This is a genomic window from Neisseria sp., from assembly GCF_030530745.1.
Taxonomy (GTDB): domain Bacteria; phylum Pseudomonadota; class Gammaproteobacteria; order Burkholderiales; family Neisseriaceae; genus Neisseria.
This window is the reverse complement of the sequence record NZ_JAUMUI010000002.1, coordinates 3,729-61,399: the sequence shown is the minus strand read 5'-3', so window position 1 is coordinate 61,399 and position 57,671 is coordinate 3,729. Positions and strand designations below refer to the sequence as shown.

49 protein-coding genes, 1 tRNA gene and 1 pseudogene (1 of these 51 only partly in view) are annotated in these 57,671 nt (G+C 55.1%); 29 read left to right on the top strand and 22 right to left on the bottom strand.

Features of this window, described 5'->3' with window-relative positions:
* Positions 1-288, top strand: partial view of a GTPase ObgE gene (obgE, locus tag Q3970_RS01335; protein WP_303098819.1) — the 3' end only. The gene continues 852 nt to the left of window position 1, outside the view; 288 of the gene's 1,140 nt are visible here — the last part of the coding sequence; its start codon lies beyond the left edge, outside the window; the stop codon is at positions 286-288.
* A gap of 37 nt (positions 289-325) precedes the next feature.
* Positions 326-1,735: a cysteine--tRNA ligase gene (gene cysS, locus Q3970_RS01330; RefSeq protein WP_303098818.1), complete on the top strand. Its 1,410-nt coding sequence runs from the start codon at positions 326-328 to the stop codon at positions 1,733-1,735.
* 117 nt (positions 1,736-1,852) lie between these two features.
* On the opposite strand, the gene Q3970_RS01325 is transcribed toward cysS, so the two are convergent.
* Entirely contained in the window at positions 1,853-5,026 is a 3,174-nt protein-coding gene (locus tag Q3970_RS01325) for a right-handed parallel beta-helix repeat-containing protein (protein ID WP_303098817.1), read from the bottom strand.
* Between the two features lie 716 nt (positions 5,027-5,742).
* Between Q3970_RS01325 and pheS the strand changes: the two genes are divergently transcribed.
* The 14 genes and pseudogenes from pheS (at position 5,743) to Q3970_RS01255 (ending at position 16,658) form a co-directional block, all read left to right on the top strand.
* The gene (pheS, locus tag Q3970_RS01320) at positions 5,743-6,732 is read left to right on the top strand and encodes a phenylalanine--tRNA ligase subunit alpha (protein ID WP_303098816.1); all 990 of its coding nucleotides are present in this window, start codon (positions 5,743-5,745) and stop codon (positions 6,730-6,732) included.
* 32 nt (positions 6,733-6,764) lie between these two features.
* Positions 6,765-7,304 (top strand): methylated-DNA--[protein]-cysteine S-methyltransferase, encoded by a 540-nt coding sequence (locus tag Q3970_RS01315; RefSeq protein ID WP_303098815.1) that lies wholly within the window; start codon positions 6,765-6,767, stop codon positions 7,302-7,304.
* Positions 7,305-7,419: 115 nt separating this feature from the next.
* Positions 7,420-7,593 (top strand): hypothetical protein, encoded by a 174-nt coding sequence (locus Q3970_RS01310; RefSeq protein ID WP_303098814.1) that lies wholly within the window; start codon positions 7,420-7,422, stop codon positions 7,591-7,593.
* 128 nt (positions 7,594-7,721) lie between these two features.
* Positions 7,722-8,132, top strand: coding sequence for a nucleotidyltransferase substrate binding protein (locus Q3970_RS01305; protein WP_303098813.1), 411 nt, complete (start codon positions 7,722-7,724; stop codon positions 8,130-8,132).
* The gene (locus Q3970_RS01300) at positions 8,133-8,486 is read left to right on the top strand and encodes a nucleotidyltransferase family protein (protein ID WP_303098812.1); all 354 of its coding nucleotides are present in this window, start codon (positions 8,133-8,135) and stop codon (positions 8,484-8,486) included.
* Positions 8,465-9,067, top strand: a pseudogene (locus tag Q3970_RS01295) (DNA adenine methylase); the annotation flags it as partial. The gene Q3970_RS01300 and the pseudogene Q3970_RS01295, both read left to right, overlap by 22 nt.
* A 5-nt stretch (positions 9,068-9,072) precedes the next feature.
* Positions 9,073-9,846 (top strand): DpnI domain-containing protein, encoded by a 774-nt coding sequence (locus Q3970_RS01290; RefSeq protein ID WP_303098811.1) that lies wholly within the window; start codon positions 9,073-9,075, stop codon positions 9,844-9,846.
* 17 nt (positions 9,847-9,863) lie between these two features.
* The gene (locus tag Q3970_RS01285) at positions 9,864-10,199 is read left to right on the top strand and encodes a DpnD/PcfM family protein (protein WP_303098810.1); all 336 of its coding nucleotides are present in this window, start codon (positions 9,864-9,866) and stop codon (positions 10,197-10,199) included.
* An 84-nt stretch (positions 10,200-10,283) separates the two neighbouring features.
* Entirely contained in the window at positions 10,284-12,650 is a 2,367-nt protein-coding gene (pheT, locus tag Q3970_RS01280) for a phenylalanine--tRNA ligase subunit beta (protein WP_303098809.1), read from the top strand.
* Positions 12,651-12,727: 77 nt separating this feature from the next.
* The gene (locus Q3970_RS01275) at positions 12,728-13,030 is read left to right on the top strand and encodes an integration host factor subunit alpha (protein WP_303098808.1); all 303 of its coding nucleotides are present in this window, start codon (positions 12,728-12,730) and stop codon (positions 13,028-13,030) included.
* The gene (locus Q3970_RS01270) at positions 13,014-13,346 is read left to right on the top strand and encodes a hypothetical protein (RefSeq protein ID WP_303098807.1); all 333 of its coding nucleotides are present in this window, start codon (positions 13,014-13,016) and stop codon (positions 13,344-13,346) included. The genes Q3970_RS01275 and Q3970_RS01270 overlap by 17 nt, the downstream gene beginning before the upstream one ends.
* A gap of 26 nt (positions 13,347-13,372) precedes the next feature.
* Positions 13,373-13,449 (top strand) — tRNA-Pro (locus tag Q3970_RS01265).
* A 103-nt stretch (positions 13,450-13,552) separates the two neighbouring features.
* Positions 13,553-14,629: a peptide chain release factor 1 gene (gene prfA / locus Q3970_RS01260; RefSeq protein WP_303098806.1), complete on the top strand. Its 1,077-nt coding sequence runs from the start codon at positions 13,553-13,555 to the stop codon at positions 14,627-14,629.
* A 502-nt stretch (positions 14,630-15,131) separates the two neighbouring features.
* On the top strand, positions 15,132-16,658 hold the full coding sequence (locus tag Q3970_RS01255; protein ID WP_303098805.1) for a helicase HerA-like domain-containing protein: 1,527 nt from the start codon (positions 15,132-15,134) through the stop codon (positions 16,656-16,658).
* Positions 16,659-16,738: 80 nt separating this feature from the next.
* On the opposite strand, the gene Q3970_RS01250 is transcribed toward Q3970_RS01255, so the two are convergent.
* Complete coding sequence (locus tag Q3970_RS01250) at positions 16,739-18,001, bottom strand: NRAMP family divalent metal transporter (RefSeq protein WP_303098804.1); 1,263 nt, start codon at positions 17,999-18,001, stop codon at positions 16,739-16,741.
* Positions 18,002-18,283: 282 nt separating this feature from the next.
* Between Q3970_RS01250 and Q3970_RS01245 the strand changes: the two genes are divergently transcribed.
* Together Q3970_RS01245 and guaA are read left to right on the top strand one after the other, a co-directional pair.
* A complete protein-coding gene (locus Q3970_RS01245) occupies positions 18,284-18,811 on the top strand; it encodes a cytochrome c (protein ID WP_303098803.1) in 528 nt (175 codons plus the stop codon).
* Between the two features lie 192 nt (positions 18,812-19,003).
* The gene (gene guaA, locus Q3970_RS01240) at positions 19,004-20,569 is read left to right on the top strand and encodes a glutamine-hydrolyzing GMP synthase (RefSeq protein ID WP_303098802.1); all 1,566 of its coding nucleotides are present in this window, start codon (positions 19,004-19,006) and stop codon (positions 20,567-20,569) included.
* A 72-nt stretch (positions 20,570-20,641) separates the two neighbouring features.
* Here the strand turns inward: guaA and kdsA are convergent, their stop codons facing one another.
* From kdsA to Q3970_RS01220, 4 genes are all read right to left on the bottom strand, one after another.
* The gene (gene kdsA / locus Q3970_RS01235) at positions 20,642-21,484 is read right to left on the bottom strand and encodes a 3-deoxy-8-phosphooctulonate synthase (protein ID WP_303098801.1); all 843 of its coding nucleotides are present in this window, start codon (positions 21,482-21,484) and stop codon (positions 20,642-20,644) included.
* Between the two features lie 63 nt (positions 21,485-21,547).
* Complete coding sequence (gene panD / locus Q3970_RS01230; protein ID WP_303098800.1) at positions 21,548-21,931, bottom strand: aspartate 1-decarboxylase; 384 nt, start codon at positions 21,929-21,931, stop codon at positions 21,548-21,550.
* A 122-nt stretch (positions 21,932-22,053) separates the two neighbouring features.
* On the bottom strand, positions 22,054-23,178 hold the full coding sequence (locus Q3970_RS01225; protein WP_303098799.1) for an aminotransferase class V-fold PLP-dependent enzyme: 1,125 nt from the start codon (positions 23,176-23,178) through the stop codon (positions 22,054-22,056).
* Positions 23,179-23,316: 138 nt separating this feature from the next.
* Positions 23,317-23,739, bottom strand: coding sequence for a DciA family protein (locus Q3970_RS01220; protein ID WP_303098798.1), 423 nt, complete (start codon positions 23,737-23,739; stop codon positions 23,317-23,319).
* A gap of 343 nt (positions 23,740-24,082) precedes the next feature.
* Here Q3970_RS01220 and secA point away from each other — a divergent pair, with 343 nt between their 5' ends.
* A complete protein-coding gene (secA, locus tag Q3970_RS01215) occupies positions 24,083-26,839 on the top strand; it encodes a preprotein translocase subunit SecA (RefSeq protein ID WP_303098797.1) in 2,757 nt (918 codons plus the stop codon).
* 297 nt (positions 26,840-27,136) lie between these two features.
* Here secA and Q3970_RS01210 read toward each other — a convergent pair whose 3' ends face one another.
* From Q3970_RS01210 to rpmH, 6 genes are all read right to left on the bottom strand, one after another.
* Complete coding sequence (locus tag Q3970_RS01210) at positions 27,137-27,874, bottom strand: class I SAM-dependent methyltransferase (protein ID WP_303098796.1); 738 nt, start codon at positions 27,872-27,874, stop codon at positions 27,137-27,139.
* A gap of 288 nt (positions 27,875-28,162) precedes the next feature.
* Positions 28,163-30,553, bottom strand: a complete 2,391-nt coding sequence (gene gyrB / locus Q3970_RS01205; protein WP_303098795.1) for a DNA topoisomerase (ATP-hydrolyzing) subunit B — start codon at positions 30,551-30,553, stop codon at positions 28,163-28,165.
* Positions 30,554-30,754: 201 nt separating this feature from the next.
* Positions 30,755-32,404 (bottom strand): membrane protein insertase YidC, encoded by a 1,650-nt coding sequence (gene yidC, locus Q3970_RS01200; protein ID WP_303098794.1) that lies wholly within the window; start codon positions 32,402-32,404, stop codon positions 30,755-30,757.
* Between the two features lie 373 nt (positions 32,405-32,777).
* Positions 32,778-32,990: a membrane protein insertion efficiency factor YidD gene (gene yidD / locus Q3970_RS01195; protein WP_303098793.1), complete on the bottom strand. Its 213-nt coding sequence runs from the start codon at positions 32,988-32,990 to the stop codon at positions 32,778-32,780.
* Positions 32,990-33,331 carry a ribonuclease P protein component gene (rnpA, locus tag Q3970_RS01190; RefSeq protein WP_303098792.1) on the bottom strand — a complete coding sequence of 114 codons (342 nt, stop codon included), beginning with the start codon at positions 33,329-33,331 and terminating at the stop codon, positions 32,990-32,992. Before rnpA ends, yidD begins: the two co-directional genes overlap by 1 nt.
* Position 33,332: 1 nt before the next feature.
* A complete protein-coding gene (gene rpmH, locus Q3970_RS01185) occupies positions 33,333-33,467 on the bottom strand; it encodes a 50S ribosomal protein L34 (protein WP_002214728.1) in 135 nt (44 codons plus the stop codon).
* 403 nt (positions 33,468-33,870) lie between these two features.
* Here rpmH and dnaA point away from each other — a divergent pair, with 403 nt between their 5' ends.
* Both dnaA and dnaN read left to right on the top strand, forming a co-directional pair.
* Positions 33,871-35,391 (top strand): chromosomal replication initiator protein DnaA, encoded by a 1,521-nt coding sequence (dnaA, locus tag Q3970_RS01180; RefSeq protein WP_303098791.1) that lies wholly within the window; start codon positions 33,871-33,873, stop codon positions 35,389-35,391.
* A gap of 19 nt (positions 35,392-35,410) precedes the next feature.
* Positions 35,411-36,514 carry a DNA polymerase III subunit beta gene (gene dnaN / locus Q3970_RS01175; protein ID WP_303098790.1) on the top strand — a complete coding sequence of 368 codons (1,104 nt, stop codon included), beginning with the start codon at positions 35,411-35,413 and terminating at the stop codon, positions 36,512-36,514.
* Positions 36,515-36,744: 230 nt separating this feature from the next.
* Here dnaN and Q3970_RS01170 read toward each other — a convergent pair whose 3' ends face one another.
* The 6 genes from Q3970_RS01170 to Q3970_RS01145 form a co-directional block, all read right to left on the bottom strand.
* A complete protein-coding gene (locus tag Q3970_RS01170; RefSeq protein ID WP_303098789.1) occupies positions 36,745-38,451 on the bottom strand; it encodes a fructose-specific PTS transporter subunit EIIC in 1,707 nt (568 codons plus the stop codon).
* Positions 38,448-39,389, bottom strand: a complete 942-nt coding sequence (gene pfkB / locus Q3970_RS01165; protein ID WP_303098788.1) for a 1-phosphofructokinase — start codon at positions 39,387-39,389, stop codon at positions 38,448-38,450. Before pfkB ends, Q3970_RS01170 begins: the two co-directional genes overlap by 4 nt.
* Before the next feature lie 4 nt (positions 39,390-39,393).
* Positions 39,394-42,243, bottom strand: a complete 2,850-nt coding sequence (ptsP, locus tag Q3970_RS01160; protein ID WP_303098787.1) for a phosphoenolpyruvate--protein phosphotransferase — start codon at positions 42,241-42,243, stop codon at positions 39,394-39,396.
* 284 nt (positions 42,244-42,527) lie between these two features.
* Positions 42,528-43,445 (bottom strand): MetQ/NlpA family ABC transporter substrate-binding protein, encoded by a 918-nt coding sequence (locus Q3970_RS01155; RefSeq protein WP_303098786.1) that lies wholly within the window; start codon positions 43,443-43,445, stop codon positions 42,528-42,530.
* 318 nt (positions 43,446-43,763) lie between these two features.
* A complete protein-coding gene (locus tag Q3970_RS01150; protein WP_303098785.1) occupies positions 43,764-44,450 on the bottom strand; it encodes a methionine ABC transporter permease in 687 nt (228 codons plus the stop codon).
* Between the two features lies 1 nt (position 44,451).
* Positions 44,452-45,189, bottom strand: coding sequence for a methionine ABC transporter ATP-binding protein (locus tag Q3970_RS01145; RefSeq protein ID WP_303098784.1), 738 nt, complete (start codon positions 45,187-45,189; stop codon positions 44,452-44,454).
* A gap of 395 nt (positions 45,190-45,584) precedes the next feature.
* On the opposite strand from Q3970_RS01145, the gene Q3970_RS01140 reads away from it, so the two are divergent.
* Positions 45,585-46,109, top strand: a complete 525-nt coding sequence (locus Q3970_RS01140) for a co-chaperone YbbN (protein WP_303098783.1) — start codon at positions 45,585-45,587, stop codon at positions 46,107-46,109.
* A 95-nt stretch (positions 46,110-46,204) separates the two neighbouring features.
* Here Q3970_RS01140 and Q3970_RS01135 read toward each other — a convergent pair whose 3' ends face one another.
* Positions 46,205-46,480 carry a hypothetical protein gene (locus tag Q3970_RS01135; RefSeq protein WP_303098782.1) on the bottom strand — a complete coding sequence of 92 codons (276 nt, stop codon included), beginning with the start codon at positions 46,478-46,480 and terminating at the stop codon, positions 46,205-46,207.
* Positions 46,481-46,784: 304 nt separating this feature from the next.
* Here Q3970_RS01135 and Q3970_RS01130 point away from each other — a divergent pair, with 304 nt between their 5' ends.
* The 4 genes from Q3970_RS01130 (at position 46,785) to ileS (ending at position 52,503) form a co-directional block, all read left to right on the top strand.
* Entirely contained in the window at positions 46,785-47,474 is a 690-nt protein-coding gene (locus Q3970_RS01130) for a helix-turn-helix transcriptional regulator (protein ID WP_303098781.1), read from the top strand.
* 350 nt (positions 47,475-47,824) lie between these two features.
* Positions 47,825-48,085, top strand: coding sequence for a GNAT family N-acetyltransferase (locus tag Q3970_RS01125; RefSeq protein WP_303098780.1), 261 nt, complete (start codon positions 47,825-47,827; stop codon positions 48,083-48,085).
* Positions 48,086-48,252: 167 nt separating this feature from the next.
* Positions 48,253-49,158, top strand: coding sequence for a ribokinase (gene rbsK / locus Q3970_RS01120; RefSeq protein ID WP_303098779.1), 906 nt, complete (start codon positions 48,253-48,255; stop codon positions 49,156-49,158).
* 558 nt (positions 49,159-49,716) lie between these two features.
* Positions 49,717-52,503, top strand: coding sequence for an isoleucine--tRNA ligase (ileS, locus tag Q3970_RS01115; RefSeq protein WP_303098778.1), 2,787 nt, complete (start codon positions 49,717-49,719; stop codon positions 52,501-52,503).
* A 114-nt stretch (positions 52,504-52,617) separates the two neighbouring features.
* On the opposite strand, the gene trkA is transcribed toward ileS, so the two are convergent.
* Positions 52,618-54,012 (bottom strand): Trk system potassium transporter TrkA, encoded by a 1,395-nt coding sequence (gene trkA, locus Q3970_RS01110; protein ID WP_303098777.1) that lies wholly within the window; start codon positions 54,010-54,012, stop codon positions 52,618-52,620.
* 226 nt (positions 54,013-54,238) lie between these two features.
* Between trkA and Q3970_RS01105 the strand changes: the two genes are divergently transcribed.
* Both Q3970_RS01105 and Q3970_RS01100 read left to right on the top strand, forming a co-directional pair.
* On the top strand, positions 54,239-55,624 hold the full coding sequence (locus Q3970_RS01105; RefSeq protein ID WP_303098776.1) for a GntP family permease: 1,386 nt from the start codon (positions 54,239-54,241) through the stop codon (positions 55,622-55,624).
* 16 nt (positions 55,625-55,640) lie between these two features.
* The gene (locus Q3970_RS01100; RefSeq protein WP_303098775.1) at positions 55,641-56,165 is read left to right on the top strand and encodes a gluconokinase, GntK/IdnK-type; all 525 of its coding nucleotides are present in this window, start codon (positions 55,641-55,643) and stop codon (positions 56,163-56,165) included.
* A 144-nt stretch (positions 56,166-56,309) separates the two neighbouring features.
* On the opposite strand, the gene Q3970_RS01095 is transcribed toward Q3970_RS01100, so the two are convergent.
* Complete coding sequence (locus Q3970_RS01095) at positions 56,310-56,468, bottom strand: hypothetical protein (RefSeq protein WP_303098774.1); 159 nt, start codon at positions 56,466-56,468, stop codon at positions 56,310-56,312.
* Positions 56,469-56,574: 106 nt separating this feature from the next.
* Positions 56,575-56,745, bottom strand: coding sequence for a hypothetical protein (locus Q3970_RS01090; protein WP_303098773.1), 171 nt, complete (start codon positions 56,743-56,745; stop codon positions 56,575-56,577).
* 212 nt (positions 56,746-56,957) lie between these two features.
* Between Q3970_RS01090 and Q3970_RS01085 the strand changes: the two genes are divergently transcribed.
* Positions 56,958-57,581, top strand: a complete 624-nt coding sequence (locus tag Q3970_RS01085; RefSeq protein WP_303098772.1) for a phosphoribosylanthranilate isomerase — start codon at positions 56,958-56,960, stop codon at positions 57,579-57,581.
* Positions 57,582-57,671 lie beyond the last annotated feature (90 nt).

The following is a 57,671-nucleotide window of genomic DNA, read 5'->3' as shown; positions in this document are numbered from 1 at the left end:
AAACTCGACATGCTCCCTCCCGAAGAAGCCGAAGCGCGCGTTGCGAGGTTTCTGGCGCAAATCGGCTGGAACCATCCGCAGCCCGACGACAGCTTCGGCTTCGACATGCAAACCCCGCGCCTGTTTAAAATCAGCGCGCTCACCCGTGAAGGTACGCAGGATTTGGTGTATCAGATCAGTACCTACCTCACCGAGAAAAAACGCTTGGCAGCCGAAGCGGAGGAGGCCGTGCAGGAACTGCCCGGACAGCCTTTCCAAACCGACATTTCGGTGCTCAAAGCGGAATAAGGCCGTCTGAAACCCATTTTAATCTTTACAACCGATCATGCTGACCATCTACAACACCCTTACCCGCCAAAAAGAAACCTTTACTTCGATCAACCCCGAAAACGTGCGTATGTACGTTTGCGGCATGACTGTTTACGATTACTGCCACCTCGGCCATGCGCGTGTGATGGTGGTGTTCGACATGATTGCGCGCTGGCTGCGCGAGTGCGGCTATCCGCTCACTTACGTGCGCAACATCACCGACATCGACGACAAAATCATTGCCCGCGCCGCCGAAAACGGCGAAACCATCGGCGAGCTGACCGCACGCTTTATTCAGGCCATGAACGAAGACGCCGACGCGCTGGGCGTGTTGCGTCCCGATGCCGAGCCTAAGGCCACTGAAAACATTCCGCAAATGCTGGCGATGATTGAGCGCCTGATTGCCAACGGCAAAGCCTATGCCGCAGCCAACGGCGATGTGTATTACGCCGTGCGCGAGTTTCCCGAATACGGCCAGCTTTCGGGCAAATCGCTCGACGATTTGCGCGCGGGCGAGCGCGTGGAAGTTGACGGCTTCAAGCGCGATCCGCTGGATTTTGTGCTGTGGAAAGCCGCCAAAGCGGGCGAGCCTGCGTGGGAAAGCCCGTGGGGGCAAGGCCGCCCGGGCTGGCACATCGAATGCTCGGCCATGAGCGAAAACCTGTTCGGCGACACCTTCGACATTCACGGAGGCGGCGCCGATTTGCAGTTTCCGCACCACGAAAACGAAATCGCCCAAAGCGTGGGTGCGCACGGTACCTGCCTGCACCACGAGGCGCACGGCAAAACCATAGCCAGCCATGTGAAATACTGGCTGCACAACGGCTTTATCCGCGTGGACGGCGAAAAAATGTCGAAATCGCTGGGCAATTTTTTCACCATCCGCGACGTGCTCAAGCAATACGATCCCGAAGTGGTGCGCTTTTTTATTCTGCGCGCCCACTACCGCAGCCCGCTGAATTATTCCGATGCGCATCTCGATGATGCCAAAGGTGCGCTCACCCGCCTCTATACCGCCCTGAAGAACACCCCGCCCGCCGAAGTGGCCGTGCGTGAAGACAGCAACGACTACACCCGCCGTTTTTATGCCGCCATGAACGATGATTTCGGCACGGTGGAAGCGATGGCGGTGTTGTTCGAGCTGGCAGGCGAAGTCAACAAAACCAACAGCGCCGAATTGGCCGGTTGTTTGAAAGCGCTCGCCGGTATCATCGGCCTGCTGCAGCGCGACCCGCAGGCGTTTTTGCAAGGTGGCGGCGTTTCAGACGGCCTTTCCAATGCAGACATTGACGCCTTAATCGAACAGCGCAAACAGGCGCGTGAGGCAAAAAACTGGGCCGAATCAGACCGCATCCGCGACCTGCTCAACGCCGAAAACATTATTCTGGAAGATGGTGCCGGCGGCACCACTTGGCGGCGCGGATAGTTTCTCCGGCCTGATGTTGTTTGATGCCGGGGTAAATTCCACTCACTATAAAGCCGCAGGCCGTCTGAAAACTTGATTTTCAGACGGCCTGCGGCTTACGGGCTTGAAACCTTCTTGTTACACAATATGGGCGGAAACTTCACTTTGCCACTGTTCTTCACTGATGTTCAGAGATTGTGCGTATTTTGTGTCTGCAGTGCCGACGGCTAATCCCGCTCCACTCTCTTTGCCTAAAAGGGAGGATAAATCCAACTCGGTAGCGGCAAGCAAATCGTTCAGGGCCGACAGGCTGCCTGAAGCCGGGCCGGAAAGTTCTGCTGCATTTTCCGAGGCTGTTGCCGTTTGTTTGGATGCCGTTTGGTAGGAGTCGGTACCCGATATGGTGTTGCTGCCGATGCCCAAATCTAAAACGTGGGCGGTTTCGGCGGTTTCAACCGTTTCGGCAGTTTCGGGTGCATAGCCTGCAGCAGGAGTAGAAACGATATGTTTCACTTCTGCCAGCTCTTTACCGTTGTGGGTATTGTTGTCGGCATAAACATCGACAACAGCATTGCGTTCGATCCAGCTGCGGTAGAGGTTGCCGGTCAAGTCTGTAGTGATGTCGTTGCCGCTGACAATCAGTTCGGGAATCTCTCCGCCTGCGCGGCCGAGCAAGCTGACAACGGGTTTGTCCATGGTGCCGTGGATTTCAAAGGTGTTGTCGGTAACGCGGTAGGTTTCGGCATTGCCCACCATTTGAACGCCTTCAATGGTGCCGTCGGATGCTTCGCGAATGGTCAGACTGTTGCCCGATACGGTAACTTCGCCGCGCAGTTGGCCGCTGTTGCTCTCTTCGATAATAAAGATGGGCATGGCGCCTTTGAGGATGCTGCCGATGTCGATGTTGTTGTTCAGAATGTTGATGGTGCCCGATCCTTCGCCGTTTGTGCCTAAGGTATTGTTTTTTGTGTTGTTGATAATAGCAATGGCATATTTCGAGGATTCGCCTTCGATAGTGTTGCCGGTAATGTCGAGCGTGTAGTGCATGTGCGGTTCATGGTTGCGGAACTCGATGCCGTATGTCTGTATGGCATTTTGGTAAACATCCAGATTTGAAACAGTGTTGTTGCTGATTTCAAAATGGCCGGTATCGCTGCTGCGCAAATCGCGGTTCATGGTGTTGGTTTGGATTTGAATGCCCGCATAACCGTGGTAGCGGCTTCCCAAATCGTCGTCTTGTTCCAAGCGGAAGTTCGGATCGGCAATGATGGTGTTATTGCTGATTTTCACCGTATCCATCGTGAATTGGCGGTTATACACGGCAATGCCGTTGAGGCGGTCGCCGTTTGAGGTGTTGTTTTCAATCACGATGTTGTCGCCGTCGTGCACATCCAAACCTTTGCGGTAGTTGTGATCGGTTTTGTTGTTGGTAAAGGTGATGCCGAAGTTGTAGCTGCCTGCCATGCTGGCGATGCCGTAACCGGTGCCGCCGTCGGCTTCGTGGCCGTTCCACGACATGGTGTTGTTGTCGGCCACAAAGTTTTTCTGGTAAGAAACCAATACACCGGCCACACGGTTGTGGTGCAGATTGCTGTCGACGATGCGGTTGTTTTCACCCAAGGGCAGGCTTTCGTAGGTTTCATCTACTTCGCCGCGGATCAGGCGGGCTTTATAGGTACGGCCTTGGGGGCTTTCGGGATCGGATGTCAGGGTTTTGGTAGAGGTGAAATACACACCGGCACGGTTGGCTCCGGATACTTCTACTTTGCTGATGAGGGTATTGTCGGCATCGTTTACCAGAATACCGCTAACCTTGCCGAAATAGCTCAGACCCTTACGGTAAAAATCGGGATTGGTATATTTCACCGACAGCTCGGCAATGGTTTTGTTGCTTTGGCCGTCGATAAGGATGCCGGCGAAAGCACGGATGTCGTCTTCGTTGCTGTTGGGGTTGAACACGCCGGTTTGCTCTTTGTCGAACGAAATAGTGGTTTTACCCATGCCGTCGCCAAACAGGCCGGTTACGCCGGAATTGGTTTCGTTCAATATAATTTGATCTGAAATATACAGGCTGCCGCTCAAATATACGGCGGCGTTTTCCAGATGGGCCGCAGCCAAAGCGGCGTTGATAGCGGCAAGGCTGTCGGTTTGGCCGCTCGGATCGGTGCCGAATTCGGTGGCATCGATATATTTTCCGTATTGCGGGTGTTCATATACACGGTAGCCGTTTTGCGTTGCGGTTGGGCCGTCTGAAACTGTGGCGGCAGAGTTTGTTGAAACAGCCCCGGTCGGGGAGGTTGCTGCTGTTGAATCATTTGCCGGATTATTGTTGTTTGCAACGGTATCTGCCGTTACGGCAGTGTTGCCGGATGAGGTTGCCGTATCAGCCGTTTTTTGTCCGCTTTCTTTGCCGGAAGCGGAAACGGTTTCAGACGGCATGCCTGCGGGTTCGGGCACAGTTGTGCTGCCGGGTGCGGTGCTTTGCGCATCGGATACGGTAGTGCCGCCGGATGAGATTGCAGTTGCAGTATCAGCCGTTTTTTGTCCGCTGTCTTTGGCGGCAGCGGAAACGGTTTCAGACGGCGTGCCTGCGGATTCGGGATCAGTTGTGCTGACGGGTGCGGCATCTGCTGTTTCCTCGGCTTCTTCTGCAATAGAAACGGAAGCAGTTTCTGTTGCAGTATTTGTTTGTACGGCAGAGTTTGAAGATGCGGTTTGAGCGGCTGTTGCCGTGGTTTTGGGAGTGGTGGCTGTATTGGCAGACGAAGCGGCAGTTTGTGCGGCTGTCGAAGATGCATTGCTTTGGGTTGCCACAGCGGTCGGAGACGGGTTGGTGCTGCTTCCGCCCCCGCCTCCGCCGCCTGCCAATGCGCCGAGCAGGCCCACTCCCGCCAAGCCGCCCAAAGTTACGGCCAGTTTGTTTACGCCGTTGCCGGCGCCGCTTTGGTGTACGGTTACTTGTTCGGCTGCCAAGGGCTTGGCAGGGATTTTTCCGTCATAGGCGGCCGACGATCCGTCTGCCTGCAAACCTTTGATATTGCCGTTATGGGCATAGTAGTTTTCGATTACGATATCGGGACGGCCGGAAGCAGAAGCTTTGCTGCGGATATGCAGATTGTCGCCCATACGGGTAAATTCCAGATTTTCAGGGGCAAGGCCGGTGGCGGCGTCGGCAAGCTGGTAATCAGAGAGTGCGGCTGCCTGTATGTGCAAGGCTTGGCCGGAACCGGCATTTACATTGAAACGGGCGGTCCGTCCGGCAGTTGATGCACCTTTCGTCGGGATAACGGTGAGGATGATTTGGTTTGACATTTTTAAGCTCCGTAATGTTGTTAAATTTGTTTTAAAACAATTAGTTGAAATTTCCTGTTAAAAAATGGCAGGTTATTCCCGAATTGTTTTGTTTTGTTAAAAAGTGCAAATTTATTTAGAATTTTATTGATTTTAAATAATTAAAAAATCAATTTTATTTTTATGATATTTTCAGATAGTTATTTATCTATCTGATAAACAAATATAAAAAAATGAAAATAGATTTATCTAAAATGACATTTGGTTTGATAAATCCAAATTCCATAATTTACAAATGTAAACGCAATTTATCACACCTGATAAAGTAATCAAAGTAATTATTTGCTATTTGCAATAAATTTGGTGGATTATGCAACAGTGATGATGACGGCAGACTGGTTTGGGCAGCTGTTGTATGCCTGATTGGAGGTGGCTTGAAAACTGTCTGAAAAAAAATGTTTTCAGGCAGTGCGGATGGAGAGGGTTGGATGGGAAATATTAAAGTGCCTGATTTAGCCTGCTGTTTTTTCGGCGCAATTTGCGTTAAAATAATCAAATTTTAGGATGGGGCAGTAAACCGGGCAGGGGGGGGGCTGGAACCGTCTTGCGGAGGCGGCAGCAATTCTGCTTGCTGAAGCGTTGCTGCCTTGTTAAAAATCAATTGAGTCTGCCGTATTTGCCGCCTTCTGCAGCATCGTGCGGGATGAACTGCAAAATTCAAACGAATCGATATTATTATGGAAAATGTAAACCGTATCGCCGCGGAAGGTGTTGCCGCAGTGGAGGCTGCTGCTGATTTTCAAACTTTAGAGCTGGTTAAAGCCCGCTATATGGGCAAAACCGGAGAGTTGAACGCCCTGCTGAAACAGCTCGGCAGCCTGCCGCCCGAAGATCGCAAAACCGTCGGTGCCCACATCAACGAATGCAAAAAACGCTTTCAGGCTGCCTATGAAGCCAAGCGTGATGCGCTCAACGAAGCCAAACTGCAGGCGCAGCTGGCCGCCGAAGCGCTCGACGTTACCCTGCCCGGGCGCGGGCAGGGAAGCGGCGGCCTGCATCCCGTTACCCTGACCCTGCAACGCGTGGTCGAACTCTTTCACGGCATGGGCTTCGAGGTGGCCGACGGCCCCGAAATCGAAGACGATTTCCACAACTTCCAAGCGCTCAATATCCCGCAAAACCACCCCGCCCGTGCCATGCAGGACACTTTTTACGTGGAAAACGGCGACGTGCTGCGCACCCACACCTCGCCGATTCAGATCCGCTACATGCTGGATAAAAAGAACCCGCCCATCCGCATTATCGCCCCCGGCCGCGTCTACCGCGTCGATTCCGACGCCACCCACTCGCCGATGTTCCACCAAGCCGAAGGCCTGTGGGTGGAAGAGGGAGTAACGATGGCCGACTTGAAAGCAGTGTTCACCGATTTTATCCGCCGCTTTTTCGAGCGCGACGACTTGCAGGTGCGTTTCCGCCCCTCGTTCTTCCCGTTCACCGAACCTTCCGCCGAAATCGACATCATGGGCGACAACGGGCGGTGGCTGGAAGTGGGCGGCTGCGGCATGGTGCACCCCAATGTGCTGAACAATGTGAATATCGACCCCGAACGCTACACAGGCTTTGCCTTCGGCATCGGCCTCGACCGCTTTGCCATGCTGCGCTACGGCGTGAATGACCTGCGGCTGTTTTTCGATAACGATTTGAATTTTCTGAAGCAGTTTAAATAAGTTTGCAGACGGCCTTCGGACGTCCCGCCAAAATGATTTACACCCACTGTTTTCACAGCCCTTTGGGCGGTATGGTTGCCTGTGCCACCGAGCAGGGCTTGTGTCTGCTGGAATTTGTCGGCAGCAGGCGGGTTGAGCGGGAACAGCGGGATTTGCAGCGTTTGCTCAAGCGGCGGTTGGCTGCCGGAACAAACCGGCATCTGGAACAGGCAGAAGCCGAGCTGCGCGAATATTTTGCCGGAATACGGCGGCAGTTTGAGGTGGCGCTGCATACGCCGTCCACGCCGTTTCAGGCAGCCGTTTGGGCGGCACTGCAACAGATTCCGTACGGCACAACCGTCAGCTATCAAGAGCAGGCCGAACGGATCGGCAAACCTTCCGCCGTGCGGGCGGTCGCCAATGCCAACGGGCAGAACCGCGTATCGGTCATTATCCCGTGCCACCGCGTAATCGGTGCGGACGGCAGCCTCATGGGTTACGGCGGCGGTTTGCAGCGCAAACAATGGCTGCTGGAACATGAGCGCGGCATGAATCCGCACTCCGGCGGCCTGTTTGGTGAAGCAGGCTGCTGACGGCTGAAAATGGAACCGCATCAATATTTTTGACGGCTGTTTTAATCATGATGCGGGTTTTGAAGCAATATGAATCAGTTTTCAGACGGCCTGAACGGTGAACAGAACACATTTCATGCTGATCGGTTACGGTACCGCCTTAGCCTGCCTGATATTGCAGGCTTGTTTTGAAACCCGTGCCGCGCAGTATTTTGATTTTAAATCGGGCAATGGCGGATACTTGGTTTTGGCAGAAAGATGGCTGGAGCGCGCGCAATACGCTTTTTGGGCGGGTTGGCCTGCACGGTAACCGGCAGCGGCTGCGCGCCATTCCGCAACAAATGGGAAAATGTTGTTTTGCTAGTCTGCACGCTGTGTGCTTATGGTTTGATTTCAATCTTCTTTTAATGTTCAGGCTGCCTGAAAACCGGAATTCCCATGCAGACATTATCCATCCAGCCCCTGACCAATGCCGTTGCCCGTTTGCAGGAGGGTTGGGAACGCTACCTGAAAGACGTTTCCGACACCCAAATCCGCGACGGCCTGATTCAGCGTTTTGAATTTACCTACGAAATCGCCCATAAAATATTGAAGCGGTATTTGGAACACGCTTCCGCCAATCCTGCCGAGATTGATGCGATGACCTTCCAAGACCTGATCCGCACTGCCAACGAGCAGGGCTTGCTGCGCGGCGACTGGTCGGATTGGCGGCAGTATTGCGATATGCGCAGCCGCACCAGCCATACTTATGACGAAAAAACCGTTCTGGCCGTGGTGGGCGGCATTGAACAATTTCTCGCCGAAGCCGTGTTTTTACGGGATATGCTTAACCGCAGACTGGGAAACTGAATGGATATTGCAGCCGGACATTTGCAGACCGTCAAACAGATTCTGCGCCGACACATCCCCGATTACACCGTATGGGCATTCGGCTCGCGGGTAACGGGCACGGCCAAACCCTATTCCGATTTGGATCTGGCCGTTATCGCACCGCAAGCCCTGACCCTGGCCGAACACGCCGCTTTGACGGAAGCCTTTTCCGAATCCGACCTGCCTTGGAAAGTGGATATTGCCGACTGGCAGTTGATCAGTGAAGAGTTTAGGAAAATCATCCAACAACAGCATTACGTGATACAGACGGCCAGAAACCTTTCAGGCTGCCTGAAAATAAAGTACCCACCATGTCAAATAAACCTTTTCTGAAATGGGCAGGCGGCAAAGCCAAACTGGCGCCGTTTATTGCCGCCCATATGCCCCAAAATCCCTGCAAGCGCTTGATTGAGCCGTTTGCGGGATCAGCTGCCTTATCGCTGGCTTTGGACTTTGATGCCTATCTGTTAAACGACACCAATCCTGATTTGATTGGCCTTTTCCGGACATTAAAACAGGAAAAGCAATCGTTCATAGAATATGCCCGTTCGTTTTTTATTTCTGAAAATAATCAGGAAGCCCGCTTTTACGAGCTGCGCGAACAATTCAACCACAGCCGCAATATTGCCGAGCGTTCTGCCTTGTTTGTTTATTTGAACCGACATGCCTTTAACGGCTTGTGCCGCTACAACAGCAAAGGCATGTTTAACGTTCCCTTTGGCCGTTACAGCGCCCCTTATTTTCCCGCAACGGAAATGCAAGCCTTTGCTGACAAGTCCGAGCGCATCGAATTGATGTGCGGTGATTTTCAGGCAGCCTTAAATCAGGCAGGTGATGACGATGTGGTCTATTGCGATCCGCCTTATGTGCCGCTGAGCGAAACCGCATCGTTTACGTCGTATGCGAAAGGTTTCGTGCAGTGAACTTGTATTTCGATACATGCTTGGCAGAGGGTTATAAAAATGCTGCTCAAATTGTCCGTGTTTTGACTGAAAACTGGATGGGGGCAAATGTGTATTGTCCGAATTGCGGCTGCAAACCGATAAGTAAAGCACCGAACAACCGCCCCGTACAAGATTTTCTGTGTTCCCACTGCAACGAACAATTCGAACTGAAAAGCAAACAGGGGAAATCAACAGGGAAAACCGTTAATGATGGCGCATACCAAACCATGATGGAGCGGATTCAGGCCGACGACAACCCCAATTTCTTTTTCCTGTCGTACAGCAAAGCCGATTATTCCGTGCAGCAGCTCATGCTGGTACCCAAGCATTTTATGACCGCCGATATGATTGCCCGCCGCAAACCTTTGCCTGAAACCGCAAAACGGGCAGGCTGGGTTGGTTGCACGATAAACATCGGCACACTGCCTGAAAGCGGTAAAATCTTATTGGTTGAGCAAGCCCGGATGATTGAACCCGAACGGGTACACGAACAATGGAAAACGAGCCTGTTTTTAAGAAAGCAAAAAGCAGCCAATAAAGGATGGCTGCTAGCCATTATGAAATGCATCGAAAGGCTACCTGAGCAATTTAATTTGCAACAGGTATATGGATTTGAAAAACAATTGTCGATTCAATTTCCTGAAAATAATCATGTTAAGGATAAAATCCGCCAGCAGTTGCAGATTTTGCGTGATCAAAATGTAATCGAGTTTTCCGCCCGTGGGCAGTATCGGAAACTGGCCATTTGATAAAAGAGAAAGTGAAAATGGAATTGTTTGAAGTTGAAGTTAAAGAGATCCTGAGTCGTAACATAATCATCGAAGCGGAAACTGTATCTAGTGCAATTGATAAAGCAAAAGAAATGTGTAAGCATGGGGAAATAGTGCTTGACTCCGATGATTTGATTTTCCAAGGTTTCTTTCCTTACAATGGTTTAATGTCCAAGATTTCATTACCTGATGAATATGTAGAACATTTAAAATTAGTTATAGATTATCTTGAAAAAGATGAATTAAAGGATTACGAAAGTAATAGCTTTCCGAGAAACCATATTTTCCATTCCATTATGGCGTTGAAAAATATATTAAAAATATATAAATAGACTGCCATTATCCTCTTAACTCAAATTTCCTAGAAACTGGTTGATTACCTGTGAATAACCTTTAATTTTGATAGATCAATAACCATGCAATTCCCCTATTCCTGGCTGAACACCCAAGCCCATCCCAATCTTTCCGCCGACGAACTGGCGCACCTGTTAACCATGGCCGGTTTGGAGGTGGAAGAAACCGAACCCGCCGCGCCTGCTTTCTCTAATGTAGTGGTGGCGGAAGTGAAATCGGTGGAAAAACACCCCGATGCAGACCGCCTGAACGTTACCCAAGTCGATGCCGGCACCGGCGGGCTGATTCAAATCGTTTGCGGTGCACCGAATGTGCGTGCCGGCATCAAAGTGCCGTGTGCCTTGCCGGGTGCGGTGTTGCCGGGCGGTTTCAAAATCAAGCCCACCAAAATGCGCGGCGTGGAATCGGGCGGTATGCTGTGTTCCACCGACGAGTTGGGCCTGCCCGACGACGGCGTGGACGGCCTGCACATCCTGAGCGCCGATGCGCCCGTGGGGCAAAACCTGCGCGACTATCTGGATTTGGACGACACCGTTTTTACCCTGAAAATCACGCCCAACCGTGCCGACTGTTTGAGCATCAAGGGTTTGGCGCGCGAAGTAGCGGCACTCACGGGCTGCGCGTTCAGGCAGCCTGACATTCAGACGGCCTCGGTGGGCAGCGCGAAAATACAGCCCGTACGCATTGACGCGCCTGCCGACTGCGGCCGCTTTATCAGCCGCGTGATTGAAAACGTGGACGCGCAGGCGGCCACGCCCGCGTGGATGAAGCAGCGGCTGGAACGCAGCGGCGTGCGCAGCATTTCCGCGCTGGTGGACATCGGCAATTATGTGATGCTGGAACTCGGCCAGCCGATGCACGTTTTTGATGCCGACAAACTTTCAGGCAGCCTGATTGTGCGCCGCGCCGAAAACGGCGAAACGCTGGAATGCCTGAACGAAAAAACCGTTACCCTGGCCGACAACACCTTGGTGGTGGCCGACGAACAAGGCACATTGAGCATGGCCGGGCTGATGGGCGGCGCGGCCAGCGCGGTTTCAGACGGCACCAAAAACATCGTGCTGGAAGCGGCTTGGTTCGCGCCGGAAATCATCGCCGGCAAATCGCGCCAATACGGCTTCGGTTCGGACTCTTCCTTCCGCTTCGAGCGCGGCGTGGACTTTGAATTGCAGCGCGACGCCGTCGAGCGCGCCAGCGAACTGGTATTGCAGATTTGCGGCGGCGCGGCAGGCGAAATCGTTGAAGCGGCAGGCAGGCTGCCCGAACGCAAAACCGTAGCCGTGCGCACGGCGCGGGTGGAAAAGCTGCTGGGCGTGAAAATTGATGAAGAACGGATAAAAACTATTCTGGCCGCCTTGGGTCTGCAACCGAAAAAAGTTTCAGACGGCCTGCAAACCACGTCGCCGAGCTTCCGTTACGACATCGAAATCGAAGCCGATTTAATCGAAGAAATCGCCCGCGTCTACGGCTATGACAACATTCCCGATGACCACACCTCAGGCCGTCTGAAAATGTTGGCGCTGCCCGAAACCCGCCGCAGCCGCTTCGCTGTTTACAATCAAATGGCGGCGCGCGGCTATCAGGAGGTGGTGAGCTATGCCTTCGTTGACGAGCAATGGGAGCGCGATTTCGCCGCCAACGAAGACCCCGTCCGCCTGAAAAACCCGCTGGCGGCGCAATACAGTGTGATGCGTTCCACCCTGATCGGCGGTTTGGTGGAAATCCTGCAAAACAACCTCAACCGCAAACAAAACCGCGTGCGCGTGTTTGAAATCGCCCGCGTGTTCAACAAAGGTTCGGACGGCCGTTTCGTGCAAAACGAACACATCGGCGGCCTGGTTTACGGCTCCGCCGATCCCGAGCAATGGGGCGGGAAAATCCGTGCGGCCGATTTTTACGATGTGAAAGGCGATGTCGAAGCCCTGCTGGGCGGTAAAAACGTGTCGTTCGTAAAGGCCGAACATCCCGCGCTGCACCCCGGCCGTACCGCCGAAATCGTGATGGACGGCCATGCCGTCGGCTTTATCGGCGAGCTGCACCCGCAATGGCTGCAAAAATACGGCCTGCCGCAAGCCGCGCTGGTGTTTGAAATCGACATGGCCGCCGTGCTGGGCAGGAAAAAAACCGTTTACCGCCCCGTATCCAAATTCCAGCCCGTACGCCGCGATCTGGCGTTTGTGCTGCCCGAAGAGGTAACGCATGATACGCTGCTGGCCGCTTTGTGGGGGATGAAGAGCAAATTGGTTCAAGAAATCAGCGTGTTCGACGTTTACCGCGGGGCAGGGCTGCCGGAAGGGACGAAAAGCATGGCGGTGAAGGTGGTGCTGCAAGATCATGAGGCCACGCTGACCGATGATGCGGTGGAGCCTTTAATCGAAAAACTGGTGGAATACGCCGCTGAAAGTGCAGGTGCGCAACTGAGGCGTTAAAATTTTCGATATTCTCTTGAATTCTAAAAAAAAATTAGTGATAATCCGCATCTGTATGAAAAAACGAAGGTAATAAAATGACACTAACTAAAGCCGATTTGGCCGATATTTTGGTAGAAAAGGTGAGCAGCGTAACCAAAAACGATGCCAAAGAAATTGTCGAACTCTTTTTTGAAGAAATCCGTTCTACTTTGGAGCGCGGCGAAGAAATTAAAATTTCCGGTTTCGGCAACTTCCAATTGCGCGACAAGCCCCAGCGCCCCGGCCGCAATCCGAAAACCGGCGAAGAAGTGCCGATTTCCGCCCGCCGCGTGGTAACCTTCCACGCCAGCCAAAAACTCAAAGGTATGGTGGAGCATTATTATGACAAGCAGCGCTAACCTTCCCGGCATCCCCGCCAAACGTTATTTCAGCCTCAACGAAATGTGCGAACTGGCGCAGATCAGCACCGCCCAATTTGCCCAATGGCAGCACGAAAACGGTGTGGTGGTCGGCTACGGCGGCAATAACTATACCCGTGCGGATGTGCTTAAGGTTTTGAAATTGAAAGATACGTTTGCACCGTTTATTGATACGTTCAACCACAATGCTTTAGATGCTTCGGGCAATCCGGCGATTCAGGCCGAAGAAATGCGCGAAGAGCTGAAAAAAATGTTGGGCGAAGTTGAGAAAACGCTTGCCAGCCAAGCTGCATGATTCTATAATCCCGTTCTCTTCAGAGTCGGAGTGTGGCGCAGTCTGGTAGCGCACTTGCATGGGGTGCAAGGGGTCGAAGGTTCGAATCCTTTCACTCCGACCAAAAAAACAATTGAAAAGTCAGCTACGCATTAGCTGGCTTTTTTCTTTGCTGTTTGACTTGAGGCCGTCTGAAATGTTTCAGACGGCCTTAACGGAAAAAAATCATGAAACCGTCTATTCTAGAAAAACTGCAACAATTGGCCGAACGTTTGGAAGAGGTAACCCACCTGCTGGGCCAGCCCGAAGCCGCCGACGATATGGATAATTACCGCAAGCTCACGCGCGAACACGCGGAGATTACGCCGGTGGTGGAAGTGTTCCGGCAATACCGCTTGGCGCAAAGCGATCTGGCCGATGCGCAGGAAATGCTGGCCGACCCCGAAATGAAAGCCTTTGCCGCCGAAGAAATCGAAACGGCCAAAGCGCAAATCGAAACGCTGGAAAACGAGCTGCAAAAACTGCTGCTGCCCAAAGACGCCGACGACGATAAAAATATTTTTATCGAAGTGCGCGCCGGCACCGGCGGCGACGAAGCGGCGCTGTTCGCCGGCGACTTGCTGCGTATGTACAGCCGTTACGCCGAGCGCAACCGCTGGCAGGTGGAAATCGTATCGGCTAACGAGAGCGACTTGGGCGGTTATAAAGAAGTAATCGCCCGCATCGTCGGTTTGGGCGCATATAGTAAGTTGAAATTCGAGTCGGGCGGCCACCGCGTGCAGCGTGTGCCCGCTACCGAAAGCCAGGGGCGTATTCACACCTCGGCCTGCACCGTGGCTGTGATGCCCGAGGCCGACGAGTTGGAAGAAATCCAACTCAACCCCGCCGATTTGCGCATCGACACCTTCCGCGCATCCGGCGCGGGCGGCCAGCATATCAATAAAACAGATTCCGCCGTGCGCATCACCCACCTGCCCACCGGCATGGTGGTCGAATGCCAAGACGGCCGCTCGCAACACAGCAACAAAGCGCAGGCGATGAAAGTTTTGGCGGCACGGCTGAACGACGCACAAAAGCGCGAAGCGCAGGCTAAAGAAGCGGAGGAGCGCAAAAGCCTGATCGGCAGCGGCGACCGTAGTGAGCGCATCCGCACCTACAATTACCCGCAAGGCCGCGTTACCGACCACCGCATCAACTTGACCCTGCACAAGCTGGATTTTATTATGGATGGCGATTTGGAAGAATTAACGGCTGCGCTGACAGCCGAACATCAGGCTGAGCTGTTGGCTGAAATGGGAGGGTGATATGACATCGGTAAATAAAAATTTACACAAACTTGCAAACAGGGAAATTATTTTCATATTGTTTTTAACAAGTTAATTCTTTTTTGTAAAAAACACTTGCGCAATATACGCAAATATTGTTAATATTCGTTATGTAAACAAGGCAACAGTTTCAGCTGGTTTACATTCCTTTTCATCGATTTTATTTTTTTAAGGCCGTCTGAACCCTTTTCAGACGGCCTCCTTTCTATTTCCCGCCTCTTCCGAAACAGCGGTAGTTTCGTCGGTTAAATGTCGACAGACCCTACGGTTTTTTTCATATTTGCGTGCGGCCGTGTTTCATCAAGTTTCCTTTTCGGTTGAGACCCCGCCGTTTATGGCGGTAGAATTTGGGTTTATCGGGTAGGGGTGTAACCCCTTCCCAATCAGGGCAACACGTAGGGCGGCGCTTTATGTGTCGTCCTGTGTGTTGAAACATAAGAAAATACGGCGTATCCGTCACATTATTCAGTAAGGAAATTTTATGACTGCTTTCCCCATCGCCCGTGCGGGCGGCAAAATGCTTGAAATTCCAGGAAAAATGGCCAACCGCCACGGTTTGGTTGCCGGCGCCACGGGCACGGGTAAAACCGTTACCTTGCGGCGTATGGCCGAGGCTTTCAGCAGTGCGGGCATTCCCGTATTTCTGTCTGATGTGAAAGGCGATTTGTCGGGCATTGCCCAAGCCGGTGCCGACAGCGGCAAAGTAGGCGAACGCATTGCCGAATTCGGTTTGGGTGAGGGCTGGCTGCAAAGTTTTCCGGTGCGTTTTTGGGATGTTTACGGCGAAACCGGTATCCCTGTGCGCGTTACTATTTCCGAAATGGGGCCGATGCTGCTGGCACGCCTGATGAATCTGAACGACACGCAGGAAGGACTGCTTAATCTGGTATTCAAGGTGGCCGACGATAACGGCTGGCACTTAATCGACCTGAAAGATCTGCGCGGCATGCTCAAACACGTTGCCGACAATGCTGCCGAATACCGCGCCAAATACGGCAATATATCGCCTGCCAGTGTGGGTGCGGTGCAGCGGCAGCTGCTCACACTCGAAAACGAAGGTGCCGAAAACCTGTTCGGAGAACCTGATCTTAATCTTGAAGACTGGATGCAGGCCGAAGGCGGCAAAGGTGTGGTCAATATCCTCAATTCGGAAAAACTGATGCGTTCGCCGCGGATGTACAGTGCATTTCTGTTGTGGATGCTGGCCAAGCTGTTTGAAACCCTGCCTGAGGTGGGGGATTTGGAGCAGCCCAAATTCGTGATGTTTTTCGATGAGGCGCATCTGTTGTTCGACAATGCCCCCGCCGCGCTGGTAGCACAAATTGAGCAGGTGGTGCGGCTTATCCGCTCCAAAGGTGTGGGCGTGTATTTCGTTACCCAGAATCCGCTCGATCTGCCCGACACAATTCTCGGCCAGTTGGGCAACCGTGTTCAGCACGCACTGCGTGCATTTACGCCCCGCGACCAAAAGGCCGTGAAGGCCGCTGCCGAAACCTTCCGCACCAATCCCGGTATCAACGTGGTGGAGGCTATTGCCGAATTGGGTGTGGGTGAAGCATTGGTATCGTTTCTCGACGAAAAAGGTATGCCTGCACCGGTGGAACGCGCCATTGTGCTGCCGCCGCAATCCGGCCTCACCCCGCTGACCGGAGCAGAACGTAATGCCAAATACCAAAGCGATATTTTGTACCGCCACTATAAAGATATGGTAGACAATTATTCTGCCTATGAGGCGCTGGCCGAATTGGAGGCACAACAATCCGAAGCCAAAGCAGCGGAAGCCGCTGCCAAAGAACAGGCCAAGGCAGGAAAGGCCACAGCGGCGGCACAACCGCAGAAAGACGGTGTGGTCGGCGGATTTTTAGGCGGCCTGTTCGGCGGCCGCAAAAAAGCCAATCAAGGCATTGCTTATGATTTGGCCGATTCGGTGGGCAGTCAGATTAACCGTCAGGTAACCCGCGCAATTTCCCGCAGTGTGATGGGTGTGATTAAGAATATGCTGAAATAGCCTGTGCCCGATATGGTGAAGGCCGTCTGAAACCATTGTTTCAGACGGCCTGATGTTTTACCCTTTATGTCATCCCCCGATCAGGCGATAACTCCCGTTTGGTTGAGCAAAAACAGAACCGCAAACCCGCTCAGGTAAAGCAGCCCCGCCCAAGCCAGCCACATCAGCCACGGCTGCAGCTTGTGCCCGCCCCGACGGACCAGTGCCAGGTTCAGATAGGCGAAAACTGGTGTGCCCACAAACGAGGCAATCATGGCAAATTTCAGCATCGGCATCACCGCACCTTTGAAAAATACGATTACGCACAGGCCTGCAACCGCAGCCAAGGTAATCCATACTGCCAATATGCGGTTGCTCCTCTCGCTTTCTGGGCGGCGCAGAATCAGGCGGAACGACTCCATATTGGTGCGCGAATAGCCGTCGATTACCGTGATGGTCGTGCCGTACATACAGGCAAAAGCAATAAACGTTACCAGCCAGCGCGACCACTCGCCGATGGTTTTGGCATACATATCGATAAGCTGGCCGATATAGGCGCCGCCCGTCATCTGCACTTCGGCGCCCGAACCGTACTGCACCAGCGCACCCAGCGCCAAAAACACAACCGCCAAAGCCGCTGTGCCGATGTAGCCGACATTAAAGTCGAACAGGCCGTCTTCATAGCTCACTTTTTCAAGTTTGCGCTTAGCCGCCACCCACAGTGAATTGATAACCGAAATCTCGATTGGTGCCGGCATCCAGCCCATCAGCGCCACAATAAATGCCAATGCACCAAGATTCCACGGACTGGGTTCGATAAAGTCCGGCTGCATTTGGGCACCTTTGACGGCTGCCGCAGCCACCGCCGCCACCGTGGTAACGGTAAGGCTGGCCATGATGATTTTCGACATACCGTCCACCGTGCGGTAAGGGCCGATTAACAGCATCAGCACGGCAGAAGCCAATACTGCAGCCGAAAGCATATTAACCGGCAAGTCTCCCGGCAGGGCAAAGCCCAGAATCGCCGCGCACAGCATACTCACCGCTGCAGTGTTAATCACCGTTGCAAACAGGTTGAGCACAAAAAAAACCCACAAATACACGCGGCTTTTTTCAGCATAGCCCTCCAGCAGGCTTTTGCCTGTTTCCAGCGTATATTGCGGGCCGAAACGGAAAAACGGGTATTTGAACAGATTGGCCAGCACGATGATCAGCGCCAGCTGCCAACCATATAAAGCCCCCGCCTGGGTGGAGGCGATAATGTGCGAACCGCCCACCGCCGCCGAGGCCATCATAATACCCGGGCCCAACGCCCGCAGCCGCTCGCGCCGGCGCGAGCGGCCGTTTACCGTTTGCTCGTTCATAATCAAACCTTTCATTTCGTTGTTTTGATGTAAATATCTGTAAGCAGGCGCGATTATACGCAATTGAATGCTCTTTTGTGGGCAATATCGCGTTAAGATAGCAACTTAACAGGCCGTCTGAATCAATCCGGCAAAACTTTCAGACGGCCTGTTTGCCATATAGCAAACAGGCTTGTTCCGGCCCGGGTGTCAAACCGGCAGGAAACAGACCGCCCCGCTATAAATAAAAACAACGGCCGGAGCCGGCCGTTATACAACCATAAACCATTTGAGGACACAACCATGAAAAAAACCATACTCAGCCTGGGCGCCTTAGCCGCCCTCACCCTGCTGGCCGCCTGCGGCGGACAAAGCAACGGCACCGCCCCCGCCGCTTCGGAACCCGCACCGGCTTCTGCCTCTGCTCCTGCCGCTTCCCCAACTTCGGCATTAAGCCCGAAAGAAGCCGTGAAAGAACGTGAAAAACTGATGAAATCGTTTAAAGAAGACTTCGGCATCATGGGCAAAATGGTGAAAGGCGAAACCCCGTATGATGCAGCAGCCTTCCAAGCCGCTGCCGACAATCTCGCCGCCGACGCCGACAAACCGTGGGTACACTACACGCCCGAAAGCGCCAACGAAGAATCGGATGCCAAGCCCGAAGTGTGGAGCAAACCCGACGAATTCAAAAAAGAAATCGAAAAATTCACCGCCGCCACTGCAGCGCTGAAAACCGCCGCCGCCTCCGGCAAGCCCGACGATGTGAAAAAGCCGTTCGGCGGGGTGGGGCAAAGCTGCAAATCCTGCCACGACACCTTCCGGGCAGACTAAACCGTCCGTTAACATGAAAAACCTGTTTGGGTGCATTCAAACAGGTTTTTTTGTTTTCAGGCGGCCCCGTGCCGCCTGTAGTGAAATCAGAGTCCGCCTGATAATCAGGCCGGATTCCTCTCTACCAAAAAATGATACAATAACACTTTCTTCAAACGGCCTGCCGTTTCACATTCTCCACCAAAAACCATCATGACCCAAGACAAAATCCTCATTCTCGATTTCGGCTCGCAAGTAACCCAGCTCATCGCCCGCCGCGTGCGCGAAGCCCATGTTTACTGCGAACTGCATTCTTTCGATATGCCTTTGGCCGACATCAAAGCCTTCAACCCCAAAGCGATTATCCTTTCCGGCGGCCCCAACTCGGTTTACAACTCCGATTATCAGGCCGACACCGGCATCTTCGATTTAGGCGTGCCCGTGCTCGGCATCTGCTACGGCATGCAGTTTATGGCGCACCATCTGGGCGGCGAAGTGTCGCCAGGCGACCAGCGAGAATTCGGCTATGCGCAAGTGAAAACCATTGATTGCGAATTAACGCGCGGCATTTCAGACGGCCAGGCCAACACGCTCGATGTGTGGATGAGCCACGGCGACAAAGTGTCGAAACTGCCCGAAGGTTTCGTGGTCATCGGCGACACGCCGAGCTGCCCTATTGCGATGATGGAACACGCCGAAAAACAATTCTACGGCATCCAGTTCCACCCCGAAGTTACCCACACCAAACAAGGCCGTGCCCTGCTTAACCGCTTCGTTTTGGACATCGCCGGCGCCAAACCGGGCTGGACCATGCCCAACTACATCGACGAAGCCGTCGCCAAAATCCGCGAACAAGTGGGCGGCGACGAAGTAATTTTGGGCTTGTCGGGCGGCGTCGATTCCAGCGTGGCTGCCGCGCTGATTCACCGTGCCATCGGCGACCAGCTCACCTGCGTGTTCGTCGATCACGGCCTGTTGCGCCTCAACGAAGGCAAAATGGTAATGGATATGTTTGCGCGCAATCTGGGCGTAAACGTGATTCATGTGGACGCCACCGAACAGTTTATGGGCAAACTCGCCGGCGTTACCGACCCCGAGCAAAAGCGCAAAATCATCGGCGGCGAGTTTGTGGAAGTGTTTGATGCCGAAGCCAAAAAACGCGTCAACGCCAAATGGCTGGCACAGGGCACGATTTACCCCGACGTTATTGAGAGCGCGGGCGCAAAAACCAAAAAAGCGCACGCCATCAAAAGCCACCACAACGTCGGCGGCCTGCCTGAAAACATGAATCTGAAACTGCTCGAGCCTTTGCGCGACCTGTTTAAAGACGAAGTGCGCGAACTGGGTGTGGCGCTCGGCCTGCCGCGCGAAATGGTGTACCGCCACCCCTTCCCCGGCCCGGGCCTGGGTGTGCGCATTTTGGGCGAAGTGAAGAAAAATTACGCCGACCTCTTGCGCCGGGCCGACGATATTTTCATTCAAGAGCTGCGCAACACCTTCGATGAAAACGGTACTTCGTGGTACGACCTCACCAGCCAGGCTTTTGCCGTGTTCCTGCCCGTGAAATCCGTGGGCGTGATGGGCGACGGCCGCACTTACGAATACGTAGTCGCCCTGCGCGCCGTAATTACCAGCGACTTTATGACCGCGCATTGGGCGGAGCTGCCCTATTCGCTGCTGGGCAAAGTGTCCAACCGCATCATCAACGAAGTGCGCGGCATCAATCGCGTGGTGTACGATGTGAGCGGCAAACCGCCTTCTACGATCGAGTGGGAATAACCTTTTGGTTTAAAATAGAAAACAGGCCGTCTGAAAAATTTTCAGACGGCCTGCTGCCATGCTGTTAACTGTTTAATCAATCGCCAGCGCGGGAAATGATTTCACCGTTTCGTCCACCGCTTTCACGCGCAGCAGGAAATCTTCGAGCTTGGCCAGCGGCAGCGCGCTGGGGCCGTCGCACTTGGCCTCATCGGGGGTGGCGTGCGACTCAAGAAACAGGCCGGCCAGGCGGGTGGCCATGCCGGCCAGCGCCAAATCCAGCACCTGGCTGCGGCGTCCGCCCGATGCGGCGGCACCGGCTTCGCGCTGTTGCAGCGAGTGGGTAACGTCGAAAATCACCGGCGGGTTGCCGCAGGTTTTCTTCATCACGCCGAAGCCGAGCATGTCGACCACCAGATTGTCGTAGCCGAACTGCGCGCCGCGTTCGCACAAAATCACTTGCCCGTTGCCTGCTTCGGCGAATTTTTCAACGATGTTTTTCATTTGCGAAGGGCTTAAAAACTGCGGCTTTTTCACATTGATAACATTGCCCGTTTTCGCCATCGCCACCACCAAATCGGTTTGGCGCGCGAGAAAGGCGGGCAGTTGGATAACGTCGCACACTTCGGCTACGGGCGCGCATTGGTAAGGCTCGTGCACGTCGGTAATCACGGGCACGCCGAATTCTTTTTTCACGGCGGCGAAGATTTTCAGCCCCTCTTCCAACCCCACGCCGCGAAACGAACGGACAGACGAGCGGTTGGCTTTGTCGAACGAGGCTTTGAACACATAAGGAATGCCGAGTTTTCCGGTTACTTTCACATAATGTTCGCAGGCTTTGAGGGTGGAATCGAGGTCTTCCAGCACATTGATGCCGCCGAACAGGGTAAACGGGGCGTCGTTGGCTACGGTGATGTGGTTGATTTTAACGTTCATGACTGATTTTCCGGTGTGGGTTGAAGGCCGTCTGAAAAACTGTTTCAGACGGCCTTTGGCGATTTATAAAACGGTGTGCGGCGGTTCGTAACGGATAACGTCGCAGATTTTGTTTTGCCCGTCCACCAGCACCACTTTCGGCTCGTGGGCGGCAATTTCCGGCTCGGAGAGCATCACGTAAGACATAATAATCACGATGTCGCCTTTCTGCACCAGCCTCGCGGCGGCGCCGTTGAGGCACACCACGCCGCTGCCGCGTTCGCCGGGAATGGTGTAGGTTTCAAAGCGCTCGCCGTTGTTGTTGTTGACGATTTGCACTTTTTCGTTAACGCAGATACCCGCCGCGTCGAGCAGGTCTTGGTCGATGGTGATGCTGCCGACGTAGTTCAAGTCGGCTTCGGTAACGGTGGCACGGTGGATTTTGCCGCCGAGCATGGTGCGGAACATTAAGGCCTCCAATTCCGGTTAAGCGTTTTCAGACGGCCTGCCGCAGCAGACGCAAACGGCAGGCCGTCTGAAAAAGGCGTTATTGTACACCTTTTGCCGCTTTGCCGAACCTTAACTGCCGGCTATACCCTGCCTAACACCCGGGCGAACGCTTCCACCGTGCGGTCGGTATTTTGCAGTTTGTCCAAACCGAACAGGCCGAGGCGGAAGGTTTGGAAATCACTGCGTTCGCCGCATTGCAGTGGCACGCCGGCGGCAATCTGCATTCCTTGCGCGATAAAGGCTTTGCCGTTTTGGATATCGGGGTTAACCGTGTAGGAAACCACCACCCCGGGGGCTTCAAAGCCTGCCGCAGCCACGCTGGGGTAGCCCGCATCGGCCAGCAGCGCGCGGATTTTCGCGCCCAACTCGGTTTGTGCAGCCCGCAAATGCCCGAAACCGACGGCTTCGGCCTCTTTCATCATATCGTGCAGCTTCATCAACGCATCGGTGGGCGGCGTGGCGTGATAGGCATGGCCGCCGTTTTCAAAGGCTTCCATGATTTGCAGCCATTTTTTCAAATCGAGCGCGAAGCTGTCGGATTCGGTTTGCTGCACCTTTTGGTAAGCCGCGTCGTTCAGCATCACCAAACCGCAGCAGGGCGAGCCGCTCCAGCCTTTTTGCGGGGCGGAAACCAACACGTCGATGCCGAGTTTTTCCATATCCAACCAAATGCAGCCCGAAGCGATGCCGTCGATGACCAGCAGGCCGCCGACAGCGTGCACGGCTTCGGCCAGTTGTCGGATATAGCCGTCGGGCAGCATGATACCTGATGCGGTTTCCACGTGCGGCGCAAACACTACGGCGGGGCGGTAGGCGGCGATTTCGGCGCATACTTCTTCAATCGGCGCAGGCGCAAACGGGGCTTGCGCCTCATCGGCCTGGCGGGCGGTAAACACTTTGCTGTCGGCGGCGATGGCGCCTTTTTCGAGAATCTGCGTCCAGCGGTAGCTGAAAAAGCCGTTGCGCACAATCAGGCATTTCTCGCCCCGCGCAAGCTGGCGCGCCACGGCTTCCATGCCCGATGTGCCGCTGCCGGGAATCACGGCGGCGTGTTGTGCGCCGTAAACTTTTTTCAACGTGGCCGAAATATAGCGCAAGGCCGTCTGAAATTTTTGCGACATATGGTTCAGCGCGCGGTCGGTGTAAACCACCGAATATTCCAACAGGCCGTCTGAATCGATTTCGGGGCGGGGCAAGATACTCATCGTGCTTTTCTCCTTTAATTGTTTGGATTGCAGCCTTTGCCAAAGGCTTCGTAAACGGCTTTTGATGTTAGCATTATCGGCATTGCATGTAAAAGGCCGGAGCCGTCTGAACATGTTTTCAGACGGCTCCGGCCTTTCTCAGTCTTTTCCGTGTTTTTCCGCCAGCCGTTGCAGTGCCTGCGCCAGCTCGGGGTGGTGCTGCAGCTGCCCGGCAGCGTGCCTGAAGCCTTCCAGCGCAGCCGCACTCAACTTCAAGCTGTTGGCCCGGGGCGTTTGCGGCTGCTTGGGTAAAACCTTCACGCGCACACCGGCGATGTCGGGGTGCAGCGCCTGCAAACGCGGCAGCAGCCCCGGGGCGATCATGCGCAGGCGCGAAGAAACCATATTGTTGCCGGCCAGCAAAACCAATACGCCGTTTTCCACACAGGCCGTCTGAAAATGCGCGCGCAGGTTGGCGGGCATCATCTGCTTGATTTCGGCATCCAGCCTGAGCCATTGCTGCGAGTGATGCAACAGGACCTGCAAATGCCCGTCGCGCCCGCCCAGCCGGTTCAAATCCATAGTAACTGCCTTGAGTGTTGTTTTAGTAATAGTGTCCGTAATTTCTGCAGCGCATATTTCTTTTAAGCATTTTATGCCACATATAACCGTTTTGCATGCAACCTCTACCTGTCCGGCTAAAAATTCTCGAAAAATTTGGCATAAAAAATCCGCAAAAAACCAAATTTGCCGTATTTTCAAAAATGCCCGCAAAGTAAGGGAAGTTGAAATTTGGTCAAACTGCCGCCATTTCAGACGGCATTGTAACCCTGCCAAACGGCTTGTGTTAAAATTCGGGTTTGATTTTTACGATCCGTCTGTTTCAGCCGGAATGCCGCAAACACATTCCGCCACAGGAAATCTCATGCTTACCAACTTAGCCAAAAAAATATTTGGCAGCCGCAACGACCGCCTGCTCAAACAATACCGTAAAACCGTAGACAAAATCAATGAATTAGAGCCGCAGATGCAGGCTCTGAGCGACGAAGAACTGCAAGCCAAAACCCCGGAATTCAAACAGCGCCTTGCCGAAGGCGCAAGCTTAAACGACATTCTTCCCGAAGCTTTCGCCGTCTGCCGCGAAGCCGGCCGCCGTGTGCTGAACATGCGCCATTTCGACGTGCAGCTGATCGGTGGCATGGTGCTGCACAACGGTAAAATCGCCGAAATGCGCACCGGCGAGGGAAAAACCCTGGTGGCCACACTGGCCGTTTACCTCAATGCACTGGCCGGCAAAGGCGTGCACGTGGTTACCGTCAACGATTATCTGGCCGCACGCGATGCGGGCATTATGGAACCGCTGTATAACTTCCTCGGCCTGACCGTGGGCGTGATCGTGAGCGATATGCAGCCTTTCTTCCGCCAAACCGCCTACAACGCCGACATCACCTACGGCACCAACAACGAATTCGGCTTCGATTACCTGCGCGACAACATGGTAACCGACCAATACGACAAAGTGCAGCGCGGTTTGAATTTCGCCGTGGTCGACGAAGTCGATTCGATTCTGATTGACGAAGCACGCACCCCGCTGATTATTTCCGGCCAGGCCGACGACAACGTGCAGCTCTACCAAGTGATGGACAAAGTGCCCGCACGCCTTATCCGCCAAGAAACCGAAGAAGGAGAAGGCGACTATTGGGTCGACGAAAAAGCGCACCAAGTAATTTTGAGCGAAGCGGGTCATGAACACGCCGAAGAAATTCTGGCCGAAATGGGCCTGTTGCAAGAAGGAGATTCGCTCTATTCTGCCGCCAACATCATGCTGATGCACCACCTGATGGCAGCACTGCGCGCCCATACCCTGTTCCACAAAGACCAGCACTATGTGATTCAGGAGGGCGAAATTGTAATTGTCGACGAATTCACAGGCCGTCTGATGGCGGGCCGCCGCTGGTCAGAAGGCCTGCACCAGGCAGTGGAAGCCAAAGAAGGCGTTGAAATCAAACGCGAAAACCAGACACTGGCGTCGATTACCTTCCAAAACTACTTCCGCCTGTATAAAAAACTCTCCGGCATGACCGGCACGGCTGACACCGAAGCCTTCGAATTCCAAAGCATTTACGGGTTGGAAACAGTAATTATCCCCACCAACCGCCCGATGCAGCGCAAAGACTTCAACGACCAAATCTTCCGCACCGCCGAAGAAAAATACGAAGCTGTCATTAACGATATCCAAGCCTGTTTCGACAAAGGCCAGCCTGTTTTGGTAGGCACCACCAGCATTGAAAACTCAGAGCTGGTATCGCGCCTGCTCACCCAGGCCGGTCTGCCCCATAACGTGCTCAATGCTAAAGAACACGAGCGCGAAGCCCTGATTGTGGCACAGGCGGGCAAACCCAGCATGATTACCGTGGCCACCAACATGGCCGGCCGCGGCACCGACATCGTTTTGGGCGGCAACGTCAAACACCAGAGCGACGCCGTCCGTGCCGACGAAACCTTGAGCGACGATGAAAAGCAAGACCGCATTTCCAAACTCGAAAACAGCTGGGAAGCCGATCACCGGCGCGTACTGAATGCAGGCGGCCTGCACATTATCGGCACCGAACGCCACGAAAGCCGCCGTATCGACAACCAGCTGCGCGGCCGCGCCGGGCGTCAGGGCGACCCCGGTTCCAGCCGTTTCTACCTCTCGTTTGAAGACCCGCTCCTGCGCCTGTTCGCCCTCGACCGCGCCGCGGCCATCCTCAACCGCCTTGCGCCGGAGCGCGGCGTTGCCATCGAACACGGCATGCTCACCCGTCAAATCGAAGGTGCGCAACGCAAAGTGGAAGGCCGTAACTTCGATATGCGCAAACAGGTTTTGGAATACGACGATGTGGCCAACGACCAGCGCAAAGTGATTTACCACTACCGCAACGAAATCCTCACCAACCAAGACGTGAGCGGTTTGGCCAAGAGCATCCGCGAAGAAGTTATCGGCGATTTGGTAGATAACCACATGCCGCCCGACAGCATGGAAGAACAATGGGACCTGCCCGCACTCGAATCACAATTGGCGGGCGAATTCCGCGTTCATGCCGATGTGCGCGGCTGGTTGAAGGAAAACAACACACTCGACAACCAAGACGTAAAAGAACGTTTGATTGCCCAAGTGGAACAAGAATATGCCGACAAAACCGAACTGGTCGGCAAGCAAAACATGACCAACTTCGAACGCAACGTATTGCTGCAGGTAATCGACAACAACTGGCGCGAACACCTCGCCGCCATGGACTATCTGCGCCAAGGCATCCACTTGCGCAGCTACGCCCAGAAAAACCCCAAACAGGAATACAAACGCGAAGCCTTTATCATGTTCCAGCATTTATGGAACGGCATCAAACAAAACGTTGCCTCCCTGCTGACTTCGGTGCAGATTGAACAGGCCGACGATATGATTGCCGACAGCGAACCGCAGGAACCTTCTGCCATGCATGCCATCCACTCCGGTGCTCCTTCCATGGAAGACGTATTGGGCGAGTCGCGCGATGATCTTGCCACCGAAGCATTCGACCCTGCCGGTAACGATTTTGCTCCCGAAGCGCTCGCCAAACAAGGCCGAATCGTCCACCGCAACGACCTCTGCCCGTGCGGCAGCGGCCGAAAATACAAACACTGCCACGGCAAACTGGATTAAGCGCAAAAGCCTGCTTTTTAATGAAGCGGGCTTTTTTACACAGCGGCTACAGTCAATATAACGCAGCGCGATATAGTGGAAAAACTTATTTTTACCACAAGGCAGCAAGCCGCAGGTAGTACAGTCGTACGGCAAGGCATGGCAACGCCGTGGCAGAAATGAAGTTTTTTCGCTATAGAAAAATCACATATAAAAGGGCTTAAACAGATTAGCTCCAAGTTTTTTAAAGGGGGCCGTCCTTAGGACGGCCCCCTTTAAAAAACTTCTTTTCGCCGGTAGAAAAAGCAGATTTACCGGCTATAGCGGCAGATAGACATCAAACCGCGTGCTTTTGCCTGTATATTGATAGGCGGGCGGTTCACGGTTGAGGAACTCCCCCAAGCGCGGACGTTTGACGACGACGCGCTTTTTTGCGGCCGCACGGGCGGCGGCAAGCAGTCCTCCTTCGTTTTGCGCCGTGCCCACCAAACTGTGGAAATAAGCCATTTCCTTTTTCACAGCGGCGGTTTTGCGGCTTTCGGGATACATCGGGTCGAGATACACCACATCGGGGCGGCCGGTGGCGGCAGCCAGCTGGGGCAGCAGTGCGCAAGTGTCGCCGAAATGCAGGGTGATGCGGTTGGCGATGGCGGCGGTTTCGGGGCATTCGAGCGCGCGTTTCAGGCCGTCTGAAAGCAGGGCGGCTACGGCGGGGTTTTGCTCGAACGTGTGCACTTGCAGCCCCAGCGAGGCCAGCACGAATGTGTCGCGCCCCAAGCCGCCGGTGCCGTCCCAAACGGTAGCGGAGGCGGTATGGTTGACGGCTTTGGCAATCAGTTCGCCACCGCCTTTGGTGCGGCGGTATTGCGCTGTGCCGCCGGTGAAGTCTGCCCGCACGCGCCCTTTTTCGCCGGCGCAGCACAACGAAAGGCCGTCTGAATCGGCCAGCAGATATTCGCCCTGCTGCGGCAGGCTGCCGCATACGGTTAAACTGAAGCGGCTGATCAGGCTGCGCGCGGATTCGGTTGCGGATTCGGTGAGATAAACGGGGATCATGGTTGTTCAGACGGCCTGAAGGCGGTTTTGCAAAGGCCTTTATATAATAAAACATCTGCGTCATACTCGGGTTAGACCCGAGTATCTTTTTGTTTAGAAGGAATAACAGATACTCGGGTCAAGCCCGAGTATGACGGATCGGTTATTAAATAAGCGGTTTAACTGTATTTGTTTCAGAAGCCCTAAACAATTTCGCAAAAGTCTCAGGCCGTCTGAAAAGCGCGGGGCGGTTGCATCGGCATTTTCAGACGGCCTGATCGGGTTTTGCAAAGGTTTCGGCGCAAGTTTTCAGGCGTCGATATTCTGCGCAATCAGGGCGTTGTTTTCGATAAACGCGCGGCGCGGCTCGACTTCGTCGCCCATCAGGGTAACGAACACTTCGTCTGCGGCGATGGCGTCTTCGATGCGCACTTTCAGCAGGCGGCGCACGGCGGGGTCCATGGTGGTTTCCCACAGCTGCTCGGGGTTCATCTCGCCCAAGCCTTTGTAGCGCTGGATGCTCATGCCTTTTTGCGCGCTTTGCAGCAGAATGTCGAGCGCGTCTTCAAAGCTGTCAACGTCGTATTCGTTGTCGCCTTTATAGAGTTTGGCGTTTTCGCCCACCAGGCCGTTGAGCAGAGCGGCGGTTTGGGTGAGGGTTTGATACGACTTGCTGTTCAAAAACTTCGGCTCGATATAGCTGACCGCCACGTTGCCGTGCAGTTTGCGGGTGATTTTGATGAAGTGGCTGCCTTCATTTCCTTCGATGCGCTCCAATGCCACTTCTTTTTCGTTGAGCAGCGGCATCAGCGCGGCGATGGCGGCATCGGTGCTCTCTGCGCTGGAAAGGTCGGCCGGGGCGGCGTATAGCATGGCGTGCAGCACCGAGTCGTCGATTACGCGGCTTTCTTGGACGATGGCGTTTTTGGCCAGCATAAACTGTTTGGCGGCTTTTTCGAGTTCGGCGCCTTCGATGGTGCGGCCGTCTGAAACGATTTTGGCTTTGTCTAAGGCCAGGCCCAAGAGCCATTGGTCTTTTTCAAATTCGTCTTTCAGGTAACGCTCCTGCTTGCCGTGTTTGGCTTTGTAGAGCGGCGGTTGGGCGATGTAGATGTAGCCGCGCTCCACCAGTTCGGGCATCTGGCGGTAGAAGAAGGTGAGCAGCAGGGTGCGGATGTGGGCGCCGTCCACGTCGGCGTCGGTCATGATGATGATGCGGTGGTAGCGCAGTTTTTCGGGATTGAATTCTTCTTTGCCGATGCCTGCGCCCAGCGCGGTAATCAGGGTGGCGACTTCCTGGCTGGCGAGCATTTTTTCAAAGCGGGCTTTTTCCACGTTGAGGATTTTGCCTTTCAGGGGCAGAATCGCTTGAAATTTGCGGTCGCGGCCCTGTTTGGCCGAACCGCCCGCCGAATCGCCCTCGACGAGGTAAAGCTCGGATAAGGCAGGGTCTTTCTCTTGGCAGTCGGCCAGCTTGCCGGGCAGGCCCAAGCCGTCCATCACGCCTTTGCGGCGGGTGATTTCTCGGGCTTTGCGGGCGGCTTCGCGGGCGCGGGCGGCATCTACGATTTTGCCACAGATGGTTTTGGCTTCGTTGGGGTTTTCTTCGAGAAAGTCGGTCAGCGCCTGGCTGATCACTTCGTTCACCACGGGGCCGATTTCGCTGGAAACCAGTTTGTCTTTGGTTTGCGACGAGAATTTTGGGTCGGGCAGTTTGACGGAAAGCACGCAGGTCAGGCCTTCGCGCATATCGTCGCCGCTGGTGTCGACTTTAGCTTTTTTGGCGATTTCGTTGGATTCGATGTAGTTGTTGATGGTGCGCGTCATCACTTGGCGCAGGGCGGTAAGGTGGGTGCCGCCGTCGCGCTGGGGAATGTTGTTGGTGAAGCACTGCACCGATTCTTGGTAGCTATCGTTCCACTGCATGGCCACTTCCACGCCCATGCCGTCTTTTTCGCCACTGGCGTAAAACACTTTTTCGTGCAGCGGGGTTTTTTTGCGGTTCATGTATTGCACGAAGCCGGCTACGCCGCCCGAAAAGGCGAAGTCTTCTTCTTTGCCGTCGCGCATGTCGGTGAGTTTGATGCCTACGCCGTTGTTGAGGAACGAGAGTTCGCGGATGCGTTTGGCGAGAATGTCGAAATGGTATTCTACCGGCCCGAAGGTTTCTTCACTGGCTAAAAACTGCACTTTGGTGCCGGTGCGCCCGGCAGAGGCGTCGCCCACCACTTTCAGCGGTTCGGTTGCCACGCCGCGTTTGAATTCGACGAAGTGTTCTTTGCCGTCGCGGTAAATGGTGAGGCGCAGCCAGTCGGAAAGGGCGTTCACCACCGATACGCCCACGCCGTGCAGGCCGCCGGAGATTTTGTAGCTGTTGTTGTCGAACTTACCGCCCGCGTGCAGCACGGTCATAATCACTTCGGCGGCGGAGCGGCCTTCTTTGGGGTGGATGCCGGTGGGGATGCCGCGGCCGTTGTCTTCGATGGTGATAGAGTTGTCGGCGTTAACGGCAACGGTGATTTGGTCGCAATGGCCGGCCAGTGCTTCGTCGATGGCGTTGTCGAGCACTTCGAACACCATGTGATGCAGGCCGGAACCGTCCTGTGTGTCGCCGATATACATGCCCGGGCGTTTGCGCACTGCGTCCAAGCCTTCGAGCACCTGTATGCTCTCGGCGCCGTATTCTTCTTGCTTACTCATAAGTGATTTTTTCCTGCTGATTGAAATGATGCAGGCCGTCTGAAAACAGGTTTTCGCAAGTATGCAAAAGCTATTGTTTGAACGGCAAAATAATTTGTGGATTATACCTGATTCGGCAAGTGTTTTCAGCGCTTTTATCTGATTTAACAGCAATGGAAAAGGCCGTCTGAAACGCTTTCAGACGGCCTTTTTGCCTGCCGGTTACGATACCACTTCGCCGGCGGCTCGCTGTTTTTCAATACTCTTGTTGATATACCACTGCTGAGCGATGGTGAGGATGTTGTTGACCACCCAGTAAAGCACCAAACCTGCGGGGAAGAAGAAGAACATCACCGAGAAAATCACCGGCATGATTTTCATCATTTTGGCCTGCATCGGATCGGTGGGCGGCGGGTTCAGATAGGTTTGGATGAACATGGTGGCCGCCATAATCACGGGCAGGATAAACCACGGGTCGGGGCGGCTCAAGTCGGTAATCCAGCCCAACCACGGCGCCTGGCGCAGTTCTACCGAAGAGAAAATCGCCCAATACAATCCGATGAACACGGGGATTTGCAGCAGCATCGGCAGGCAGCCGCCGAGCGGGTTGATTTTTTCGTCTTTATACATTTGCATCATGGCCTGCTGCATGGCCATGCGGTCGTCGCCGTATTTCTCTTTCAATGCCTGCAGGCGCGGGGCGACGGCGCGCATTTTCGCCATCGAACGGTAGGAGGCGTTGGTGAGCGGATAGAAGACGGCTTTGACGATAATGGTCAGCAAAACAATCGCCCAGCCCCAGTTGCCGGTGAAGTCGTGCAGTTTGTTCAGGAGCCAGAAGAGCGGCGAGGCGAAGATGTGCACTTTGCCGTAATCTTTGGCAAGCTGCAGGTTGTCGGCCACTTTGCTGATAACGTCGGTGGTTTGCGGTCCGGCATACAGTCCGATGCCTGTATCGAGTTTGCCGCCTGCGGGTACGGCGGCCAAGGGCACGCGCACGGCTGCAGAATAGAGGTTGTCGCTGCGGCGTTTTAAGTCAATCCGGCAGGCGCCGGCGGCGCAGACGGTTTGGCCGTCTTTGGGTTGCAGAATCCACGTGGCCATGAAGTAGTGTTGGATCATGCCCAGCCAGCCGCTGTCGGTTTTGCGCACGTATTCGGCACGGTCTTTGCCGGAATTGTAATCGTCGTCCAAATCGCCGAACGGTACTTTTTCAAACTCGCCGGCGGGGGTGTAAACCACGGGGCCTGCGTAGGTTTGGTTGAAATAGCCTTCCCCTTCGGGCTTGCTGCTGTCGCGCAGCAGGCGGTAAACGGCATCAAGTTTAACCGGCGCACCGCTGGCGTTGGTTACGTCGTAACGCATGTTGATAACGTAGCTGCCTTTGGTGAAGGTGTAAACTTTGTCGATTTTCAAACCGGCGGTTTCAGGCGCGCTCAAGCGCACTTCGGTTTTATCGCCGCTGAGGGTGTATTGTTTCTGCGGGGCGGTAAACGCGAGGCCTTTCAGCACGTTTTGGCCGTCTGAATCCAATAATTCGGATTGGGCGATATAGGTGTGGGCCTTGCTGTCGTTAAACAGCACGAAGTCTTTGCTTTCGTCGCTGTTCGAGTTGTATTTCAGCAGGGTCAGGCCGCGCAGGTCGCCGGTTTTTTCGTCGATAACGGCTTTAACCATGTCGGTGGTAACGGTAACCGGAACAGTAGGGGTAAGCTCGGCGGCATGACCTGCCTGCAGCGCGGCGCTTTGCTGCGCGGTTTGCGCCGCCTGCTGTTGCGCGGGGCTGGGTTTGGGCGAGGGGAACATTTGTTCCCAGCCGAACAGGATTGCCGCAGCCACAGCAAAAAAAATCATTAATCGTTTGAAGTCCATAGAATCTTCCTGGTGATACTTACTAGGGTCTGTTGACAATTAGCGCAACGGCGGTATTTTTGGTCAAAAATCCCCGTCTGCGGCGTTAAAAATGCTCGCAAGGTGTTCAACCTTGCTGCGCTTTTTGCCTTGCATACGCGGTTTTTGCCTCAAAAAACCGCTTCGCCGGCCAATTGTCAACAGCCCCTAAGGTTCGGGTGTAGAAAAGTTGGTTGCCGGGGCCGGGGTGCCGGTTTTCATGCGGATTTTGCCGGAAATATCCGTCCGGCGGTTTCAGGCGGCATTATATAGAAAGTGCCTGCTTACGGTGGAAAAATATGCCGCTGGCGGCAGGTCGTCTGAAATGCATCGCGCTCATTGCCGGCGTTCGGGGCTAAGGCACGGGATCGTGGCCGCAGCCGCCCCAAGGATGGCAGCGGGCGATGCGCTTGGCGGCCAGCCAGCCGCCTTTGAGTGCGCCGTATTTTTTCACCGCCTCTACGGCATATTGCGAGCAGGTGGGGGTGTAGCGGCAGCGGGGGGGGATCAGCGGGCTGACGGCATATCGGTAAAACCGTATCAGCCACAGCAGCAGTTTGGCGGCCATCAGGATGCTTTGCGTATCAGCCGTGCCAGCTGCGAGCGGGCTTCGGCGGCGGTTTTTCGGTTGAAAGGGCGGCGCACGCGTACGATGAAATCGTTGGGCGGCAGCGTTTCTTTATGGCAGCGGAACCATTCGCGCACCACCCGTTTCATATAGTTGCGCTCGTGCGCGCGTTTGGCGGTTTTTTTACTCACCACCAAGCCCAAGCGGGCATGGCCCAAGCCGTTGCCGGACAGGTAGAAAACCTGCATGAGCGCCGAGCCGTGCTGTTTTTTAAATGCAAAAACGGATGAAAAGTCATCCGTTTTCAGCAAGCGGTAGCGCTTGGCGAAGCCTTGTTTCAAGTTACACGGCCAGGCGTTTGCGGCCTTTGGCACGGCGTGCGGCCAAAACGGCACGGCCGCCGCGGGTTTTGGAGCGTACCAGAAAGCCGTGGGTGCGTTTGCGTTTGGTTACTGAGGGTTGGTAAGTGCGTTTCATGTCTGTTTCCTAAATGGCAGAAAATTAAACTTTGGATTACACCCTAAATTTAGGGTTTTGTCAATTAATAAACAGTTTGATCCGACTGAGCCCTGTTTTACCTTCGTTTGTCGGCGGGTTTGTTTTCAGACGGCCTTTGCGGGAGGGTATACGGTTTCCGGACGGTATGGGTCGGAGCGTGCTTTAACTGTTGCGGCTGATGGCGGTTGTGGATAATTTTCGGTATAATCTACCGAATCTTTGCAACAATGCAACAGGCCGTCTGAAAAACAACGGCCTGCTGTTTTTAATTTCGTTGGTTCGGAAGTGTTCCGTTTGCAGAGCCGTGTCGGGAAATGCGGTATTTTTTGGGAACGCTTTCATTATTTGTTTTGTATAAAACCGCTATAATCGGGCACCTGACATGACGCTTGCAGAATTTTGGCCGCAATGTTTGCGCCGCCTACACGACACTTTACCGGTGCAGCAGTTTCAAACCTGGGTTGTGCCGTTAACCGTGGGCGAGGAAAACGGCGTATGGGTGGTGTATGGCAAAAACCAGTTTGCCGTCAATATGTTGAAAAACAGTTTTGCCGCCGCCATTGAAACTGTCCGCGCCGATCTGGCGCCCGAAATGCCCGCGCTGCTGTTTAAAACCGGCAAAGGGCAGGCTTATGCGATGGCGCAAAGCGTTTCAGACGGCCAAAGCGAAGAAGAAAGGCCGTCTGAAAAAGAAGCGGCGGCCGCCAAAGCCACACCGAAAAAAAGCGCGCGCGACATTGTGGCAGAACGCATGAAGCAGCTGCCGCCCGACGGCGGGCAATCCAAGCCTGCCGCCGAAGCGGAAGCCAAACCGGCGGCCAAACCCAAGAGAGAAACGGCACAAAGCCAGCCCGTTCGGACGCAGGGCGAAACGCAGCACAGCCAAACCAATCTGTCGCCCGACTATACTTTCGATACGCTGGTGGAAGGCAAAGGTAACCGCATTGCCGCTGCCGCCGCCCAGTCGATAGCCGAAAACCCGGGCCAAGGCTACAACCCGTTTTTCCTTTACGGCAGCACGGGGTTGGGCAAAACCCACCTGGTGCAGGCCATCGGTAACGAACTGCTGAAAAACAAACCTGATGCCAAAGTGCGCTACATGCATTCCGACGATTATGTGCGCAGCTTTATGAACGCCGTGCGTACCAACAGCTATGATGTATTCAAACAGCAATACAGGCAATATGACCTGCTGATTATCGACGATATTCAGTTTATCAAGGGCAAAGACCGTACGATGGAAGAATTCTTCTATCTTTACAACCACTTCCATAATAAGAAAAAGCAGCTGATTTTAACCTGCGACGTGCTGCCCACCCAAATCGAAGATATGGACGCGCGCCTGAAATCGCGTTTTTCATGGGGGCTTACCTTGGAATTGGAACCGCCCGAACTGGAAATGCGCGTGGCGATTTTGCAGAAAAAAGCCGAAGCCGCAGGCGTGGGTCTCAATGAAGATGCCGCTTTTTTTATCGCCAACCTGATCAGGTCGAATGTGCGCGAACTCGAAGGCGCGTTCAACCGTGTGAGCGCCAGCAGCCGCTTCCTGAAAAAACCGGTTGACATCGATCTGGCGCGCCACGCCCTGCAAGACATCGTGGCCAGCTCGTATAAAGTGATTACCGCCGATTTGATTATTGATGCCACAGCGAAATATTACCGTATAAAAATCAGTGATATACTCGGCAAGAAGCGCACACGCAACATCGCCCGGCCGCGCCAGGTGGCGATGAGCCTGACCAAAGAGCTTACCAACCTGAGCCTGCCCAATATCGGCGATGCGTTCGGCGGGCGCGACCACACCACCGTGATGCACGGCGTGAAGGCGGTGGCCAAGCTGCGCGAAGAAGACCCTGAATTAGCCCAAGATTACGAAAAACTGTTGATCATTATCCAAAACTAAATAGCCTGAAGGGATAACCATGTTGATTTTACAAGCCGAACGCGATGCCTTGCTCAAACCGCTGCAAGCGGTAACCGGCATCGTCGAACGCCGCCACACACTGCCGATTCTGTCGAACGTATTGCTCGAAAACGTGCACGGGCAAACCAATATTTTGGCAACCGATTTGGAAATCCAGATTAACACCTCCGGCCCCCACAGCGAGGCCGAAGATTTCCGCGTTACCACCAATGCCAAAAAATTGCAGGATATTTTGCGCGCGCTGCCCGAAGGCTCGCTGGTGGCGCTGGATTGGGCGCAGAACCGCCTCACCCTCAAAGCCGGCAAATCCCGCTTCGCCCTGCAAACCCTGCCTGCCGAAGATTTTCCGCTGATGAGCGTGGGCGAAGACGTGAGCGCCGCTTTCTCACTGCCGCAGGAAGCCTTTAAAAACATGCTCTCGCAAGTGCAATACAGCATGGCCGTGCAGGATATCCGCTATTATCTCAACGGCCTCCTGATGCAGGTGGAAGGCGACCAGCTGCGCCTCGTTGCCACCGACGGCCACCGCTTGGCCTATTCCTGCACCACCATCGACGCCGATCTGTCCAAGGCCGAAGTGATCCTGCCGCGCAAAACCGTGCTGGAACTGTTCAAGCTGCTGAACCACCCGGCCGAACCGATTACCGTAGAGCTGCTTAATAACCAGGTGCGCTTCCGCTGCAACGACACCGTTATCGTAAGCAAAGTGGTGGACGGCAAGTTCCCCGATTTCAACCGTGTGATTCCGCTGGACAACGACAAAATCTTTTTGGTGGGCCGCACCCAGCTGCTCGGTGCGCTGGAGCGTGCCGCCATTTTGGCCAACGAAAAATTCCGCGGCGCCCGCCTGCTGCTGCGCCCCGGCCTGCTGAGCGTGGTGTGCAGCAACAACGAGCAGGAAGAGGCGCGCGAAGAATTGGAAATCGCCTATCAGGGCGAAGAGTTGGAAGTGGGATTCAATATCGGTTATCTTATGGACGTGCTGCGCAACGTTCATGCCGACGATATGCAGCTGGCGTTCGGCGATGCCAACCGTTCGACGCTGTTTACCGTTCCGAACAACCCGAATTTCAAATATATTGTGATGCCGATGCGTATTTAAGCGCGTTTCAATCTCAAGTTGCAAACAGGCCGTCTGAAAAATTCAGACGGCCTGAGATTTTTGTAAGAACCGCAATATCGAAATGCCGTTATTGGCTTTGTAGGCCCGTTGTGATTCTCTCTCCGGAGCGGAGCCCGTATTTTATTAAAACGGCCGTACGGCGGTTTTTTGGCTAAGGGTGTTGAAAACCGCGCCCTGCAATCGGGCAGGGCGGCGGTTGCAGGCGGTTTTCAGACGGCCTGAACGGTATTGCCTGCTGTTGCCTCTTTGCGTTTCAATGCCGCATACAGTATGCCCGTGAGCAGGCTGCCGGCAGCGATGGCCAAAAGATACATCAGCGGCTTGCTGATGGCGTTGGGAATCAGCATCACGAAAATGCCGCCGTGCGGTGCGCGCAACTCGTTTTGGAACAGGGCGACCAGCGCGCCGGTGAGTGCGCCGCCCGCAATGCAGCAGGGAATCACGCGCATCGGGTCGCGCGCGGCGAAAGGAATCGCGCCTTCGGAAATAAAGCACAGCCCCAATACAAACGAGGCTTTGCCCGCGCTGATTTCGTTTTCGTTGAACTTGCGTTTGGCAAACATGGTCGCCAGCGCAATGCCGACGGCGGGAACCATGCCCGCAGCCATGGCGGCGGCCATCGGAAAATAATTCTGCGTGGTTAAGAGGCCGACCGAAAAGGTATAGGCCGCTTTGTTGACGGGGCCGCCCAGGTCCACACACATCATCGCGCCGATAATCACGCCGAGCAAAACCGCATTGGCCGTGCCCATGCCGGTGAGGAAGCTGTTCATGGCGGCAAAGAGCTGCGCCACGGGTCCGCCGACGATGTAGAACATAATCAGCCCCACGGCCAGTGTGCTTAAGAGCGGCACAATCAGAATCGGTTTGAGGGCTTCCATCGTAACGGGCAGTTTGATACTTTTAACGAGGAACAAAGCCAGATAGCCCGCCAGAAAACCCGCCACAATGCCGCCGAGGAAACCCGATTGCAGTTCCACGGCCAATGCGCCTCCGATCAGGCCGGGAGCGAGGCCGGGGCGGTCGGCGATGGAATAGGCGATGTAACCCGCCAGCACGGGTACCATCAGGCCGAAGGCGGCCTTGCCCGTGCCCATCAGCGCGGCGGCCAGTGAGCCTTTCTGTTCGAAGGCATTGATACCGAACACGAAAGATAAGGCAATCAGGAGGCCGCCCGCCACTACCAGCGGCAGCATAAACGACACGCCCGTGAGCAGGTGTTTGTAAACTCCTGCTTTTTCTTTGCCTTTCACGGCGGTGTCGGACGTGGCGGCGGCCGCCCCCTGCGTGCGCGCTTGGGCAACGGCTTGGGCAAAGGCTTTGTCGGTTTGCTTTAAGGCAAAGCCCGTGGGGCAGCGGTAGACTTTTTTGCCGGCAAAACGGGAAGCGTCCACTTCAATATCGGTGGCGAGGATCACATAATCGGCACGTTCGATGGATTCGGGCGTAAGTATGCTTTTCGCGCCCACTGATCCTTGCGTTTCCACGTCGATCGTGTAGCCTAGTTTGGTCGCCCCCAGTTTTAGCGCGTCGGCGGCCATAAAGGTGTGCGCCACGCCGGTGGGGCAGGCGGTGATGGCGACGAAGTGCAGCGGGCGGCTGCCTTGTGCGGGTGCGGCGGGTGCTTCTGCGGCCTTTTCCGCCAAAGCGTCTGCCAGCGCGGCATCGGCATCATTTGCCGCGTCGGCGAGGCTGACGGTGCGGCTGCCGTGGACGGCATCAAGCTGAACATCGGCGGCGTTGCCGACAAAAATCACGCGGTCGAAAGTGCCGGCGGGCAGGGCGGCGGCAGATTGCGCCACTTGCGCCTTCAGGCCGCGCGCCTGCGCAGAGGCGGCCAGTTTGTGCGCCAAAACCAAAGCCCGTGCGGCTTCGCCCGAAGCGTTGGGAATCAGTAAAACAGATGAAATATTCATGGAACGAGCCTCTCGGTTTGAATGGTAATAGACTGTTTCAATTCGTTTAAACGTTGCGGATTCGGAATGCGGAAACCGATTTGCGCCACCGCATTGGCGGCCAGCGCGGCGGCGGTACGAAGGGTTTCTTCAGGCGTGAAGCCCGAAGCCAGCCCGTGCAGCATACCGGCGGTGAGCGTGTCGCCCGCGCCCACGGTGCTCTTCACCTCGACTTCGGCAGCCGAAGCATGCAGGCAGATGCCGCCGTGCAGCCAGTTGAGGCCGTCTGAACCCATAGACACGACCGCGTGTTCGATGCCGCCGCCCCATTGTGCGAGCAGGGCGGCCTGTTGTGCCGCCGTGTCGGCAGGCAGGTCGGAAATTTCGTGCAGCTCGTCGGTGTTGGGCTTAATCAGAAACGGTTTGCAGGCCAGTGCCGCTTTCAATGCTTCGCCGCTGGTGTCGACCGCCAAACGCGGGTTGGCGGTTTTCAGACGGCCTAACAGCGTTTGGAAATCTCCTGCGTTAAACTGCTGCGGCAAACTGCCCGACACAACCGTAAAGTCCGCTTCGGCAGCCAAAACCACCGCCTTTTCCGTGAGGGCGGCTTTATCGGCTTCGCACACGCTGAAACCTTTGCCGTTGATGTCGGTCATGCGGCCGCAGGCTTCGGCGATTTTCACGTTTTGGCGGGTTTCGCCGTCAACGTAGACAAAATGGTCGGCAAAGCCCTGTTCGGCAAAATGCGCTTGAAACACAGCCGCATTGGTGCGCCCCAAAAAGCCCGACACCATCACTTCATGCCCCAAATCACGCAACACTTGCGCCACATTAAGGCCTTTGCCGGCCGCATGGGTTTGGGCAAATTGCTGGCGGTTGACATTACCGATGTTCAAAGTATCCAGGCCGACGGTGAAATCAATGGCCGGATTGAGCGTGATACATAAAAATTTTGCCATAACGTCATCCTTTTCCGCCGCTGAGGGCGCGCACTTCGGCGGCGGTAGTGCAGGCAAGGGCCTGTTCGGCCATATGGTGGCAGTCTGCCTGATTCAGCGTGCGCACCTGTGCCTTCACCAAAGGAATGCTGCCTGCCGAGAGGCTCAATTCGTCCACCCCCAAACCGATCAGGATAGGAACCGCTTTGCTGTCGGCCGCCAATTCGCCGCATACACCTACCCATTTGCCGTGTGCGTGTGCGGCTTTTACGGTTTGGCCGATTAAAGCCAGCACGGCAGGGTGCAGGCCGTCGGCTTCGGCAGAAAGGGTGGAATGGCCGCGGTCGATGGCCAGTGTGTATTGGGTCAGGTCGTTGGTGCCGATGCTGAAGAAATCCACTTCTTTGGCCAGATGGGGCGCAATCAGTGCGGCGGAGGGTACTTCTATCATAATGCCGGTTTCGAGATTGGGGCATGGATGCTGTTTCAGCACATCATCAAGTATGGCTTTGGCGGCCTGCCACTCCTCCAAACGTCCGATCATGGGGAACATCACCCGCAACGGGCGGCCGTCCGCCGCTTTAAACAGTGCGGCCAGCTGCATACGCAGCAGTTGCGGACGGCGCAGGGTTAAGCGGATACCGCGCTCGCCCAAAAACGGGTTGTCTTCTTTCGGCATCGGCAGGTAGGGCAGCGGCTTGTCGCCGCCCACATCAAGCGTACGCACCACAACGGGGCGGTTGCCGAAAGCGTCGAACACCGTGCGGTAGTCTTGTTCCTGAACGCTTTCGTCGGGAACGGAAGGATGCGCCATGAAAACCAGTTCCGTGCGCAGCAGCCCCACCGCCTCCGCACCGCGCGCCACGGCGGCGGCTGCATCTTGAACTTTGCCCAGATTTGCGGCCACTTCGATACGGCGGCCGTCTGAAGTAACGGCGGGTTCCAAACAATGCGCTTCGGCGGCTTCGCGCTGCTGCCGCATGATTTCGCGTTGGCGCACGGCTTCGGCCACGCGCTCTTCGGCGGGGTTGAGGTAGAACGCGCCGTCTTCGCCGTTAATCAGCAGCGTGCTGTTTTCCAGCAGATCCAACACGGCCTCTCCCGCGCCCACCACGGCCGGAATGCCCAAGGCGCGTGCAACAATCGCGCTGTGCGAAGATGCGCCGCCGAAGGCTGTGAGGATGCCGCCGACGCGGTTTTTGTCCAAACGCGCCACCACGCCGGGAACAACGTCTTCCATTACCAGAATATACGGCCCGCCGGGTTCTTCGGGCGCTTTCACGCCGCAGAGTACGGCCATTACTTTGTTGCCCACGTCGCGTAAGTCTGCCGCGCGTTCGGCCAGCAGTGTGTTGCCGAGCGATTCCTGCTCTTTGGCCAAGGCTTCGATACGGCTGTGCCAGGCGGCGGCTGCGCTCAGCCCTTCTTTCAAACCTTCTTCGGTTTGCCGTAAGAGTTCCGGGTCGTCTAAGAGGGCGGCATGGGCGGTAAAAATCTGGCGTATGTCTTTAGATTCGGCCTGTGCCACCACTTTGGCCAAATCGTCTTTCACTTGGGCAACGGCCTCGTGCAGTCTGGCGCGCTCAAGCGTTTCATCGTTTGCCGTGCGCACATAGTCAAACTGTTGGGGCTTGACTATGTGTGCTTTACCTGCAGCCAGGCCGGCAGAGGCCGCTACACCCTGATTGCGCAAATCGTTTTGCAGAGTTACGCGTTCGGCCGACAGTACGGTTTGGGCGGCTTTGGCGTTATGGTTTGTGATAGCGGCCACTTCTTCACCCAAGCCGTTTTTCACCGCCAGGATAATCTGCGGAAGCCCTTGCTCTGCATCGGTGCCGGGTTCGGCGGCAAAGGTGAGGGTTTGACCTCGTTCCGCGCCCAGCGACAATAATTTGGTCAGGCTCTTGGCCGATACATAAACCCCGCCGTCGGCCGATACTTTCACCTCGCCCTGAAACTCTTTGCACACGTTCGACAAGGCAGTGGCAGGACGGGCATGAAGGCCGTGGGCGTTTGCCAGCACCACGCTTTCAGACGGCCAGTCGGGCAGGGTTTCCGCACCCACCGCTTCCGCAATTTCGCGGCGCGTGTGTTTGGTGCCGAGCGAGGGCGGGGCGAACAAAATTTCCATCAGTTGGGAAAGCCGCGCCGTGTCGGTGCTGCCGTTGTCGGCCACGCATACCAAAACCGACAGCCGGCCGTTTTGAAAGGCAAACGGTTTTTTGGGTTTCACAATCGCCACGGCAGGCTGCAATACGTTTTGAGTGCCGGTTACGCACCATACGCCTTCTTGCAGGCAGACGGTTTCAGACGGCCTCAAACCGCTCAGAAAACCCGCACCGGCCATTTTCTGCTTTTTCAAAAGTGCGGCGGCCTGATAAAACGCATCGTCGATGTCGGCCGCATCGGTGTCGGCGGCAATCAGGTTTTCATGCAGCGCCAATGTTTCGGCCGAAGCATTGAGCAGGGCGAGGATTTCTTCGGGGGTTTGTGCCAGGCGCAGTTTGTCGCCGATGTCTTCCGACAGCGCGCGGGTGAGCAGTTGCAAAATCTGCAAATGCTCGTCTGACTTGGCGGCAATCGCAACGGCAAGATAGGCTTTGTTTGTGCCGTCCCACACCACGCCGTCGGGAAAATGCACCAGCCGCACGCCGGTGTTGAGTATGGTGTTGCGCGATTCGGGCGTGCCGTGGGGAATGGCGATGCCCTGCCCGAGATAGGTGCCGGATTGCGCTTCGCGCGCTTTGAGGCCGTTGAGGTATTCGGGCATGGCCAGGCCGTCTGAAGACAGAATATCGGCCAGAATCTGCAAGGCTTCGTCTTTGCCGGCGGCTTGCCGGTGCATACGGATGTGTTCGGGAGAGAGGGTCAGCATAATGCTCCTTTCGGGATGGCGGGCAGAAAACAGTGGGCCCGGAGTGTTTGCGCTGCATTGGCACCGCTGCGAAACAGCGGCCTGTCTGTCGGTTTATATCATGATTTTCTTCGGTAGCGTAACTCTCAAACATTCCGTCCGGCAGGCTGTTTCAGACGGCATAACCGTACGGTATGTGGTTTGCGCAAATAAAATAAGGAAAAAACGGTGCTTTATTGTTTATTTTGTCTGTAAAAAAACGCCTTTCCAAAACAGGAAAGGCGTTCGGTATTTCAAATTTCGGGCTATTTGGCTGCCGATGCGGCAGAAGCTGCTTCGGCTTTGGCGCCGGCGGCGGCCTGTTCTCCCCATGATGCGGGGTATTTGTAGCCCTCGAAACGCTGTTTGGCGTAGGTTTTGAATCCGTCTGAGTTATACGCGTCGGTTACGTCTTTTACCCATTGGCTGTCTTTATCGGCAGTTTTCACGGCAGACCAGTTCACATAAGCGAAGCTCGGCTCTTGGAACAGGGTCTCGGTCAGCTTCATGCCGCTGCTCATGGCGTAGTTGCCGTTGACAACGGCAAAGTCGACATCGGCGCGGCTGCGCGGCAGTTGGGCAGCCTCTAACTCGACGATTTTAATGTTTTTCAGGTTTTCGGCGATGTCGTTTTTAGATGCGGTGAGCGGGTTGATGCCGTCTTTCAGTTTAATCCAGCCCAATTCGTCGAGCATTACCAAGGCGCGGGCGAAGTTGGAAGGGTCGTTGGGGGCCGAAACGCTGCTGCCGTCTTTTACTTCATCCAGCGATTTCAGCTTGCCGGGGTAGAGGCCCAACGGTGCGGTCGGCACTTGGAACACTTCGGTAATGTCGAGTTTGTGTTCTTTTTTGAAGTCGTCCAGATAAGGTTTGTGCTGGAAGATATTGATGTCCAGTTCTCCTTCGGCCAGCGCCAGATTGGGACGCACATAATCGGTGAATTCGATCAGTTTGACTTTATAGCCTTTTTTTTCCAATTCGGGTTTGATTTGGTCTTTGACCATATCGCCGAAATCACCGACGGTGGTGCCGAATACGATTTCTTGTTTTTCAGCGCCGGCGGCGGCAGGTTGCGATGCGGCGGAAGCGGCTGCGGGGGCAGTTTCTTTCTGGCCGCCGCAGGCTGCCAGCGCCAGCGCCAGCGCGCCTGCCGAGAAGGTTCTAAATAAAGCGGATGTTTGCATGTTGGTAACTCCGAAAATTAAGTGGGTTTAAAAATTTCAGACGGCCTTACCGGGTATAAAACACCTGTTAAAACCAGCCTGATGTAACGGTTTGTTGAAGCAGTTTGATTAATCTTTTGGTTATTTCGATAGATAGCTGCAAGCAAGATAACCCGAAACAGCTTCGTCATATTCGGGCTTGACCCGAGTATCTTGAATTTCAGTAACATGGGATACTCGGGTTAAGCCCGAGTATGACGTATGTACTTCTGCATACTTTAGGTAATGTTTCTGGGCTTTCAGACGGCCTTTCATCACAAAAGGCCGTCTGAAAGTTTATCAGCGTTTATCCAATTTGCGTGAAATAAAATTGCCCAAACTCTGAATCGCCACCACCAGCAAAACCAAAATGGCCACGATAAAAATGATTACTTCGGTTTGGTAGCGGTAATAGCCGTAGCGGACGGCCAAATCGCCCAAGCCGCCGCCGCCGATCATGCCGGCCGCCGCGCTGTATGAAAGCAGGCCGATGGCCAGCACGGTAATGCTCGACACCATGCCCGCGCGGGCTTCGTTTAATAATATTTTGCGGATAACTGTCATAGGGGAAGCCCCCATGCTGATGGCGGCTTCGATCACGCCGCGCGGCACCTCGCGCAGGTTTTGTTCGACCAGGCGGGCAAAGTAAAACAGGCCGGAAACGCTCAGCACCAGTGAGGCGGCAACCGGGCCGATGGTGCTGCCGACAATGGCGCGGGTGGCGGGAATCATCGCAATCATCAGAATCACAAACGGAAATGCGCGCATCAGGTTAACCAGGTTGTCCAACACCAGATTGACGGGGCGGTTGTAGTGCAGTTGGCGGGTGGCGGTAACGAACAGCAGTACGCCCAGCAGGGTGCCGAACACGGTGGCGGATGCGGTCGACAAACCCACCATCACGAAAGTTTCCCATAAAGCCTGCACGATTTCGCCGCGCATACGGCCGATGGTTTCCAAGGCTTGCGAAAGGGTTAAGCCTGCCATATCAATCCTCCCGAACCAGCTCGCGCCCGATTTCGGATTGGGCGCGGATTTGGTTGTTTTCTACGCAAACGGTTTCCACCAACCTGCCGTGATGCAGCAGGGCGGCGCGGTTGCACAGGCGGCGCAGTACGCTCATCTCGTGGGTAACGATAACGATGGTTACGTTGAAGCGTTTGTTGATGTCTTCCAAACATTCCAACACGCTGCGGGTGGTGGCCGGATCGAGTGCGGAGGTCGGCTCGTCGGCCAGTATCACTTGCGGGTTGGGGGCGAGGGCGCGGGCGATGCCCACACGCTGTTTTTGGCCGCCCGAAAGCTGGGCCGGGTAGTGGGCGGCACGGTTTTCCAGCTCCACGATTTCCAGACATTCCGCCACCCGCGCTTGGATTTTTTCAGACGGCCAGCCGGCGATTTCCAGCGGAAATGCCACATTGCCGGCCACGGTGCGGTTGGAAAGCAGGTTAAACTGCTGGAATACCATGCCGATGTTTTGCCGCGCACGGCGCAGTTGGGCGGCGTTTAACGAAGTCAGCTCCTGCCCGGCTACCGTTACCGTGCCGGTGTCGGGTCGCTCGAGCAGGTTGATCAGGCGCAGCAGCGTGGATTTGCCTGCGCCCGAATAGCCCATCAGGCCGAAAATCTCGCCCGCTTCGATTTGCAGCGAGGTCGGCTCCACGGCGGTAAACCACGTTTTATCGCGGTTTTGATAGCGCTTGGAAACATTGTCCAAAGTAATCATAGTTTATCCAAAACAACAAAGCCCGATGTGTAACACAGCGGGCCGGAATGCAAACGGATGGGGCTGCAAACAAAGTGCAACCTACGCTTTAGCTGTTTAACGCCCGCAAGCTGTGTCAAATCGGCGGTAAATTTAGCGCGTAAATATACTGCAAACCGTTTTCAGGGTCAAGTTTTGTAAATGCCGATAGAGGCAAAGGTGAAAACTAAAGTTTTTCGATTCAGTAGGATAGGTCGGTTTTTCGGCAAATTCGGGCTGCGCCGGCGCCTTGTTTGGTTTGGCGGTATCCTAAATGGTTTGAGCATAAGCAAATAAAGGGCGGGTTGGCTGCTTTGGTTTGAACCGGTGGTTTTATAATCCGACTATTGCCAATCTTTAAAATAAAGGAGTTTGCGATGCCTGCCAAAATTTTAATTTCCGCTTCATTGGTTTGTCTGCTGGCAGCCTGCGGCAGCCCAAGCCGTGGAACGCAAACGTTGCAGGATAAATTGGCCGAGGCGGAAACGGCGGTGAGGCTTTCTGCCGAAAACAGCAGGCGTTTGGAAAACACGTATTCCGATATTTATTTTGAACTCAACAGTTTAACCGTTGAAAATTTTAAAGCCAAAGTGGCGGGCGGCGATACGTTTTACGCCTATATCGGCCGGCCGAGCTGCGGCGACTGCAATGTGTTCGAACCGATGTTCAAACGGTATATCGCTTCGCACAAGCTGGGCGGCAAAATTTATTTTGTAAACGTGCACCGTTTGCACCAAGATAAATCCGCCTGGGCGGCATTCAAACAGCAATACGGTTTGAGCGGCACGCCGGTGTTGGCTAAATATGCAAAAGGCCGTCAGGTCAACAAGCTGGATTTTGAGGATAACAAAGGCATCAGCGCCGAAGATTTGGAAAAATGGCTGGCATTGAATAAATTATAATCCGCCACAGCAGTTTTGGCTGCATCCCTGATTTTTGCTTTTGCGGATATTTCCGACAACCGCCAGGTATCGTTCCAGTCCGGCGGTCTTATCTGTTATTCATACACCACACCTGCAATCAGGTTTTCGGAATTCAATGTGCCGTAAGACTGCTCCCACGCTTGGGCAGCCTCTGCGGCGGCGCATTCGCGTGCAAAGGCCTGTTGTTTGCCGCTCATTTGCGTAATCCGCAGCGTATTCAGTTTGTCGCAGCCCAATTCTGACAGCGGCATTTCAGCCGATTGGGCTTCGGTGTAGCCGGAAGAAAACACCACTGCCATTACAGTTAATGTGCTGAATAACACCAACCCTTTGCGTTGCTTGCTTTGCATGATTCTTTCCTTTTTTCTCAGTTAGCCGGTTTTGCTAAGATTTTATTTAGCCGCTTTATGCTTCCATATCAAGGCGGCTGAGTAAAACCGAATGGCTGTTTTAAATCATAAGACAATGTTTTGTTGAAATAAAAAAATATAATGTAAATCTAAGCTTGAGCGAATATTACTTATCTAAATCTGAAATTGCAATACTTTTTCTTATTTATTTTTAAAATTTATCTTACTTTTTGAATAAAACTAAAGTAAAATAAAGACAAATGGCAGGATGGTATGCAAAACCACACCTGAAAAAGGAAGATACATGAACACGTTTAAAGACAGGTTGGCTTTTCTTTGGAAAAATGAAGCCAGGCAGGCAAAAATCGCGGCGGATATCGACATGACGATTGCGGGTTTCAGCCGCATTTGGAACGAAGGCGGTTTGCCGAAGGCAGAAACACTGAAGAAAATCAAACAATTGAAAGGTTGCAGCATCGATTGGCTGCTAACGGGCGAAGGCGAACCGTTTCCAAACACTGCCGCACCTCCGGCAGTAACGGCGGAAGATACACTGGGCAATCCTGTGGACATCGACGAATTTGTGTTCGTGCCCCGTTACGATATTCAGGCGGCGGCGGGGCACGGCCGTTTGGTGGGTGACGAAACGCCTGTGTTTACCATGGCTTTCCGCCGGTATTGGATAGAAAATTATGTAACCCGCGACACCAAAAACCTTTCGGTGATTTCGGTAAAAGGCGATTCGATGGAGGGCGTGTTGAACGACGGCGATTCGATTCTGATCAACCACGGTGAAACCACCCCGCGCGACGGTCTTTATGTGTTGCGCCTGAATGAAAACTTATTAGTTAAGCGTTTGCAGTTGATGCCGGGCGGAATCGTGAACGTGATTTCCGCCAATGAGGCCTACCCCACGTTTGAAATCAATCTCAACAATATGACCGACGATGTGGCTGTTATCGGCAGGGTGGAGTGGTTCGGGCGGAGTATTTGAACGGAACCTGTATTTGTGCCGTATCAACCCTGTGTACAGCTGTCTTTATGCCGGTGATTCGGTTGAATTGGGATTCGGATACTGCCATCTGCGAAGAGGTTTGCGGCTGTGGCGCATCGGTCTGTTGCCGCTTACAGCCGCTTTAAAAACCGTCGGCAGGCCTGCTTGCAGGTACAATAAAAATATAAGGCTCGCAAGAGCTGCGTATGAGGGAAGACGCAGGGAGCCGGGGTGTTTTGAGGGTGTTGTTGGATTCGGCAGGCGCGGATTTCCAATTAAAATACCTCTGTTGTACTGAATGTCGGAAACCCTGATACGGGTCATACTATTTACTGTTTTCAAAGGATATTATGATGAGTACTGTGGAATATTTTCCCGATCAGCAGAAATTCTCCCTGTTGCAAGATTTCGATGAAGCGGGTTATTTGACCTACCGTATCAAAAACGGCGCATGGGATATCGACCACACCGTTATTAACCCGGCCCATCGCGGCAAGGGGCTGGCGCGGGTGTTGGTGGAAGCCGCCGCAACCGAAGCGGCCAAGCAAAACGTTGCCTTAACCGCCAGCTGCGATTATGCGGCGGCGGTGTTGGCCAAACGACAGCCCTAGGGTCTGTTGACAATTGGCCGGCGAAGCGGTCTTTTGACCAAAAACACTGCCATTGCGTTAATTGTCAACAGACCCCGGCATTTTCAGACGGCCTTTCCGTTCAAACCGTAGGCCGTCTGAAAAAACAACCCGATTCCGATGGAACAACCCGTTAAAGGAAACCCGCCATGCAAACACCGAAAATCGCCGTAGTCGGCAGCATCAATATGGATTTGGTTACATCGTCGCCCCGGTTTCCGCAGCCGGGCGAAACCCTGCTGGGCACATCGTTCCGGCGTTTTATGGGCGGCAAAGGTGCCAATCAGGCGGTGGCGGCGGCACGTTTGGGGGCCGATGTAAGCATGGTGGGCGCAGTGGGCAACGACGGTTTCGGCAGCGAAGCTCTGGAAAACCTGAAGCGTGAAGGCATCGATATTGCGGGTGTGCGCGTGTTGGAAGATGAGCCGACCGGTATGGCCAATATCACCGTAGCCGAAGGCGACAACCACATCATCGTGGTTTCCGGTGCCAATTTCGGCATCACGCCCGAGTATATCGAAGCCTGCGAAAAGCAAATCGCCGGTGCCGACGTGGTGCTGGCACAATTGGAAATCCCCATGGAGTGCGTGATTGCCGCCGCCAAGCTGGCGCGCAAACACGGCAAACCTTTCGTACTTAACCCCGCGCCCGCGCAGAAGCTGCCGGCCGAGCTGCTCGATTTGGTTACGCTGCTCACGCCCAACGCCCACGAGCTGGCCATCAGCTTGGGTTTGCCCGAAAACACGCCGGCGGAAGAATTAATCGCCCGCTCCCCTTGCCAAGTGCTGATGACGCGCGGCAGCGAAGGCGCGCTGTATAACGACGGGCAGGGCGTGCTGCACCGGCAGGGCGGCTTCAAAGTTACCCCCGTGGACACAACCGGTGCGGGCGACACGTTTAACGGAGCCTTCGCCGTGTTCTGTGCCGAAGGTATGGAAACAGCCGTGCGCAAGGCCAACGCCGCCGCCGCATTGTCGGTAACCAAAGCGGGCGCGCAGGGCGGTATGCCCGTGTCGGCCGAGTTGGAAGCGTTTCTGGCTGCGCAAAAACTCTAGGGTCTGTTGACAATTGGCCGGCGAAGCGGTTTTTTGAGGCAAAAATCCGCGTATGCAAGGCAAAAAGCGCAGCAAGGTTGGACACCTTGCGAGCATTTTAACGCCGCAGACGGGGTGTTTTGGCCAAAAACACCGCCGTTGCGTTAATTGTCAACAGACCCTGGTGAATCCACTTACTCCGGTACAAGGCAGCAAGCCGCAGACAGTACAGATAGAGACCTTTGCAAAACCCCATCTGTGGCGTATTTCTGCGTTGTGCGCTGCCCGCTCGCCTGCCTATCTACTCTACTTGATATGTCTGCGCCCGCTGCGCTGCTACGCCTTGAACTGCATCCACATCTGAGGGTTTTGCAAAGGTTTCAGATAGTACGGCAAGGCGCAGCTAAGTGGATTCACTATAACGGGTTTCAGACGGCCAAACCGCCCGTTCCCCTTATAAAAGCAACGTAATTAGGCTACAATAGCATTTCTAAAGAATCTCTATTTTTATTCAGACGGCCTCAGAATCCACAACGCTTCTGAGGCCGTCTGAAAAAATCCGCAACCACGAGAAAACCCATGACCGATTACAGCAAAACCGTCAATCTCTACGAATCGCCCTTTCCCATGCGCGGCAACCTGGCCAAGCGCGAACCGGCCTGGGTGAAAAGCTGGCAGGAGCAGCAACGCTACCAAAAACTGCGCGCCCAAGCCAAAGGCCGCCCCAAATTCGTGCTGCACGACGGCCCGCCCTATGCCAACGGCGACATCCATATCGGCCATGCGGTCAACAAAATTCTCAAAGACATCATTATCCGCAGCAAAACGCTGGCCGGTTTCGACGCCCCTTATGTGCCGGGCTGGGACTGCCACGGCCTGCCGATTGAAGTGATGGTGGAAAAACTGCACGGCAAAAACATGCCCGATGCCAAGTTCCGCGAACTCTGCCGCGAATACGCTGCCGAGCAGATCGCGCGCCAGAAAAAAGACTTCATCCGCCTGGGTGTGCTGGGCGACTGGGGTAACCCCTACCTCACCATGGACTTCAAAACCGAAGCCGACACCGTGCGCACGCTGGGCGAAATCTACAAAGCAGGCTATCTCTACCGCGGCGAAAAACCCGTGCAGTTCTGTCTGGACTGCGGTTCGTCGCTGGCCGAAGCCGAAGTGGAATACAAAGACAAAATTTCCGATGCCATCGACGCAGCCTATTTGTTTAAAGACAATGCCGCACTGGCCGCTGCCTTCGGCCTGCCGCAAATCGAAGGCCCGGCCTTTGCCGTGATTTGGACGACTACTCCGTGGACGCTGCCCGCCAGCCAGGCCATCGCCGCCGGAGCAGACGTGGCCTATCAACTCATCGGCACGCCAAAAGGCAAGCTGGTGCTGGCCAAAGAGCTGGCCGCAGACGCCTTGAAACGCTACGGCTTTTCAGACGGCCAAACAACCGTGCTGGCCGAAGCCGCCGGCAGCAGGCTCGAAAACCTGCATCTCGCCCACCCCTTTATCGAGCGCGACATTCTGATGCTCAACGGCGATCACGTTACCACCGATGCCGGTACAGGCCTCGTGCACAGCGCGCCTGCACACGGTTTGGAAGACTATTTCGTCTGCCTCAAATACGGCATCAAACTCTACAACCCCGTTAACGGCGAAGGCCGCTACACCGCAGAAGTGCCGCGCGTGGCCGGGTTGACCGTGTGGGAAGCCAACCCCGTTATCATCGAATGGCTGCAAGAAGAAGGCAAACTCTTGGCGCACAACAAAATCGAACACAGCTACGCCCACTGCTGGCGCCACAAAACCCCGCTGATTTACCGCGCCACCGGCCAATGGTTTATCGGCATGGACAAAGCCGGCACCAACGGCAAAACCCTGCGCAACAACGCCCTCAAAGCGGTGGACGACACCGAATTCTTCCCCTCGTGGGGCCGCGCCCGCCTGCAGGCCATGATAGAAGGCCGCCCCGACTGGGTAGTGTCGCGCCAGCGTTATTGGGGCACCCCGATGACCTTCTTCGTGCACAAAGAAACCGGCGAGCTGCACCCGCGCACCGCCGAATTGCTGGAAGAAGTGGCGCAGCGCATCGAGCAAAAAGGCATCGAAGCCTGGTTCGCGCTCGATGCCGCCGAACTGCTGGGCGCAGAAGCCGCACAATACGAAAAACTGAAAGACACCATGGACGTATGGTTCGATTCGGGCAGCACCCACTTTTCCGTGCTCAAACAGCGCGAAGAATTGGCCTGGCCCGCCGACCTCTATCTCGAAGGCAGCGACCAGCACCGCGGCTGGTTCCAATCGTCCATGCTTACCGGCTGCGCCTCGATGGAGCGCGCACCCTACAAACAACTGCTCACCCACGGCTTCGTGGTCGACCAAAACGGCAGAAAAATGTCGAAATCGCTGGGCAACGTTGTCGCCCCGCAAGAAGTGTATAACGAATTCGGCGCCGACATCCTGCGCCTGTGGACGGCTTCCACCGATTACAGCGGCGAGCTGGCGATATCCAAAGAAATCCTCAAGCGCGTTACCGAAAGCTACCGCCGCATCCGCAACACCCTGAGCTTCTTATTCGCCAACCTGAGCGACTTCCGCCCCATCGAACACGCCGTGCCGCAAGACCAGATGGTGGAAATCGACCGCTACGCCCTCGTGCTGGCGCGCCGCCTGCAAGAACGTTTGGCGGGCGACTACTACCCGCGCTACGCCTTCCACTTCGCCGTGAAAGACATCGTCGCCTTCTGCTCGGAAGATTTGGGCGCGTTTTATCTCGATATTCTGAAAGACCGCCTCTACACCACCCAAACCGACAGCCACGCCCGCCGCAGCGCCCAAACCGCGCTCTACCACATCACCCGCAGCCTGGTGCTGCTGATTTCGCCGATACTGTGTTTCACCGCCGAAGAAGCGTGGGACATCATCGGCGGCGGCGAAGAAGACAGCGTGCTGTTCCACACTTGGCACGAATTCCCGCCCATCAACGAAAAGAGCGAAGCCGCCCTGATGGAAAAATGGCAGGCCGTGCGCCAAGTGCGCGAAGCCGTTACCGCCGCCATAGAGCCTTTGCGCGCCGATAAAACCGTAGGCTCTTCCTTGCAGGCCGAAGCGGAAATCACCGCCCCCGAAGAATTGGCAGGCTACCTGAAAATGCTCGGCGACGAATTACGTTTCGCCCTCTTGGTGTCTAAAGCCACGGTTGCCAAAGGCAGCGGGCTGGCCGTAACCGCCAAAGTGAGCGGCGGCGAAAAATGCGAACGCTGCTGGCATTACACCGACGACATCGGTGCCGTTTCCGCCCACCCCGGTATCTGCAAACGCTGCGCGGAAAACATCGGAGGAAAAGGCGAAGAACGCCATTACGCCTGACAACGGGTTATGTTGTAAGGTAACGGGCCGTCTGAAACGGTTTGTATTTAAACAAACTTTTCAGACGGCCCGTTTTATATGCGGTGTATTCAAATGTTTTGTAACCTGCAGGATCTAGCCGAAAAAGCCCATTTTCACGGCAATCAGCTTTTCCAGTTCGCGCAATACGCGGCGGCGGGATACGAAGAAAATGATATGGTCGCCGTCGGCCATTTCCACGTCTTCTTTGTGGCCCATCACCACTTCGTCGCCGCGAACGAGGGCGGCGAAGTGGCAGCCCTGCGGCCATCTGATTTCGGATACGCGGCGGCCGACCAGTGCGGAGGTTTGCCTGTCGCCGTGCACCACCACTTCGATGGCTTCGGCCGTGCCGCGCCGCAGCGGGTGCACGGCCACCACGTCGCCGCGGCGGATGTGGGCGAGAATCGATCCTATGGTAATCAGATGCGGCGATACCACGATGTCGATTTTGTTGCCTTCGAGCAGATCGACATAGCGCGAGCGGTTGACGATGGTGATAACGCGTTTGGCACCGAGGTTTTTGGCCAGAAGGCTGGCCATAATGTTGTTTTCATCGTCGTTGGTGAGGGCGCAGAAAACGTCGATTTCGTCGATATATTCCTGCTCGAGCAGGGTTTCGTCTGTGCCTGAGCCAAACAGCACCAAGGTGTTGTCGAGGTGTTCGGCCAGCCAGTCGGCGCGGTTTTTGCTGTATTCGATGATTTTGATGTCCATCTCGTTTTCAAGCTGTTTGGCCAGCCGGTAGCCGATGTTGCCGCCGCCGGCAATCATAATGCGCCTGTTGCGCTGTTCGCTGGGGCGCAGCTCGCGCATCATGATTTTCACGTTTTCGGTGCCGGCCACGAAAAACACTTCGTCGCCTTCGATAATCACGGTTCGGGCGGAGGGCACAATCAGGCGGTTGTTGCGGTAGATGGCGCAGATTTGGCAGTCGACCCCTTCGGGCAGGTGTTGGTTGATTTGGGAGATTTCTTTATCGACCAACAGACCGCCTTTGCGTGCCTGCACCACCACCATGCGGGCTTTGTCGCCGGCAAAGCGCAAAACCTGCAGGGCGCTGGTGTAGCTGAGCAGGCCGGCCAACCGCTCGGTTACCAGCTCTTCGGGGCTGATCGATTCGGTGATGTCGAACACATCGAGGCTGTTTTTGTCTTCTCCGGTGCGGTAGTCTGGATAATCGGTGGAGCGCACGCGGGCGATGCGGCCGGGAATGTTGAACACGTCGGCGGCGATTTTGCAGGCCACGATGTTGGTTTCGTCGCTGCGGGTGAGCGCCAGCAGCAAATCGGCGTCTTCCGCGCCTGCGCGTTTGAGCATAAACGGCGAGGCGCCGTTGCCCAAAAGGGTGCGCACATCAAGTTTGCTGCCGATGTTTTGCAGCGCGGTTTCGTTAATGTCGATGATGGTTACGTCGTTGCCGGGCAGCGAGGCCAGCTCTTGGGCAACGGTGGAACCTACCTGGCCGCTGCCGAGTATCAGTATTTTCACGTTGTTCTGCCGTGGTTTGCTGTGGGAAGCGCTATTTTAGCCCAAAGGCCGTCTGAAAGCATTTTTCGGCTTGGCAAAAGGTTTCAGACGGCCTCAAACCGGGCCAGCCGGCTTGTGCGGATATGTAAACTGCTTATTTTGATATAAGTCATACGCGCGGCGGTATGATGTATTAGAATGGCGGCAAACCTCAACACATTATTTCTGCTACTAAAAAGGGCTTCACATGGAAAACTGGACGCAAACTTTAAGCACGGGCACGCTGCTCGCTATTGCGGCGGGCGCCATCCTGCTGATTTTGATATTAATCATCAAATTCCGCGTGCACGCGCTGCTGACGCTGATGATTGCCAGCCTGCTTACCGCCATTGCCACCGGGCTGCCGATGGGCAGCATCGTGAACGATGTGCTGGTAAAAAACTTCGGCGGCACGCTCGGCAGCGTGGCGCTATTGGTGGGCTTGGGCGCGATGCTCGGGCGCCTGGTGGAAACTTCCGGCGGCGCGCAATCGCTGGCCGATGCACTGATACGCGCTTTCGGCGAAAAACGCGCACCGTTCGCGCTGGGCGTGGCTTCGCTGATTTTCGGCTTTCCGATTTTCTTCGATGCCGGTTTGGTGGTGATGCTGCCGATTGTGTTCGCCACCGCCCGCCGCATGAAAGCCAACGTTTTGGCTTACGGCATGGCCTCTATCGGCGCGTTTTCGGTGATGCACGTTTTTCTGCCGCCGCACCCCGGCCCGATTGCCGCTTCCGAGTTTTACGGCGCCAACATCGGCCATGTGCTGCTGCTCGGCCTGCCGCTGGCGGTGATTACCTGGTATTTCAGCGGCTACCTGCTGGGCCAAGTGCTCGACCGCAAATTCGCCGTGCCCGTGCCTGATATTTTGAGCGGCGGCAAACAAGACGACGACCCGCCGCAAGAGCCGGCCAAAGCCGGCACGGTTATCGGCATCATGCTGATTCCCATGCTGCTGATTTTCTTAAACACTGGTTTGGCCACGCTGATTGCCGAAAAAGTGGTGAGCGCCGATGAAGGTTGGGTGCAGACCCTGCGCATGATCGGTTCCACGCCCATCGCATTGCTGATTTCGGTGTTGGTGGCCATGTTTGTGCTCGGCCGCAAACGCGGTGCAAAAGCCAGCGCGCTTGAAAAAACCGTTGACGGCGCGCTCGGCCCCGTTTGCTCGGTGATTCTGATTACCGGTGCCGGCGGTATGTTCGGCGGCGTATTGCGTGCTTCGGGCATCGGTCAGGCATTGGCCGACAGTATGGGCCATTTGGGTATTCCCGTGCTGTTGGGCTGCTTTTTAGTGGCGCTGGCGCTGCGTATCGCGCAAGGCTCGGCCACGGTTGCCTTAACCACCGCCGCCGCGCTGATGGCGCCCGCCGTTGCCGCCGCCGGATACAGCGACTGGCAGCTTGCCTGCATTGTTTTGGCCACTGCCGCCGGCTCTGTGGGCGTGAGCCATTTCAACGATTCCGGTTTCTGGCTGGTCGGCCGTCTGCTCGATATGGACGTGCCCACCACGCTGAAAACCTGGACGGTTAACCAAACCCTGATTGCCGCCATCGGCTTCGCACTTTCCGCCCTTGCGTTCAGCATCTTATAAGTAAAGGAGCAATATCATGGATACCGTACATTTCGTGCTGATGGGCGTGTGCGGCTGTGGCAAAACCACCGCCGCCCTGACCCTGCAACAGTATTTCCAATGCCCTTATGCCGAGGGCGACGAGTTCCACACGCAGGAAAACCGCGACAAAATGGGCGCAGGCATTCCGCTCACCGACGAAGACCGCTACCCGTGGCTGCGCAACCTGCGCGATTGGATGACCGCGCAGGCGCGTGCGGGCAAGCCCTACAGCATCGTTACCTGCTCGGCGCTCAAACGCCAATACCGCGACATTCTGCGCGAAGCCGAGGGCAGGGTGGTGTTTATCCACCTCGCCCCGCCGTATGAAGTGAACCTCGCGCGCATGATGGCGCGCAAAGGGCACTATATGAAAGCGGATATGCTCGATTCGCAAATGGCGATTCTCGAAGAATTGGGCGCAGACGAAGCCGGCGTGCGCATCGGCAGCGCAGGCGAAGCCGACGAAGTGCAGGCCGAAATGATGGCTTGGGTGAAGGCGCAGGGTTTCGAGCCTAAATAACCGTTGAACAAACAATCAGGCCGTCTGAAAAGATATTGCCGCATGAACCTTTTCAGACGGCCTTGAGGCATTTTGCAAAAGCCTCAATCTGTTTTTTATACCGTTGTTGCCGTGTTCGGACCGAACCCGAACACGGTGGCGGTTTTAATGCGCGTGGCCGTGTTCGCCGTGGCTGTGGCCGTGATCCTGCATATTGTGTTCGCGCTCGGGGCCGCGGTCATGGCCGCCGTGGTGGGGTGCGATGCAGGCGGCCAGCAGCAGGGCGGCGGCAGAGGGGAATAATAAGGTTTTGAGTTTCATCATCATCGTCCTTTTCAAACAGGTGTTTCGGCGGCAGCCTTGTTATGGAACAGGCCGTCTGAAACCGAAAAAGTTTTCAGACGGCCTGAAACAGCCGGACAAGGCCGTGTTATTGCTGCATGGTATCTGCCGCATCGGTGCCGGTAGCTGCGGCAGGCACGCTGTCCTGAACTTGGCCGGCAGTGGTGTCGACAACGGGGGTTTCGGTTGAAGACGAACCGCAGGCGGCGGCAGTTAAGGCAACAACGGCTGAGAGCAGCAAAACTTTGATATGTTTCATAATGGTTTATCCTTTGAAATTTGAAAAAAAACAGCACAGTGGTGCTGTGCGGTTTTATCTTAAAAGCCATAAGGAGGTTATGGCAATGAGGCTTAACACGGTTTTTCCTGATTAAAACCATCACTGCAAAGGCCGTCTGAAACTTTGCAGATATTAGGGAACTATTGTATAAACAGTCAAACCATAACTCTCATACCTACCGGAAATAAAGCATGACACCCCGTATCAAAATCTGCGGCCTCACCCGCCCCGAAGATGCCGCCGCCGCCGCCGAGTCGGGCGCAGACGCGGTGGGACTGGTGTTTTACGGAAAAAGCAAACGCGCCGTGAGTATAGAAACGGCGCAGCGCATCGTGAGGGCGCTGCCGCCGTTTGTCGGCGCGGTGGCGCTGTTTGTTAACGAAGAAGCGGCGCGCATCGAAGAAATCCTCGCGCAGGTGCCGATAGACATTATCCAGTTTCACGGCGACGAGCCGCCCGAATTCTGCCGACGTTTTGCGCGCCCCTATATCAAAGCCGTGCGCGTGCGAAGCAGTGCCGACATCATAGCGGCGGTCGAAACCTACCCCGATGCCCGCGCCGTGCTGTTCGACGCCCATATTGAGGGAGAATACGGCGGCACCGGCCGCAGCTTCGACTGGCGGATGCTGCCCCCTAACCTAAACGGCCGCTGGATACTTTCAGGCGGCCTCACGCCCGAAAATGTGGCGCAGGCCGTTGCGGTAACGGGCGCACAGGCCGTTGACGTTTCCAGCGGCGTGGAAGAAGCCCCGGGGCGGAAAGATTCTGAAAAAACCGCCCGCTTTATCGAAAACGCAAAAACCGCCCGGTTCTGAACCGCATCCCGCAAGAAAAGCGGCAGGCCGTCTGCAAAAAAAGTGTTTTTTAACGCCAGGCGCGGGTGTTTGGGGGGGGGGGGAGTGGGA

Coding starts and splice junctions, on each gene's coding strand:
- cysS (WP_303098818.1), top strand. CDS start 326: ATGCTGACCATCTACAACACCCTTACCCGCCAAAAAGAAACCTTTACT.
- Q3970_RS01325 (WP_303098817.1), bottom strand. CDS start 5,026: ATGTCAAACCAAATCATCCTCACCGTTATCCCGACGAAAGGTGCATCA.
- pheS (WP_303098816.1), top strand. CDS start 5,743: ATGGAAAATGTAAACCGTATCGCCGCGGAAGGTGTTGCCGCAGTGGAG.
- Q3970_RS01315 (WP_303098815.1), top strand. CDS start 6,765: ATGATTTACACCCACTGTTTTCACAGCCCTTTGGGCGGTATGGTTGCC.
- Q3970_RS01310 (WP_303098814.1), top strand. CDS start 7,420: ATGCTGATCGGTTACGGTACCGCCTTAGCCTGCCTGATATTGCAGGCT.
- Q3970_RS01305 (WP_303098813.1), top strand. CDS start 7,722: ATGCAGACATTATCCATCCAGCCCCTGACCAATGCCGTTGCCCGTTTG.
- Q3970_RS01300 (WP_303098812.1), top strand. CDS start 8,133: ATGGATATTGCAGCCGGACATTTGCAGACCGTCAAACAGATTCTGCGC.
- Q3970_RS01285 (WP_303098810.1), top strand. CDS start 9,864: ATGGAATTGTTTGAAGTTGAAGTTAAAGAGATCCTGAGTCGTAACATA.
- pheT (WP_303098809.1), top strand. CDS start 10,284: ATGCAATTCCCCTATTCCTGGCTGAACACCCAAGCCCATCCCAATCTT.
- Q3970_RS01275 (WP_303098808.1), top strand. CDS start 12,728: ATGACACTAACTAAAGCCGATTTGGCCGATATTTTGGTAGAAAAGGTG.
- Q3970_RS01270 (WP_303098807.1), top strand. CDS start 13,014: ATGACAAGCAGCGCTAACCTTCCCGGCATCCCCGCCAAACGTTATTTC.
- prfA (WP_303098806.1), top strand. CDS start 13,553: ATGAAACCGTCTATTCTAGAAAAACTGCAACAATTGGCCGAACGTTTG.
- Q3970_RS01255 (WP_303098805.1), top strand. CDS start 15,132: ATGACTGCTTTCCCCATCGCCCGTGCGGGCGGCAAAATGCTTGAAATT.
- Q3970_RS01250 (WP_303098804.1), bottom strand. CDS start 18,001: ATGAACGAGCAAACGGTAAACGGCCGCTCGCGCCGGCGCGAGCGGCTG.
- Q3970_RS01245 (WP_303098803.1), top strand. CDS start 18,284: ATGAAAAAAACCATACTCAGCCTGGGCGCCTTAGCCGCCCTCACCCTG.
- guaA (WP_303098802.1), top strand. CDS start 19,004: ATGACCCAAGACAAAATCCTCATTCTCGATTTCGGCTCGCAAGTAACC.
- kdsA (WP_303098801.1), bottom strand. CDS start 21,484: ATGAACGTTAAAATCAACCACATCACCGTAGCCAACGACGCCCCGTTT.
- panD (WP_303098800.1), bottom strand. CDS start 21,931: ATGTTCCGCACCATGCTCGGCGGCAAAATCCACCGTGCCACCGTTACC.
- Q3970_RS01225 (WP_303098799.1), bottom strand. CDS start 23,178: ATGAGTATCTTGCCCCGCCCCGAAATCGATTCAGACGGCCTGTTGGAA.
- Q3970_RS01220 (WP_303098798.1), bottom strand. CDS start 23,739: ATGGATTTGAACCGGCTGGGCGGGCGCGACGGGCATTTGCAGGTCCTG.
- secA (WP_303098797.1), top strand. CDS start 24,083: ATGCTTACCAACTTAGCCAAAAAAATATTTGGCAGCCGCAACGACCGC.
- Q3970_RS01210 (WP_303098796.1), bottom strand. CDS start 27,874: ATGATCCCCGTTTATCTCACCGAATCCGCAACCGAATCCGCGCGCAGC.
- gyrB (WP_303098795.1), bottom strand. CDS start 30,553: ATGAGTAAGCAAGAAGAATACGGCGCCGAGAGCATACAGGTGCTCGAA.
- yidC (WP_303098794.1), bottom strand. CDS start 32,404: ATGGACTTCAAACGATTAATGATTTTTTTTGCTGTGGCTGCGGCAATC.
- yidD (WP_303098793.1), bottom strand. CDS start 32,990: ATGGCCGCCAAACTGCTGCTGTGGCTGATACGGTTTTACCGATATGCC.
- rpmH (WP_002214728.1), bottom strand. CDS start 33,467: ATGAAACGCACTTACCAACCCTCAGTAACCAAACGCAAACGCACCCAC.
- dnaA (WP_303098791.1), top strand. CDS start 33,871: ATGACGCTTGCAGAATTTTGGCCGCAATGTTTGCGCCGCCTACACGAC.
- dnaN (WP_303098790.1), top strand. CDS start 35,411: ATGTTGATTTTACAAGCCGAACGCGATGCCTTGCTCAAACCGCTGCAA.
- Q3970_RS01170 (WP_303098789.1), bottom strand. CDS start 38,451: ATGAATATTTCATCTGTTTTACTGATTCCCAACGCTTCGGGCGAAGCC.
- pfkB (WP_303098788.1), bottom strand. CDS start 39,389: ATGGCAAAATTTTTATGTATCACGCTCAATCCGGCCATTGATTTCACC.
- ptsP (WP_303098787.1), bottom strand. CDS start 42,243: ATGCTGACCCTCTCTCCCGAACACATCCGTATGCACCGGCAAGCCGCC.
- Q3970_RS01155 (WP_303098786.1), bottom strand. CDS start 43,445: ATGCAAACATCCGCTTTATTTAGAACCTTCTCGGCAGGCGCGCTGGCG.
- Q3970_RS01150 (WP_303098785.1), bottom strand. CDS start 44,450: ATGGCAGGCTTAACCCTTTCGCAAGCCTTGGAAACCATCGGCCGTATG.
- Q3970_RS01145 (WP_303098784.1), bottom strand. CDS start 45,189: ATGATTACTTTGGACAATGTTTCCAAGCGCTATCAAAACCGCGATAAA.
- Q3970_RS01140 (WP_303098783.1), top strand. CDS start 45,585: ATGCCTGCCAAAATTTTAATTTCCGCTTCATTGGTTTGTCTGCTGGCA.
- Q3970_RS01135 (WP_303098782.1), bottom strand. CDS start 46,480: ATGCAAAGCAAGCAACGCAAAGGGTTGGTGTTATTCAGCACATTAACT.
- Q3970_RS01130 (WP_303098781.1), top strand. CDS start 46,785: ATGAACACGTTTAAAGACAGGTTGGCTTTTCTTTGGAAAAATGAAGCC.
- Q3970_RS01125 (WP_303098780.1), top strand. CDS start 47,825: ATGATGAGTACTGTGGAATATTTTCCCGATCAGCAGAAATTCTCCCTG.
- rbsK (WP_303098779.1), top strand. CDS start 48,253: ATGCAAACACCGAAAATCGCCGTAGTCGGCAGCATCAATATGGATTTG.
- ileS (WP_303098778.1), top strand. CDS start 49,717: ATGACCGATTACAGCAAAACCGTCAATCTCTACGAATCGCCCTTTCCC.
- Q3970_RS01105 (WP_303098776.1), top strand. CDS start 54,239: ATGGAAAACTGGACGCAAACTTTAAGCACGGGCACGCTGCTCGCTATT.
- Q3970_RS01100 (WP_303098775.1), top strand. CDS start 55,641: ATGGATACCGTACATTTCGTGCTGATGGGCGTGTGCGGCTGTGGCAAA.
- Q3970_RS01095 (WP_303098774.1), bottom strand. CDS start 56,468: ATGATGAAACTCAAAACCTTATTATTCCCCTCTGCCGCCGCCCTGCTG.
- Q3970_RS01090 (WP_303098773.1), bottom strand. CDS start 56,745: ATGAAACATATCAAAGTTTTGCTGCTCTCAGCCGTTGTTGCCTTAACT.
- Q3970_RS01085 (WP_303098772.1), top strand. CDS start 56,958: ATGACACCCCGTATCAAAATCTGCGGCCTCACCCGCCCCGAAGATGCC.